Origin of the sequence: Streptomyces sp. NPDC047028 (genome assembly GCF_040644095.1) — a bacterium.
Taxonomy (GTDB): domain Bacteria; phylum Actinomycetota; class Actinomycetes; order Streptomycetales; family Streptomycetaceae; genus Streptomyces.
Genome location: NZ_JBEYVS010000007.1, coordinates 56,455 through 114,125, shown reverse-complemented (window position 1 = coordinate 114,125; position 57,671 = coordinate 56,455). Strand labels below are relative to the sequence as shown.

At 70.6% G+C, this 57,671-nt stretch carries 50 protein-coding genes, 1 tRNA gene and 2 pseudogenes (1 of these 53 running past the window's edge); 35 read left to right on the top strand and 18 right to left on the bottom strand.

Annotated features, from left to right (window positions below):
- Both ABZ854_RS09070 and ABZ854_RS09065 read left to right on the top strand, forming a co-directional pair.
- Window positions 1–561 carry the 3' end of a Ku protein gene (locus tag ABZ854_RS09070; protein ID WP_361206569.1) on the top strand. It extends 585 nt beyond the left edge of the window, so the window shows 561 of its 1,146 coding nt (coding positions 586–1,146); the start codon falls outside the window, past its left edge; the stop codon is at window positions 559–561.
- Between the two features lie 341 nt (window positions 562–902).
- Window positions 903–1,281 (top strand): annotated as a pseudogene (locus tag ABZ854_RS09065) (cobalamin B12-binding domain-containing protein); the annotation flags it as partial.
- A gap of 28 nt (window positions 1,282–1,309) precedes the next feature.
- On the opposite strand, the gene ABZ854_RS09060 reads toward ABZ854_RS09065, so the two are convergent.
- The 13 genes from ABZ854_RS09060 to ABZ854_RS09000 all read right to left on the bottom strand — a co-directional run bounded on the left by ABZ854_RS09060 (window position 1,310) and on the right by ABZ854_RS09000 (window position 16,154).
- On the bottom strand, window positions 1,310–2,785 hold the full coding sequence (locus ABZ854_RS09060) for a DUF6177 family protein (protein WP_361206566.1): 1,476 nt from the start codon (window positions 2,783–2,785) through the stop codon (window positions 1,310–1,312).
- Window positions 2,782–6,801 carry a type VII secretion protein EccCa gene (gene eccCa, locus ABZ854_RS09055; RefSeq protein ID WP_361206563.1) on the bottom strand — a complete coding sequence of 1,340 codons (4,020 nt, stop codon included), beginning with the start codon at window positions 6,799–6,801 and terminating at the stop codon, window positions 2,782–2,784. The genes ABZ854_RS09060 and eccCa overlap by 4 nt, the downstream gene beginning before the upstream one ends.
- A complete protein-coding gene (locus ABZ854_RS09050) occupies window positions 6,798–8,219 on the bottom strand; it encodes a type VII secretion protein (RefSeq protein WP_361206560.1) in 1,422 nt (473 codons plus the stop codon). Before ABZ854_RS09050 ends, eccCa begins: the two co-directional genes overlap by 4 nt.
- Window positions 8,220–8,229: 10 nt before the next feature.
- Window positions 8,230–9,579 carry a type VII secretion integral membrane protein EccD gene (gene eccD / locus ABZ854_RS09045; protein WP_361206823.1) on the bottom strand — a complete coding sequence of 450 codons (1,350 nt, stop codon included), beginning with the start codon at window positions 9,577–9,579 and terminating at the stop codon, window positions 8,230–8,232.
- Window positions 9,580–9,607: 28 nt separating this feature from the next.
- Window positions 9,608–9,964, bottom strand: a complete 357-nt coding sequence (locus tag ABZ854_RS09040) for a hypothetical protein (protein ID WP_361206557.1) — start codon at window positions 9,962–9,964, stop codon at window positions 9,608–9,610.
- A 190-nt stretch (window positions 9,965–10,154) separates the two neighbouring features.
- On the bottom strand, window positions 10,155–11,009 hold the full coding sequence (locus ABZ854_RS09035) for an immunity 49 family protein (RefSeq protein ID WP_361206820.1): 855 nt from the start codon (window positions 11,007–11,009) through the stop codon (window positions 10,155–10,157).
- Window positions 10,990–13,581 (bottom strand): hypothetical protein, encoded by a 2,592-nt coding sequence (locus ABZ854_RS09030; protein ID WP_361206554.1) that lies wholly within the window; start codon window positions 13,579–13,581, stop codon window positions 10,990–10,992. Before ABZ854_RS09030 ends, ABZ854_RS09035 begins: the two co-directional genes overlap by 20 nt.
- Complete coding sequence (locus ABZ854_RS09025; protein ID WP_361206551.1) at window positions 13,578–13,979, bottom strand: DUF6507 family protein; 402 nt, start codon at window positions 13,977–13,979, stop codon at window positions 13,578–13,580. The genes ABZ854_RS09030 and ABZ854_RS09025 overlap by 4 nt, the downstream gene beginning before the upstream one ends.
- Window positions 13,980–14,036: 57 nt before the next feature.
- A complete protein-coding gene (locus ABZ854_RS09020) occupies window positions 14,037–14,348 on the bottom strand; it encodes a pore-forming ESAT-6 family protein (RefSeq protein ID WP_361206548.1) in 312 nt (103 codons plus the stop codon).
- 55 nt (window positions 14,349–14,403) lie between these two features.
- The gene (locus ABZ854_RS09015; RefSeq protein WP_361206545.1) at window positions 14,404–14,736 is read right to left on the bottom strand and encodes a hypothetical protein; all 333 of its coding nucleotides are present in this window, start codon (window positions 14,734–14,736) and stop codon (window positions 14,404–14,406) included.
- A 559-nt stretch (window positions 14,737–15,295) separates the two neighbouring features.
- On the bottom strand, window positions 15,296–15,709 hold the full coding sequence (locus tag ABZ854_RS09010; RefSeq protein ID WP_361206542.1) for a PIN domain-containing protein: 414 nt from the start codon (window positions 15,707–15,709) through the stop codon (window positions 15,296–15,298).
- Complete coding sequence (locus tag ABZ854_RS09005; protein ID WP_361206539.1) at window positions 15,706–15,969, bottom strand: CopG family transcriptional regulator; 264 nt, start codon at window positions 15,967–15,969, stop codon at window positions 15,706–15,708. Before ABZ854_RS09005 ends, ABZ854_RS09010 begins: the two co-directional genes overlap by 4 nt.
- 113 nt (window positions 15,970–16,082) lie before the next feature.
- Window positions 16,083–16,154, bottom strand: a tRNA-Arg gene (locus tag ABZ854_RS09000).
- Between the two features lie 117 nt (window positions 16,155–16,271).
- Here ABZ854_RS09000 and ABZ854_RS08995 point away from each other — a divergent pair.
- The 25 genes from ABZ854_RS08995 to ABZ854_RS08875 all read left to right on the top strand — a co-directional run bounded on the left by ABZ854_RS08995 (window position 16,272) and on the right by ABZ854_RS08875 (window position 43,300).
- Window positions 16,272–16,868: a response regulator gene (locus ABZ854_RS08995; RefSeq protein ID WP_361206536.1), complete on the top strand. Its 597-nt coding sequence runs from the start codon at window positions 16,272–16,274 to the stop codon at window positions 16,866–16,868.
- Between the two features lie 125 nt (window positions 16,869–16,993).
- Window positions 16,994–17,977, top strand: a complete 984-nt coding sequence (nrtL, locus tag ABZ854_RS08990) for an ArgS-related anticodon-binding protein NrtL (protein WP_361206533.1) — start codon at window positions 16,994–16,996, stop codon at window positions 17,975–17,977.
- Window positions 17,978–18,027: 50 nt separating this feature from the next.
- Window positions 18,028–19,419 carry a diaminopimelate decarboxylase gene (gene lysA / locus ABZ854_RS08985; RefSeq protein WP_361206530.1) on the top strand — a complete coding sequence of 464 codons (1,392 nt, stop codon included), beginning with the start codon at window positions 18,028–18,030 and terminating at the stop codon, window positions 19,417–19,419.
- A gap of 187 nt (window positions 19,420–19,606) precedes the next feature.
- A complete protein-coding gene (locus ABZ854_RS08980; RefSeq protein ID WP_361206528.1) occupies window positions 19,607–20,899 on the top strand; it encodes a homoserine dehydrogenase in 1,293 nt (430 codons plus the stop codon).
- 6 nt (window positions 20,900–20,905) lie between these two features.
- Window positions 20,906–21,964 carry a threonine synthase gene (gene thrC / locus ABZ854_RS08975; protein ID WP_129306560.1) on the top strand — a complete coding sequence of 353 codons (1,059 nt, stop codon included), beginning with the start codon at window positions 20,906–20,908 and terminating at the stop codon, window positions 21,962–21,964.
- 295 nt (window positions 21,965–22,259) lie between these two features.
- Entirely contained in the window at window positions 22,260–23,177 is a 918-nt protein-coding gene (gene thrB / locus ABZ854_RS08970; RefSeq protein ID WP_361206524.1) for a homoserine kinase, read from the top strand.
- A gap of 400 nt (window positions 23,178–23,577) precedes the next feature.
- Window positions 23,578–25,617 (top strand): transcription termination factor Rho, encoded by a 2,040-nt coding sequence (gene rho, locus ABZ854_RS08965; protein ID WP_361206521.1) that lies wholly within the window; start codon window positions 23,578–23,580, stop codon window positions 25,615–25,617.
- Between the two features lie 412 nt (window positions 25,618–26,029).
- Window positions 26,030–27,166, top strand: a complete 1,137-nt coding sequence (locus ABZ854_RS08960) for an LCP family protein (RefSeq protein ID WP_361206519.1) — start codon at window positions 26,030–26,032, stop codon at window positions 27,164–27,166.
- 194 nt (window positions 27,167–27,360) lie between these two features.
- A complete protein-coding gene (gene rpmE / locus ABZ854_RS08955; protein WP_129306556.1) occupies window positions 27,361–27,585 on the top strand; it encodes a 50S ribosomal protein L31 in 225 nt (74 codons plus the stop codon).
- 109 nt (window positions 27,586–27,694) lie between these two features.
- On the top strand, window positions 27,695–28,771 hold the full coding sequence (gene prfA, locus ABZ854_RS08950; protein WP_361206515.1) for a peptide chain release factor 1: 1,077 nt from the start codon (window positions 27,695–27,697) through the stop codon (window positions 28,769–28,771).
- Window positions 28,772–28,843: 72 nt separating this feature from the next.
- Window positions 28,844–29,683 (top strand): peptide chain release factor N(5)-glutamine methyltransferase, encoded by an 840-nt coding sequence (gene prmC / locus ABZ854_RS08945; RefSeq protein ID WP_361206512.1) that lies wholly within the window; start codon window positions 28,844–28,846, stop codon window positions 29,681–29,683.
- Between the two features lie 96 nt (window positions 29,684–29,779).
- Window positions 29,780–30,427, top strand: coding sequence for an L-threonylcarbamoyladenylate synthase (locus ABZ854_RS08940; protein ID WP_361206510.1), 648 nt, complete (start codon window positions 29,780–29,782; stop codon window positions 30,425–30,427).
- Window positions 30,424–31,101, top strand: a complete 678-nt coding sequence (locus ABZ854_RS08935; RefSeq protein ID WP_361206507.1) for a protein-tyrosine-phosphatase — start codon at window positions 30,424–30,426, stop codon at window positions 31,099–31,101. The genes ABZ854_RS08940 and ABZ854_RS08935 overlap by 4 nt, the downstream gene beginning before the upstream one ends.
- A 591-nt stretch (window positions 31,102–31,692) precedes the next feature.
- Window positions 31,693–32,931, top strand: coding sequence for a serine hydroxymethyltransferase (gene glyA, locus ABZ854_RS08930; RefSeq protein WP_361206504.1), 1,239 nt, complete (start codon window positions 31,693–31,695; stop codon window positions 32,929–32,931).
- 203 nt (window positions 32,932–33,134) lie between these two features.
- Window positions 33,135–34,496: an MraY family glycosyltransferase gene (locus tag ABZ854_RS08925; protein ID WP_361206501.1), complete on the top strand. Its 1,362-nt coding sequence runs from the start codon at window positions 33,135–33,137 to the stop codon at window positions 34,494–34,496.
- A gap of 313 nt (window positions 34,497–34,809) precedes the next feature.
- Window positions 34,810–35,262 carry a hypothetical protein gene (locus ABZ854_RS08920; RefSeq protein ID WP_129306549.1) on the top strand — a complete coding sequence of 151 codons (453 nt, stop codon included), beginning with the start codon at window positions 34,810–34,812 and terminating at the stop codon, window positions 35,260–35,262.
- Window positions 35,263–35,556: 294 nt separating this feature from the next.
- Window positions 35,557–36,363, top strand: a complete 807-nt coding sequence (atpB, locus tag ABZ854_RS08915; RefSeq protein WP_361206498.1) for a F0F1 ATP synthase subunit A — start codon at window positions 35,557–35,559, stop codon at window positions 36,361–36,363.
- 71 nt (window positions 36,364–36,434) lie between these two features.
- Window positions 36,435–36,680 carry an ATP synthase F0 subunit C gene (gene atpE, locus ABZ854_RS08910; RefSeq protein ID WP_129306547.1) on the top strand — a complete coding sequence of 82 codons (246 nt, stop codon included), beginning with the start codon at window positions 36,435–36,437 and terminating at the stop codon, window positions 36,678–36,680.
- A gap of 39 nt (window positions 36,681–36,719) precedes the next feature.
- Complete coding sequence (locus tag ABZ854_RS08905) at window positions 36,720–37,268, top strand: F0F1 ATP synthase subunit B (RefSeq protein ID WP_129306546.1); 549 nt, start codon at window positions 36,720–36,722, stop codon at window positions 37,266–37,268.
- Window positions 37,265–38,080, top strand: a complete 816-nt coding sequence (locus ABZ854_RS08900) for a F0F1 ATP synthase subunit delta (RefSeq protein WP_361206493.1) — start codon at window positions 37,265–37,267, stop codon at window positions 38,078–38,080. The genes ABZ854_RS08905 and ABZ854_RS08900 overlap by 4 nt, the downstream gene beginning before the upstream one ends.
- A gap of 150 nt (window positions 38,081–38,230) precedes the next feature.
- Window positions 38,231–39,823, top strand: a complete 1,593-nt coding sequence (gene atpA / locus ABZ854_RS08895; protein WP_129306544.1) for a F0F1 ATP synthase subunit alpha — start codon at window positions 38,231–38,233, stop codon at window positions 39,821–39,823.
- 21 nt (window positions 39,824–39,844) lie between these two features.
- Window positions 39,845–40,774, top strand: coding sequence for a F0F1 ATP synthase subunit gamma (locus ABZ854_RS08890; RefSeq protein ID WP_361206490.1), 930 nt, complete (start codon window positions 39,845–39,847; stop codon window positions 40,772–40,774).
- Window positions 40,774–42,210, top strand: coding sequence for a F0F1 ATP synthase subunit beta (gene atpD / locus ABZ854_RS08885; protein WP_361206487.1), 1,437 nt, complete (start codon window positions 40,774–40,776; stop codon window positions 42,208–42,210). Before ABZ854_RS08890 ends, atpD begins: the two co-directional genes overlap by 1 nt.
- Before the next feature lie 112 nt (window positions 42,211–42,322).
- Window positions 42,323–42,697 carry a F0F1 ATP synthase subunit epsilon gene (locus ABZ854_RS08880; RefSeq protein WP_129306541.1) on the top strand — a complete coding sequence of 125 codons (375 nt, stop codon included), beginning with the start codon at window positions 42,323–42,325 and terminating at the stop codon, window positions 42,695–42,697.
- A 156-nt stretch (window positions 42,698–42,853) separates the two neighbouring features.
- On the top strand, window positions 42,854–43,300 hold the full coding sequence (locus ABZ854_RS08875) for a DUF2550 domain-containing protein (RefSeq protein ID WP_129306540.1): 447 nt from the start codon (window positions 42,854–42,856) through the stop codon (window positions 43,298–43,300).
- Between the two features lie 110 nt (window positions 43,301–43,410).
- On the opposite strand, the gene ABZ854_RS08870 is transcribed toward ABZ854_RS08875, so the two are convergent.
- Together ABZ854_RS08870 and ABZ854_RS08865 are read right to left on the bottom strand one after the other, a co-directional pair.
- Entirely contained in the window at window positions 43,411–45,237 is a 1,827-nt protein-coding gene (locus tag ABZ854_RS08870; RefSeq protein ID WP_361206482.1) for a glycoside hydrolase family 18 chitinase, read from the bottom strand.
- A gap of 170 nt (window positions 45,238–45,407) precedes the next feature.
- Window positions 45,408–46,616: a cytochrome P450 gene (locus tag ABZ854_RS08865; RefSeq protein ID WP_361206479.1), complete on the bottom strand. Its 1,209-nt coding sequence runs from the start codon at window positions 46,614–46,616 to the stop codon at window positions 45,408–45,410.
- Window positions 46,617–46,858: 242 nt separating this feature from the next.
- Here ABZ854_RS08865 and ABZ854_RS08860 point away from each other — a divergent pair, with 242 nt between their 5' ends.
- From ABZ854_RS08860 to ABZ854_RS08845, 4 genes are read left to right on the top strand one after another with little or no spacing between them, the layout of a single operon-like run.
- A complete protein-coding gene (locus tag ABZ854_RS08860; RefSeq protein WP_361206476.1) occupies window positions 46,859–47,575 on the top strand; it encodes a response regulator transcription factor in 717 nt (238 codons plus the stop codon).
- A complete protein-coding gene (locus tag ABZ854_RS08855) occupies window positions 47,572–49,050 on the top strand; it encodes a HAMP domain-containing sensor histidine kinase (protein ID WP_361206473.1) in 1,479 nt (492 codons plus the stop codon). Before ABZ854_RS08860 ends, ABZ854_RS08855 begins: the two co-directional genes overlap by 4 nt.
- Window positions 49,051–49,105: 55 nt before the next feature.
- On the top strand, window positions 49,106–49,546 hold the full coding sequence (locus ABZ854_RS08850) for a hypothetical protein (protein WP_361206470.1): 441 nt from the start codon (window positions 49,106–49,108) through the stop codon (window positions 49,544–49,546).
- Window positions 49,547–49,593: 47 nt separating this feature from the next.
- Window positions 49,594–49,809, top strand: coding sequence for a hypothetical protein (locus ABZ854_RS08845; protein ID WP_361206467.1), 216 nt, complete (start codon window positions 49,594–49,596; stop codon window positions 49,807–49,809).
- Window positions 49,810–49,828: 19 nt separating this feature from the next.
- On the opposite strand, the gene ABZ854_RS08840 is transcribed toward ABZ854_RS08845, so the two are convergent.
- On the bottom strand, window positions 49,829–50,401 hold the full coding sequence (locus ABZ854_RS08840; protein ID WP_361206464.1) for a cob(I)yrinic acid a,c-diamide adenosyltransferase: 573 nt from the start codon (window positions 50,399–50,401) through the stop codon (window positions 49,829–49,831).
- 98 nt (window positions 50,402–50,499) lie between these two features.
- Window positions 50,500–50,694 (bottom strand): Arc family DNA-binding protein, encoded by a 195-nt coding sequence (locus ABZ854_RS08835; protein WP_361206817.1) that lies wholly within the window; start codon window positions 50,692–50,694, stop codon window positions 50,500–50,502.
- 15 nt (window positions 50,695–50,709) lie between these two features.
- Here ABZ854_RS08835 and ABZ854_RS08830 point away from each other — a divergent pair.
- The 4 genes and pseudogenes from ABZ854_RS08830 to ABZ854_RS08815 all read left to right on the top strand — a co-directional run bounded on the left by ABZ854_RS08830 (window position 50,710) and on the right by ABZ854_RS08815 (window position 56,440).
- A pseudogene (locus tag ABZ854_RS08830) lies at window positions 50,710–51,935 on the top strand (transposase).
- Window positions 51,936–52,192: 257 nt separating this feature from the next.
- Complete coding sequence (locus ABZ854_RS08825) at window positions 52,193–53,041, top strand: 3-hydroxyacyl-CoA dehydrogenase family protein (protein ID WP_361206461.1); 849 nt, start codon at window positions 52,193–52,195, stop codon at window positions 53,039–53,041.
- 156 nt (window positions 53,042–53,197) lie between these two features.
- Entirely contained in the window at window positions 53,198–53,521 is a 324-nt protein-coding gene (locus ABZ854_RS08820; protein ID WP_129306529.1) for an STAS domain-containing protein, read from the top strand.
- 321 nt (window positions 53,522–53,842) lie between these two features.
- Window positions 53,843–56,440, top strand: a complete 2,598-nt coding sequence (locus ABZ854_RS08815; protein ID WP_361206457.1) for an ATP-binding protein — start codon at window positions 53,843–53,845, stop codon at window positions 56,438–56,440.
- A gap of 296 nt (window positions 56,441–56,736) precedes the next feature.
- Here ABZ854_RS08815 and nucS read toward each other — a convergent pair whose 3' ends face one another.
- Complete coding sequence (gene nucS / locus ABZ854_RS08810) at window positions 56,737–57,408, bottom strand: endonuclease NucS (RefSeq protein ID WP_361206454.1); 672 nt, start codon at window positions 57,406–57,408, stop codon at window positions 56,737–56,739.
- Window positions 57,409–57,671 lie beyond the last annotated feature (263 nt).

The window sequence follows — 57,671 nt, the reverse complement described above, 5'->3', positions numbered from 1 at the left end:
ATGGACACCCTCGGCGAGGTCGACCTGACCGAGCTGCACGACGAGTACCGCGAGGCGCTGGAGGAGGTCATCGCGGCGAAGGCGGCGGGCGAGGCCCCGCCGGAGAGCCCCGCGCCGGCGACCGGCGGCAAGGTGCTCGACCTGATGGCAGCGCTGGAGAACAGCGTGCGCGCGGCCCGCGAGTCGCGCGGCGGCGCGGAGCCGGAGCAGGAGCAGCGCGAGCCGGAGGAGGGGGCCGAGGTCAGACGCCTGCACGAAGGCCGGTCCGCCGCGAAGGAGACGGGGCGCAAGAAGGCGGCGCCCGCGGCTCGCGCCAGGAAGACGGCGGCCAAGCCGGACCGGGGCACGAAGAAGACGGCGGCGAGGTCTTCCTCGTCGAGGTCCACGGCCAAGTCCGCAGGCGGCTTCACCGCCAAGCCGGCCGCCAAGTCGACTGCCAAGTCCACCGCCAAGTCGGCCGCCAAGGCGACGCCGAGTGCCAAGACGGCGACGACCGCCAAGACGGCGGCGAAGAAGACGGCGGCTAAGAAGACGGCGTCGTCCCGCAAGCGCTCGGCCTGACGACGGCGGCCAAGAAGACGGCGTCGTCCCGCAAGCGCTCGGCCTGACCGGACGAGGCGCGGCGGGTATGACACACCGCCCTCTGCTCTTGTGACCCGAGGCCCGCACTCGTCCGGAAGCGCTGACCGGCGCCGGTGGCGAGGGCGGTGAGGATGACGGTGCCGGGACCGGCCCTCGGGTGCGGCGCCGAGCGCGTGTGAAGCAGGTGCACGCGGCCGTGCATCCCCGGTACGCCCGTACCCCCGGCACGTCCGGTGTACGGGCCCCCGGCGTCCCCGGCACTCCCCCCGCACCCCCCCCCGCACGTCCCCCGCACCCCTCCCTACGTCGCCGAGGTCACCATGCGCCTGCTGCTCGTCCACCCCAGTGCCCTGCTGTACTCGGAGATCTTCCTGCGTCTGGAGGGAGCCACTCGGCCTGGAGCGGGTGGCCGGTGCGGCGCGGGCGGAGGGGCACGGGGTCAGGATCGTGGACCTCCAGGTCACCGGCATCGACGAACTGGCCCGCGAGTTCGCCGCCTTCCGGCCGGACGCTCTCGGTATCTCCCTGGACTGACTCGCCAACATCCCCGAGGCCATCGACATCGCCCGCGCGGCCAAGCGCGACGCCCCGCACTGCTACCTCTTCTTCGGCGGGCACAGCGTGTCCTTCGTGGCGGAGGACGTGCTCGTACAGGCCGAGGGGAACGTGGACGCGGTCCTGCGCGGCGAGGGTGAGCCGGGCATGAACATCCGCGCGAGGGCGCCGGCTAGCGCTGCTGAGCCTCCCCGACCGGCCCTCCGACTTGCTCCGTCCTCGGGCTGCCCGCCCTGAGGTGCGTGGTGAGGCTCTGGAGCGCTGTCCAGGCGTCGGCGTCGGTTCCGTCACCTAGCCCGTAGTGCAGGGCCGGATCCGCGGCTGTGCCGAGCTGTACGGGCTTCGTCGTGACCGGCGGACGGCGGGCGTGGGTGAGTCCTATGGCCAGGGTGTCCCTCGGGCCGAGCGTGAACGACACCGGGACGGGTGGGGCGGTGAGGACAGGGGCGAGCGTCAGGTCCCTGCCGGCCGCGGTCAGCGTGATGAGCATGGTGGCCAGGCCGTGGGCGTCGACGAGTTCGGCCGCGAGGGGCTCGATGGCGTCCAGAGGGACCTGCTCGGCTGTCCCGTACCCGAGGGTGAGGGTGACGTCTTCGGCGACGCCGGCCGTGGTACGTGTGGTGCGGTGGGTCGCGATGGCCGGCCGGCCGGGGGCACCGATGACGACGGCGCTGGTGGGCCGGGGTGAGCGGTCCCGGGCCAACTCGGTCAGCCGGCGGGGCGACCAGGGGAGGGTGATCGGCTCGGCCGTGCCCCATCCGATGGGCGGGGCTCCGGTCAGGTGCCGCCAGGTGGTTTCCAGCGCTGTGCCCACTACGAGGTCGGGGTCGGGGGACCGCACGGTGCGCAGTGCCACCGTGAGCCGGCGTTCCTCGGCGAGCCGCGCGCCCCGCGTGAAGGCCGCCGCGACCTTCGCCGGCGCGGTCGTGGGCGCGAACGTGCCGTCCCGCCAGGCGAGTTCCGCGCCGGAGAGGCCGTCGTAGTAGCCGCCCGCCGGCTCCCTGACGACCCAGCGGTTCGGTGCGCCGACGAGAGCTGCGCGCAGCGGGACGGTGAGGCGGGCGTGGGACGTAGTGACGACGTGCAGGGCCCGGTCGGACGCTGCCGCCCAGCGCAGCACGTCGGTCAGCCAGGTGGTGAGAGGAAGGACGGAGCGGTCTGCGATGACCACCGCGGTGGAGTCGGTGAGTACGTCGACGGCGGGCGGGGTGCCGTCCGGGAGCGCAGTGGAGGCGACGTCAGCAGTGGTGACGTCATCGGTGTCCCGTGGCGTTCGCACGACCCCCGTATCGATCGCCCCGCGGGGCCAGACCGTTCCGCCGAGCAGCATGGCCAGCCGTCCGCAGACCGATCCGGCGAGTGGTTCGGCCTCCGGGACCGCGGTGGAGGCACGCGTCTCGGTCCACCAGTACGGCGGCGCCGGTGGGCTGACGTCGGGGCCGAGGAGACGCTCGGCCTCGCCCGGCACGTGGACCAGGAGCGGGGACTCGACGGAGACCAGGGGACGGCCGGCCGCGGTGCACAGCCGGATGACCGCGCCGTCATCGGTGGACGTCAGGTGCAGGTCGGGGCCGCCGGCGTACAGGGCGGCCAGCAGCGTTCTGGTGTCGGGCATCCTCCGCGTCAGGGCGACGACGTCCTTGGTCACCCCGTCACCTCCGTGGATTCGGCCTCAGGCGTGAGAGCAGTGTGGATCAGCTGGTGGCGGCGGCCTCGGCGGACGAGGGTGCCGCGGCCGGGTGGCTGCGTCGAGGCGTACAGGCCGGGGAAGAGCTGGCCTTCGGTGCGGTCGCCTGTCATCACCAGTGCCGTGGCCCCGGTCTCCCGCAGTGCCGTGAGGAACGGTTCGTACAGGGCGCGGGAGGCGCCGGCGACCCGGCGAGTGACGACGAAGTGCAGGCCGATGTCCCGGGCCGAGGAGATGTACGGCAGGAACGGGGTGAGCGGCTGCTGCCCGGCGGCGGTGAGGATGTCGTAGTCGTCGACGAGGATCACGATCCGTGGGCCGTCGAAGGACGGCTCGTCGGCCACGGCGTCGGGATCGGCGGTCTCCGGCAGGCGTTTGGCCAGTTCGCTCGCGATGCCCGTGGCGAGTGCCTGCGCGAGTGCGGTGTTGTGTGCGTAGCCGCCGCGGTACGGCTCCGGGACGACGCCCCGCAGTCCGCGCCGGGGGTCGAACACGCCGAAGACCAGTTCGTCGTCGCCGTGGCGGTCGACGAGGGAGCGCGCGACCAGTTTGAGCAGGTTGGTCTTGCCGCACTCGTTGTCGCCGAGAACCAGCAGGTGCTGGTCGCTGCCGAACAGGTCGAGGACGGTGGCGGAAAGCGTCTCCTGGCCGACGCCGATCGGGATCGCGCCCGGCCCTGTCACGGTGGACTGCAGCCGCCGGGCAGGGAGCACGGTGGGCAGCACCCGGACGGGCGCGGCGAGTTCGCCGTGCCAGGTGGCGCGCAGCGCGGCCGCCGCCTGCTCCAGGGCTCGGCCGAGGTCGTCCGAGGCGGCATGGCTGTCCATGCGGGGAAGGGCCGTCTGGGCGAACAGTCTGCCGTCGGTCAGGGCCCGGCCCGGGGTGTCCGCCGCCAGGGTCTCGGAGAGCTTGCGGTCGACGGAGGAGTCCGCCGGGTCGTTCAAGCGCAGTTCGATCCGGCTGCCGAACATGGACTGGGTGGCGATGCGTACGTCGTTCCAGCGGAGCATGCCCGCCACGACGTGAATGCCGTAGCCACTGCCGCGCTTGAGGAGGTCGGTCACCTCGTCGTCGAGGTGGGCGAACTCGTCGCGCAGGGCACCGAACCCGTCGATGAGCAGGACGACGTCGGTGGAGCCGAGGCCGGGCAGTTCACCGCCGGCACGCAGGGCCCGCAACTGGTCGACCGAGTCGATGCCGTGCTCCCGGAAGATCTCCTCCCGCTCGGCGAGCATGCCCCGCACCTCCGCGACGGTGCGGGCCGCACGCTCGTGGTCGGCACGGGTCGCGATGCCCCCCACGTGCGGCAGACCGGCCAGGGCGCCGAGCCCGCCACCGACGAGGTCCAGGCCGTAGACGGCGACATCGCGTGGTGTGTGGGTGAGAGCGAGGGAGAGCGTCAGGGTGCGCAGCAGCGTCGTCTTGCCGGAGGCCGGCCCACCGATGACCGCCGTGTGGCCGCCCGCCGTGTTCAGGTCGTGGACCCACGGCCCCTGCCACTGCCGGGCGGGATCGTCGAGGACGCCGAGCGGGACCCGCAGCCGACCGGGTGTCCGGGCCAGCCGCAGACCGTCGGCGGAGGCCTCCACGGGACCCGCGGCCGCGTCCAGGGACAGGGCCGCGGGCAGTGGCGGCAGCCAGATACGGCGCACGGGCTCGGCCGCGCCGGCGAGGCGTCCGACCACGGTGCTCAGGACCGTCGGACCCGACCGGCGCTCCCGCGACACAGGTGCCTCCGTGTCCCGTACGGTTCGCCGGCCGGCGGCGGGAGCGTTGTACGCGGGGTACGGCAGGACCAGCGGTTCGGCTTCGGCGGCCTTCTCCCGCAGCCCCGGTCCGCGGTATGCGCCGGAGACGAAGCCCGCCTTGAAGCGGGTGTACGTGGAGGTGTCCACCTTCAGATACCCGAAGCCGGGCAGCGGCGGCAACGCGAAGGCGTCCGTGGTGTCCAGCACCGTACGGGACTCGTCCGCCGAGAAGGTGCGCAGTCCGAGCCGGTAGGACAGATAGGTGTCCAGCCCCCTCAGCTTGCCGCCCTCGATGCGCTGGCTGGAGAGCAGCAGATGGATGCCGATGGAGCGGCCGATGCGGCCGATGGACAGGAACAGGTCGATGAAGTCCGGTTTGGCGGTCAGCAGTTCACCGAACTCGTCGATCACGACGAAGAGGTGCGGAAGGGGTTCGAGCTCCGGGCGGGCCGAGGCACGCAGCGCGCGGTAGTGCCCGATGTCGGCGATGTCACCGGCGTCCTTGAGCACCTGCTGCCGGCGCTTGACCTCACCGGCGAGGGAGGTGTGGACGCGCTCGACGAGCCCGGCCTGGTTCTCCAGGTTCGTGATGACGCCCGCCACGTGCGGCAGACCGGCGAACGGCGCGAACGTGGCGCCGCCCTTGTAGTCGACGAGGACCATCGCCAGATCCTCCGGCCCGTGCGTCGTGACCAGTGCGACCACGAGGGTGCGCAGCAGCTCGCTCTTGCCGGAACCGGTCGCGCCCACGCACAACCCATGCGGGCCCATGCCGAGTTCGGACGACTCCTTCAGATCGAGCAGCACCGGCGCGTGCCGGTCGTCCACGCCGATCGGTACGCGCAGGAAGTCCCGGTCTCCACGAGGAGCCCACTGCCGGGCCGGATCAAGGGCGGCCGTGTCGTCGATGCCCAGCAGCCGTGGAAAGTCGACGGGGCCGGAGACGGGCGCCCCCTCGGCGGCGGATTCGGCGGCCGACTCGGCGGACAGCCGCAGCGGCGCGAGGGACCGCGCGAGTGCATCGGCTTCCGCGAGGCCGACCCGATCGGGCACACCATGCGTCCGGACGACCTGCTCGCCGCGCAGGTCCTCCACGGTCACCAGGTCTCCGTCGACGGTGATGCGCACCGCCACCTGGTCGGGTTCCTGTACCTGCTCGGCCAGCAGGTGCAGCACCGTGACACCCATGTCGCCCAGGTCCACGGCCGAGTCCGGCCGCGGCAGGTCGACCGCGTTCTCACCGAATCCGTCGCTCAGCACGAGCAGCCGGTCGGTGAGATGGAGCGCCCGCCGATCGGAGAGGCCGCGCCGCACCTCGGCCGCGTACGAGGCGCGTCGCCCCAGATCCGCATCGATCACCCGGGCCAGCTGCACGAGGTCGGGAGCGATGCGGCGCGCGGCGGGGGCACCGCCGGCCGCATGCGGGTCGAGGACGTGCGGGAGCCACTTCGCCCACTCCCACTCCGCGACCCGGTCCGTGGGCACGGCGAGTGCGAGGGCCACGTCCTGAGGGGCGTGACTCACCGTGACCTGGGCCGTCAGGGCCCTCGCGACACGCAGCACGCCCGCACGGTCGCCGATGACACTGACGTTGCCCGCCCGGTCCAGCGGCACCGTCAGCGGATGCTCGGACACGGTGGCATAGCGGGCCTGCAGCGCGCGTGCCTCGTTCAGCATGAACGGGTCGGGCGGAGTGAGCACGCCCCCCGCCGCCTGCCGACCGACCTCCAACTCCTGTACCGGTACGGCACCCACACCGACGCGCACCTGGAGGAAGTCCGTATCCGCGCGGCGACGCTCCCACAACCGGGACGGGTCACGCAGGACGTCGTACAACGCGCTGGGCGCGGGATGCAGGAACCGGGCCGCGCCGCGCCGCTCACGCTCGGCCGCGCCCAACTCCGCACGCAATTCCTCCAGGTACTCCAGGTACCGCTCCCGCTGCACGCGCCGCTGCCGCTGGGCCTTGCCGCGCTGCGACAGGAACAGGGTGAGCGCGCCGAGCAGCGCCACCACCAGCACGACGGCGCCCAGGCCGGCGAACCGGCTGGAGCGGATCACCGTCATCATCACGACCGAACTCATGACGCCGGCCATCGGCAGCAGCGCGGTCACCGGACTGCCCGTGCGGCCCTCGGGCAGGTTCGGCGGTGGCTCGACGGTGCGGGCCGGTGGAGGGGCCAGGGGGTGCGTCGAGCGGGCCGGCCGATGGACCTGGTGCTGGGTCACCGGACGCGCACCGCACGCTGCAGCGCCTCGGCGGCGATCTCGGTGACGGCTCGGCGAGTGGCCTCGCCGAGCCGGTCCGTCCTGATCTGTCCGCCACCGGCCAGGTGCCGGTCATAGGGCAGATGCACGAGAGCGGCCCCCGTTTCCCGGAGATGGCCGGTGGCGGCCTTCAGATCGAGGTTGGTGTCGGGCGTGTTCGCGGTGAGGACCACGACGGTGGAGGCGAGCGCGGCGTGCGGCAGCCCGCCGAGCCAGTCCAGCACGAGCCGTGTGCCGCCCACTCCCTCCGCGGTGCGCGGTGCGACCACCACGCGCGCGTGTGCGGTGTCCATCGCCGTACGGGCCACCTCGCCCGGCAGGGTCTCGCAGTCCACGACCGTGACCGCGAAGTAGCGGCGCAGAGCGAGTGTGACGGTGCGGTAGGTCGCGACCTCCAAGGGGGCTCCGACCCGCCCCTGGCCGGCGGGCAGCAGCCAGCCACCGTCGGCGACCGGCACCAGGTACCCGGTGACGTCCGTGAGCCGCATCGACGGGGAGAGGAGCCGTGCGAGGTCGGGGCAGGACCAGCGTACGGACTGAGCACCCATGCGTACCGCCAGCGTCCCCAGGGCGGCATCCGCCTCCAGGGCGAGCACCGGATCGTGCCGGTAATGGCTGAACGCCCGCGCCAGAAGCGCGGCCGTGGTGGTCTTGCCGACACCGCCCCGGATCGACGTCACCGCGATCACCCGGCCCGTGGTCACCGGCTGTTGCAGCGACCCGCCCAGCCGGCTCTCCTCCGCGACCTCCCGCGTCGCCGACGAGGTCAGCTTCCGCAGCGACCGGCCCGAACGCCGGGCCAGCGAGTCGCCGTGCGGCGGCGAACCGAGCGCAATGGCGAGACGCGGATCGAGCGTGGGCACGGGCTCGGGCGCCGTGATCCGCAACTGGGGGTAGTGGGACGGCCGTACGGCAGCGGGATGCGGCGCAGTTGCGCGGTCGGGTGGGCTCGCCGGGGTGCCCGGACTCTGTGCCGTCGCCGTGTCGGCGGGCAGCCCCGGTACGGCCGCCGGGGGCGCGGGCGGCAGCGGGGCCGCGGGGCCGGCGATGGGGGTCGGCGGGGCCGCAGGGCCAGCGATCGGGGCGGGAGGGGCCACGGGGCCGGCGATCGGGGCGACCGGAGGATCCTGGTCCGGATGTATGGCCGCCGGTATGGCGCCGTCCAGCGACTCACCTGGCACCCCGCTGAGTTGGGGTTGTCCCGGGTGGGACTGGCAGGGCTGCCCCGGGTGCGGCCGTTCCTCGTCCGCGTGCCGCACCGGCAGCGCGGGCCGAGCGTCCACCGGCGAACCCTCTCCGCTCGCGCCCCCGGAAGCCACGGCGGACTCGGCGGTCAGCTCGCGCAGCACGTCGTCCTGCCACCGGCCGGAAGTCGTCATCACCCGCACCTCACGCGAAGGTGCCGAGCAGCCGCCCGTACACGCCGAACACGCCGAGCACCAGCGGGAAGAGGGCGATCACGCCGACCGACTCCAGTACGTCACCGGCCTTGCGCAGCCGCACGCGCACATGTTCGGCGGGCCGCACGGCGAGCACTCCCAGGGACAGCACCAGAAGTGCTCCCAGCAGGGCGACCGGCGCCGTGGCGCCAGAGCGGCCGAGCCACAGCCAGGCCAGCCGCAGCGTCACCACCACCGCCCCGGACAGCAGCGCGACGACCTCACCCACCAGCGGATAGGCCCGCGCACGCAACGCGAGGACACCGGCCACCGCGACCGCCACCAGCACGGTCCACACCGTCATGCTCCGCACCGCGAGCACACCGGCCACGGCCGCCGAGGCCGCGGCGACCGCCGTCGCCAGCACCAGTCCCCGATGTGTGGCGGCCAACGCGGCCGATACCTCGAACCGGCTGACCGATGACCCACCGGAGCGCCGGTCGTCCAACCCGGAGAGACCCGACGCCGTCAACGCGAGCCGGGGGAGCACACCCAGAGCCACGACCGACACGACCGCGAGCAGAGCCCCCGCGCGAGCCGAGCCCAGGGGACCGGTCCCACCCGACTGGAGGGCGAGGGCCACCTCCCAGCACACACCGGCCCCGCCAAGCACCCCGGCACCGACCAGAGCACCACGTCCGACGGCGGAGAACCACCCGAGCAGCGCCAGCGCCACCACGACGACAGCCAGTACGGCGCCCAACCGCGCACCGTCGGAAAACCCTTGCGCGAGGGCGAACGACCAAGCACCCTGCACACCGACCACAGCACTCACGACAACCAGCGCGGCGGAGAGCCCCTTACGCTCGGTCCGCCCCAGCAGCGCACCGGCAACTGCGGCCACGGCGGCACCCACGAGAAGTCCCGTACCGGCGGCCTGCGCCCCGAACCCCTGCCGAGCCATGACCCCGGCGGCAAGGGCCCACACCGCACCCGCACCGGCGGCCACGAACCGCCGCGTCGGCGCACCCCAGCGCCAGGCCCGCACATCCAGGTCGTCGGCCGCCTCGTCACTCACGTCATGGACAACCGGGGCTGCCGGTGCGTCCTCGAGGCGCACGAGCCGCAGTACGGCACCGTCGGGCACCCCTGCCGACTCCAGCGTGGAGTCCGGCTCCAGGACACTGCCGTCGGCCGTCACGAGATGCCTGGCTTGCGGACGCGCACTCACCCGATCGTCGAGAAGCCGCATCACCTCGGGCAACAGCAACCCGACCGGCTCCCGGGACGGCAGCACCAGATCAACCCGCCGACGCTCACCGACCAAGGTGATCCGACTCAACGCCGTACGGCTCACCATCCCCCCGGAAATCACGTGTTCGAACCTATCACCGGGTTCCGGAGCCCCGGCCGGAGGCGGCAGCGGGGGGCGTCGCGCGGGCGGGTGGCGTAGCCGAATCGGGGGACGCGGAATGAGCGGGACCCGTGCCGGGCGCGGAGGCCGTGGACGCGGGCACAGGAGTTCCGTACAGCCCCTTCCCGATGACCCGATGAGAGACGAACGACCACCCCACACACCCCGCGCACACCACGGCCGCGATCACCACACCCGCGAACGCCTTCCCGACCCGCTCATCCACGGTCCGGCGCTGCCGCTGCGCCCCGAACAGCACGGCATCCCGCAACCGCCGGCGCCGCACGGCCACCGACTCAAGGAGCTGACTGTCGTAATCCTGGGCTGACATGACTCGATTCCATGTGATTCCGCGTGGGCTCGGGGACGCGTGGCTGGGCCGTGCGGGTCCTGGGCACAGTTCACAGGCCAAGGCCCGTCTGCTCTTTTCGATTAGGCACTCGGCCCATGGGACATTTGGCTTCTAGCGACACGGACGGTGTCGCACAGTGTGTCAGGTGCTCGGCAAGGAGCGGCATATCTCAGGTCTCGAACTCTCCTACCCAGGAACGCTGCAGCAAGGCACGAGGAAGGTAGTCGGACTCGACTTCGACAGGGAACCCCGAGTCATAGGCAAGGCAGGCAATCGCCAACGGCCCGAGAGCCACGAACCCTTCGGGGCTGTCGGCACGCTGGACGTCGGCTGTCCAGTACCGCCGGTGGTGTTCGAGCGCCTCCACGAGGGCTTCGTTGAACCCGTCGTGGTCCTGGCGAAGGAAGCGATGGAAGAGATTGACCGGCTGGTAGAGGATTTTCTCCAGGAGTTCCCGGTCCGTGTTCCGTGCGACACCAGGGTAGGAAGAATCGATGGTCGCGATCAGCTTGTCGACGAGTCCCGGGGCCTCCTGCCAGTACGTTTGCAGGGAATCAACCCAGCGGTAGGCGTACTCGTCGTAATCGGCGCCAGCGGCTCGCAGGAGGCTGATGGGAACCCGGCTCAGTTGATCCATGCGGCTGGACTCACGGCAGACAGTGGCCAGCCAGAACGCGTTGATCCAGTTACCCGCGTCCGTGAAGTACTGCGGGCCCACAGCGGGGATCGTGCGCATCTTGTCGGCGATCCGGCATTCCACGGTTCCCTCACTGATGGCCGCGGCGCTGAAGAGTGCACTTCCGACCTGCATGGCGGATACGAAGGATTCCCAGGTTTGTAGCCGACTCGCTGTCGCGTCCGTGGCGCACAGGGATCGTGCGAACGTCAGAGCCGAGTTGAAGGTCCGGTTGAAGCCGTTCGGCGAATTTTCGAGCTTATTGATGGAACGAGTGACACTGTTCTTCAGGATTTCTAGCGCTTCCGGCGACGAGGCGGTGGGAATTTTATGGCGCGGCAGCTGCATCGGCACCAGTCGCCCCCTTCGGTAGGCTGATATCGAACTTCTTCATAATATAACCCGCATAAGTATGGCCGTCTGGCCTTCCCTTGACGAGTACGTATTCTACCTTCCCGTCGTCCAGGGCTTCGGAAAGGTCCGAATATGCACGCGCTTCCTCCGGGTTGCTGCGACCCCGCTCTTCCATTTTCTTGAGAATGTCTTCGAAATATCCTCTGGTCCCTTGGCTTACCTTCTTGCCGGTCTCGAGAGTGCGATGCCCGAGACTAGTGTTGACGTTGCTCTTGGCCTCGACTACTACGAGTCTTCCGTCATCGAGGCGCCATACCTGATCGAATCGATTGGCGTGGTTGGGCGTATCGGCGAGGTCCACCCAGTGGGCCCCATCGTAATTGTCCGGTATCGCCTGCAGTTCGGCGACTCGCTCACCGAAAGCTTCACTTTGCTTCCCCATATTTTCGTGAAGAGGCGCATGCTCCGTCATGATCTGGCGGAGGATCTCTTTGTTCTCAGGCGTTGGGTCCTGCGCGTAAGCCTTCTCGGCGGCCTCGACCTTGGGATGGAAGGCCTGATCGGTGTCGATTGCCGTGCGCCTGCTGTGGGCATGCTCATCGAGCGGCTCGAGATTCTCTGGAGTAGCGTCTGCCCGGCGTCTGTCGATGGTCTCGCCCAAATGGTACTTGGGGGGCTGAGCCTGCTTCTCTATCTTTGGGAGCCACTGCCCGGGGTGGTCCGGATCCGGCTTGAGTTTCGTGAGCCGATCACCGAATTCGTCGACACCATCTTCGCGGAGGCGCCGGCCATCGGATCCGTAATGCGCATTGAGCCACTTCTTGTCAGGCTGGTTCGCCTGCTCGACCTGGCGTTGGACGTGCTTGGGCCAGTCTGCATTTGTGCCTCGTGGGCCGGCTCCGTCATTGCCACTGGCTCCAGTGGCGCCGTGTTCACCGCCTCCTGAGGATCGTGAAGGGCCGCCCGGGGAGAGCGAGCCGCGATGGTCAGCTCCGTCAGCATGTCCTGAAGGCGGCCCATGGCCGGCTTGAGGCGCAGGACTCTTCCCGGGGTGAGAATCAGTATGGGACGCGTGAGCCGTAGAGTCGGCAGCGGCCGGTCGCTGTTCCGGGACTGCCCTGTGCTCCGGAGGGGCGGAACGTTCCTGCCCTGCCGCATCTGCGGTTGAGTTGTTAACCGGATGGGCGCCTGCCGGTTCGGGCTGAGGGCTCGAGTGTTCTGCGTCGGATGAGTCGAGCCGGGCGTGGTCGTCCGCGCTGGACTCGTGAAGGGCCTCGTCCGCATGCTGCCGCAGGCTGCCGTCCGAGTTGAGGATGTGCCCTTCGCCCGTAAGGTAGACGACCTTGCCTGACGCCTCGTCGACGTAGGGGATCGCGTTGGCCGGGATCTCGGGGGAGCGGAGGGACTCGGCTTCCTTCAGGAGGTCTGCTGTTGTGCCGGTGTGCAGGTTCTTGAGGGTGGAGAACGTGTCGCCGACCTTGACGAAGCTGAGCTTGCCGGCTTTGGCCATGTAGGTGACCGGGTCGATCGCGCGGCCGACCTTGCCCGCGGTGGACAGGGCCCGGGCTGCCGCTCCCGCCTTGCCGGCGCCGGAGGCGGCACTGCCCGCTCCGTCGGTGGCGAGGACGGTGAGGATGTTGAAGCCCGCGGTGCCGCCCGCGCGGGCCGGGTTGGTCTTCCACTCGTCCCAGGCGACGAAGCCCTTGACGTACTGCTTGTAGGCGGTGCGTGACTCGCGGAGCCACGAGGGGAGCTGGTCATCCGGGGTCAACCACCACGCACCGTAGGTGAGCTGGGTCACGGTGGCGGCGGTGGCTATCTTCGCAAGGTTCTTCCAGGATTCGCCGGCGGCGTCCCAGCCGTCGGCGCCGAACAGGGTGCCGACACCCTTGAAGGTGGCGACCACGCCGTCGGTCCAGACGCCGTCCCACACCTGCTTGCCCTGGTGGGCCAGCCAGCGCCAGCCCTCGTATTCACGCTCGGCCGGTGCGCCCCACGGGGTTTCCGGCGCGTGGTCGAGGTCGTCGGCGTTGTAGCCGTACATGTTCTTGCCGTGCGAGCCGTCGTCGGTGGTCAGCGGGGTGCCGCTGATCAGGGCCATAATCTTGTTGTAGGCAGTGCGCTCAGCGGCCTCGAAGGCGGCGACCGTGTGGTTCACGTCGTGCCACAGGTCGTTATTGTGGTCGACCTTGTCCTGGTCCTTGCGCCAGTCGTCGTCTCCGGAGACCGAGTTGACGAACGTGGTGGCGTCGGTTTTGAGTGCGTCCAGCTTCTGCACCAGCGGCTGGACCTCCGCGCTGTAGTCCGACAATGCGGAGGTGACCTTCTCCAGGTCGTCGGAGAACGCGTCCGACTTCTTCTGAACGGGCAGCGTTGTGGCGAACAGGTCCTCAGCCTCGGGCGCGCTGTAGAAGGCGGACAGTCCCTGGAACGTGGTGTGCACGTTGGAGCCCGAGGCACGGAACTGGCCGGCGTCGGCGGTCAGCAGCATCACATCGATGTCGAGAGTGGCCAGATCGCCGATGAAATGGGGAATGCCGGAGGGGTTGATCAGTTTGTCGGTCACGAGGCCGGGTCCTTCGGGTGGTGCCCGGTGCCGGTCTGGCCCGGCATGTCGAGCTTGCCGATGACCGCCTGGTGCTGCGCGTTGGCGGCCTGTTCCAGCGAACCCCGCATGTAGTCACGGGTGGCCTCGTCGGCACCGTGCAGCGACATCGAGGCGCGCTTGGCGACGGAGAGCAGCTGAGGGCTCCAGTGCTCCAGGAACTGCGCCAGCGCTGACCCGACCACGCCCGCCGTGCTGGTGTACGGACCGTACTGGTTGGTCAGGGTGCCCGCAGAGTCGGCGGCCTCCTTCAGGTTGTCCTGCATTGCGCTGTGCGCGTCCGACAGACCCTTCGCCGCGGTCGCCGTCCTGGACAGCACGCCGTACACCCCGGCAGGCTCGATGTCCCACCCCGTCACGACAGTCCCCCTCGTCCCCGTACCCCGTCCAGCGCGGACAGGTGAACCCCTCTTGCCTCAGCCGATGTTGTCGACTGCGGCCCTGGCCCTGGCCAGCGTGGACTGGGCCGTGGAGTCGTTCTGCTCCAGCGTGGAGCGCACCAGCTGGATGATGGCGCGCACCTCGTGCGCGGCCTTGTGCCAGCGGACCTCCTTGCCGTGGTACTCGTCCGAGACGCCGTCGGCCTGGAACTCGGCCATCGCGGCCTTGACCGCCCTGTCGCGATCCGTCAGCACCTGCTCCAGCTGACCGATCACGCTCGTCAGGCTGATCTGCACATCTGCCGACGCACCCGTGTCGTACGAACGACGGTCCTGGTTCTGACCCATGGTCAGGTCCCCCTCGTGAGCTGGAAGTCAGTCGTGATGGCCGTCGCGCGCGGGATCAGCGCGCGCCGAACCGGGCCGCGTCGAAGTTGGCGGCGCCCATGGTGTGGTGCGAGTTGTCCTGCATCTCCAGGTCACCCGAGCCGAATGCGGTGTCCATGCCGGACTGCCCGCCCAGGATCGCGCCGAGCGAGCTGTTCAGATCGCTGGTGATCCCGTCCGCATGTGCCTTGAACCGGTCGAACGCGGCCTTGCCGGCTCCGTTGAACTTGCCCTCCAGCGGCTCCGCCGCCTGGATCAGCCACTTGATCAGTGTGCCCAGGTCGTCGGTCGAACCGACGGTGCTCTTGCCGAGCTGCGACAGGGTCGTCGACCCCATGTCGAACTTCATCAACCCACCCCCGTGTGGTGTCGTGTTGCCGCTGCGCTCCGGTTGCCAGGGCTCCCGTGCAGCAGTCTCTCCCCACGCCGCCACCGGCTTCGAACATTCTCTCGTGTCACGAGTTGCGGCAGCAACGCGGGGGGTGTGCATGTGGCGCGATGTCGCTCCTGAAAGGTCTCGAACACGACGCCTTCCGTGAACCGGATACCATGCTCCCGCCCTGCGTCGCGGGCAAGCAGTGGGCCCTTGGTCGGCACCACTCAACCGGGAGCGAACAGAGGCCGTCCGCCCCGCCCGACCTCGCAGGGGGTGCCGGCCCGCGATCCACCGGGTCGGACCATGCGCGCAGGATGAGCTGAACGGTTCACGAGCGGCCGCACAGCTCATCCGCCCAGCGCCCGTAGGCCGCACCAATGGCCCGGTCTGCCAGAGTGATTTGCTGCTGCTGGATCCCGAGAACACCGTCTTCAGCCGTGGGGCTGGGCGAGTACTACGGCGGCCTCGTACGAGGGGTGGAGCATCGCCACCCCGCTTCTCACAGAGCACGAGGAGCAGGCCGGCCGTGACCTCACACCTTGATGGCGGTGATCCGTTCCCCGCCCAACGCGATGAGGTCCTCCTGGTCGGAAGTGAGGATCGTGACCGGGCCGGGGGCGGCCAGGGCGGTCGCAGCGAGCATGGCGTCGATCGCATACTTGTGACCGTGGAGCCCGGCGTCCGCGAGCAGCGCGGCCGCTTGTCGCGCGATCGCTTCGCTGACTGGTTCGACGATGATGCGGGAGAGCGTCCACTCCAGGGCCGGGCGGTTGATCCGTGGGTGGACGACCTCCACGAGAGTTGCCGCAGAAGTGATCACACGCAGGTCGTCGGCGCGTGCGAGGGCGAGCCAGCCAGTGACTGTGCGATCCCGTAGCACTGCCTTGGCCAGTCCTTCGCTGTCCAGGACGAGAGTGCCGCCCGGGGCGGCGGGGGAACGAGTCACGCGGCGTTGGCCCCGTCCTGTGTCTGCTCCCGTCGAGCCTGGTGAAGTTGATCGCGGAGAGCCTGGACCTCCTCGTCGGTCACGGGCCCGTGCTCGGCCTCGGCGACCTGGATGAGCTCATTCAGATTGTCGCGTTCGATCTGGCGGGCCACCGCGGCGGCCACATAGGCGGACAGCCCGGAGGGCCCGCTACGGGCCTTGGCGGCCTCGGCGACATCGCGGGGCATGGTGATCGAGTACTTGCCGGTAGGATCGCTCACGCTACTCATCCTACCTTCAATCCTCCCCGCTGCGGCCCGCACCCGTACAAGCACAAAGACCCCGCACTCAGCGTTTCCACTGGTGGCGGGGTCTTAGGCACACTTGTACAGTGTGCCCCCGGCAGGATTCGAACCTGCGCACACGGCTCCGGAGGCCGTTGCTCTATCCCCTGAGCTACGGGGGCGTGTCGGGCTTTGAGCTGGTGCTCGGTGGCGACGGGTAGAACCCTAGCAGGTCCCGCGGGGTGATCAGGAACGGGTTTCCACCGGCAGGTGGGGTGGGTCCCCCGGACGGGGTGGAAGTGGGGAAAACCCGGACGCGGTGGCCGGTCCGGACCTACTCTCGAGTTGTGCCAGGGGCGTCGGGCCGGGTGCTTGTTGTGGACGACAACAAGGTCATCCGGCAGCTGATCAGGGTCAATCTTGAGCTTGAGGGGCTTGAGGTCGTGACCGCGGCCGATGGTGCCGAGTGTTTGGATGTGGTGCACGAAGTGCGTCCCGACGTCGTCACGCTGGACGTCGTCATGCCGCGGCTGGACGGGCTGCGTACGGCCGAGCGGCTGCGGGAGGATCCCCGGACCCGCGATCTTCCCCTCGCCATCATCAGCGCCTGCACGCAGTACGAGGTCGAGGCCGGGATCGGCGTCGGTGTCGATGCCTTTCTGGCCAAGCCCTTCGAGCCGGCTGAGCTCGTCCGCCTCGTGAAGCAGCTTCTTGAGCGCGGCAGTGGGGGACGGGGAGGGGGAGGCGAAGGGGCCTGTGAGCGGCCTCGGCCTCGTGATGGCGGGCAGGGTGATGAGGGTGAGGGAGAGGACGGTGGTGAGGACGGGGAAGTGATCGGGGAGGTCTCCGAGGTCTCCGGGCCCATCTCTGGGCCTGTTTCCGGTCCTGTTGCCTAGCCCGTGTCCGCCGGTGCTGGTGCCTGGCTTGCTCCGGGCCCGTTGCCTAGCCCGCGTACCCGCCGTCGTCCCACCACCCGAAACCGGTTCGCATACCCACCCCCCTCCTCCCCTACGCTTGTCCCGTGACCCCCGTCGAGCTCTCCCGCACCGTGCTGCACGCGGTGCGTCGTGCTGTGGACGAGGGGGAGCTGGAGGTGACCGTGCCGGAGCGGGTCGTGGTGGGGGAGCCCGGGCCCGGTGGGTGCGGGGACTACGCCACCAACGTCGCGCTGCGGATGGCCGGTGCCGCCGGACGCAAGCCCCTCGAGGTCGCCGAGGTGCTGCGCTCCCGGCTCGTCGAGGTGGACGGGATCCGGGACGTCGTCATCACCGGACCCGGGTTCCTCAACATCAGCCTCACTCGAAGCGCCGACCCCGCGCCCGGGCTCGTCCGTGAGATTCGCGAGCTCGGCGCCGGCTACGGGTTCAGCGATGAGCTCGCCGGGCAGGTCGTGGTGCTGCGCGTGCCGTACGACGTCCGTGCCGAGGTCGTCGCCGACGCGGTGGCGCGGATCGTGGCCACCCAGGGCGGCCGCGCCGAGGTCGAGCACGGGGAGCCCGTCAATCTGCGGCCCGTTCCGGCGGCCGAGGACCCCGCTCCGCTCGGGGCCGACGCCGCGCAGTGGGCCCTTCTGTACCCGGCCGCGCACGACCGGCCCCGGATCACCGCTGACCACCTCGTGCAGCGCGAGAGCAATCCGCTGTTCCGGGTGCGCTACGCCCACGCCCGCGTCCGCTCCGTCAGCCGCAACGCCGCCCGCCTCGGGTTCACCGCCGAACCTGGGAGATACGGCGCCGACGACCTCGTACGCCCCCTGGTCACCGCCCTCGCCGCCCACCCCCGCATCCTCGCCGCGGCCGCCACCCATCGCGCCCCGGACCGGGTCGCCCGGCATCTCGTCACCGTCGCCGATGCCGTGCTGCCGTTCGTACCGACCGTCCTGCCGAGTGGCGAGGAGAAACCCTCGGCCGCCCACCGTGCCCGGCTCGCCCTCGCCGAAGCCGCCGGGACGGTGCTGGCCGGTGGCCTGTCCCTGCTCGGCATCGACGCACCCGAACACCTCTGAGGCAGTCCCCAGGCCGCCCGGAGAGAGACAGAGAGTCTGAGAGTCACGTCATGAGCCGTTCCGCCCACCCCGCCGGGCCCCGCCACGCCGATGTCCTGCCCGAGGGGCACTACTCCGCCCCGCCCGCCGACCTCAACATCCTCGACCACAAGGTGTGGGCGCAGACGGTGGGGCGGGACGAGAGTGGGGTGCTGACCGTGGGAGGCGTCAGCGCGACTCGGCTGGCCGAGGAGTTCGGTACGCCCGCCTACATCCTCGACGAGGCCGACTTCCGGGCCCGGGCGCGGGCCTGGCGTACCGCCTTCGGGGCCGACGCCGACGTGTTCTACGCCGGCAAGGCCTTCCTCTCTCGCGCCGTCGTGCGGTGGCTGGCGGAGGAGGGGCTGAATCTGGACGTGTGCTCGGGCGGCGAGCTGGCGACCGCGCTGTCGGCCGGGATGCCCGCCGAGCGCATCGCCTTCCACGGGAACAACAAGTCCGGTGAGGAGATCCGGCGGGCCGTCGAGGCCGGGGTCGGGCGGATCGTGCTCGACTCGTTCCAGGAGATCGTGCGGGTCGCGCACATCGCGCAGTCGCTGGGGAAGCGGCAGAAGGTCCAGATCCGGATCACGGTGGGCGTCGAGGCGCATACGCACGAGTTCATCGCCACCGCCCACGAGGATCAGAAGTTCGGGATTCCGCTCGCGGGCGGGCAGGCCGCCGAGGCCGTACGGCGGGCGCTGCAGCTCGACGGGCTGGAGCTCATCGGGATCCACAGCCACATCGGGTCGCAGATCTTCGACATGTCGGGGTTCGAGGTCGCCGCGCACCGGGTGGTGCGGCTGCTGAAGGACATCAGGGACGAGCACGGGGTCGAGCTGCCCGAGATCGACCTCGGGGGCGGCCTCGGAATCGCCTACACCAGTGCCGACGACCCCCGTGAGCCGCACGAGATCGCCAAGGCGCTGACCGAGATCGTCACCCGCGAGTGCGAGGGCGCCGGGCTGCGGACCCCGCGGATCTCCGTCGAGCCCGGCCGCGCCATCGTCGGGCCCACCGCCTTCACGCTGTACGAGGTCGGCACGGTCAAGCCGCTGGAGGGGCTGCGCACGTACGTCTCCGTCGACGGCGGCATGTCCGACAACATCCGGACCGCCCTGTACGACGCCGAGTACAGCGTCGCCCTCGTGTCCCGGACCTCCAGCGCCGAGCCGATGCTCACGCGGGTCGTCGGCAAGCACTGCGAGAGCGGGGACATCGTGGTCAAGGACGCGTTCCTGCCGGGGGACCTGGCGCCGGGCGACCTGATCGCCGTACCCGCCACCGGTGCCTACTGCCGGTCCATGGCCAGCAACTACAACCACGCTCTCCGGCCGCCCGTCGTCGCGGTGAAGGACGGCGAGGCGCGGGTCATCGTGCGGCGCGAGACGGAGGAGGACCTGCTGCGCCTCGACGTGGGGTGAGTTCCCAAAGTTCCGGAAGCCGGTCAGGGAAGCCGGTCAGGGAAGCCGGTCAGGGGCCCGGAAGATCTCCTGTCCGGCGGGTCCGTGGAAATGAAATAGATGTCTCACGATCCGGACGAAGGGTAGAAACTCCCGTCCGGTGAGTGAGACTGGTCCAACCGTAGACGGTATGAGGAAACGAGGTCGGATGATGCGTACGCGTCCGCTGAAGGTGGCGCTGCTGGGCTGTGGGGTTGTCGGCTCAGAGGTGGCGCGCATCATGACGACGCACGCCGACGACCTCACGGCCCGGATCGGGGCGCCGGTCGAGCTCGCGGGGGTCGCGGTACGGCGGACCGGGAAGGTCCGCGAGGGCATCGACCCGGCCCTCGTCACCACCGACGCCACCGCCCTCGTCAAACGCGGCGACATCGACGTCGTCGTCGAGGTGATCGGCGGCATCGAGCCGGCCCGGACCCTCATCACCACCGCGTTCGAGCACGGCGCCTCCGTCGTCTCCGCGAACAAGGCCCTGCTCGCCCAGGACGGGGCCGCCCTGCACGCCGCGGCGATCGAGAACAAGAAGGACCTCTACTACGAGGCCGCGGTCGCCGGTGCCATTCCGCTGATCCGGCCGCTGCGCGAGTCCCTCGCCGGCGACAAGGTCAACCGGGTGCTGGGCATCGTCAACGGCACGACCAACTTCATCCTCGACAAGATGGACTCCACGGGCGCCGGGTACCAGGAGGCGCTCGACGAGGCCACCGCCCTGGGATACGCGGAAGCCGATCCCACCGCCGACGTCGAGGGCTTCGACGCCGCCGCCAAGGCCGCCATCCTCGCCGGGATCGCCTTCCACACGCGCGTGCGCCTCGACGACGTCTACCGCGAGGGCATGGCCGAGGTCACCGCCGCCGACTTCCGCTCGGCGAAGGAGATGGGCTGCACCATCAAGCTGCTCGCCATCTGCGAGCGCGCGGCCGACGGCACGTCCGTCACCGCGCGCGTGCACCCCGCGATGATCCCGCTGACCCATCCGCTCGCCTCCGTGCGCGGCGCGTACAACGCCGTCTTCGTGGAGTCCGACGCGGCCGGGCAGCTCATGTTCTACGGCCCCGGCGCCGGCGGTTCGCCGACCGCCTCGGCCGTGCTCGGCGACCTCGTCGCCGTCTGCCGCAACCGGCTCAACGGCGCAACGGGGCCCGGAGAGTCGGCGTACGCCGCCCTGACCGTCTCGCCCATGGGCGAGGTCGTGACGCGCTACCACATCAGCCTCGACGTCGCCGACAAACCGGGTGTCCTCGCCCAGGTCGCGACCGTGTTCGCGGAGCACGGCGTGTCGATCGATACGGTGCGCCAGTCGGGCAAGGACGGCGAGGCATCCCTCGTCGTCGTCACCCATCGCGCGTCCGACGCCTCCCTCAGCGGGACCGTCGAGGCGCTGCGCAAGCTCGACACCGTGCGGGGTGTCGCCAGCATCATGCGGGTTGAAGGAGAGTAACCAGCAATGACCCACCAGTGGCGCGGAATCATCGAGGAGTACCGGGACAGGCTGCCGGTATCCGACACCACGCCGGTCGTGACGCTCCGCGAGGGCGGCACGCCCCTCGTGCCCGCGCAGGTGCTCTCCGAGCGCACGGGCTGTGAGGTCCACCTGAAGGTGGAGGGGGCCAACCCCACCGGTTCCTTCAAGGACCGCGGCATGACCATGGCGATCAGCAAGGCGAAGGAGGAGGGGGCCAAGGCGGTCATCTGCGCCTCCACCGGCAACACCTCTGCCTCCGCCGCCGCCTACGCCGTACGCGCGGGCATGGTCTCCGCCGTGCTGGTCCCGCAGGGGAAGATCGCGCTCGGCAAGATGGGCCAGGCCCTCGTGCACGGCGCGAAGATCCTCCAGGTCGACGGCAACTTCGACGACTGCCTCACCCTCGCCCGCTCGCTGAGCGAGAACTACCCGGTGGCGCTGGTCAATTCGGTCAACCCGGTGCGGATCGAGGGCCAGAAGACGGCCGCCTTCGAGATCGTGGACATGCTCGGCGACGCGCCCGACATCCACGTCCTCCCGGTCGGCAACGCGGGCAACATCACCGCCTACTGGAAGGGCTACCGGGAGTACGCCGCCGACGGCATCGCCACGCGGACCCCGCGCATGTGGGGGTTCCAGGCCTCCGGCAGCGCGCCGATCGTGCGCGGCGAGGTCGTCAAGGACCCCTCGACCATCGCGACCGCCATCCGCATCGGCAATCCGGCCTCCTGGCAGTTCGCCCTCGCCGCGCGTGACGAGTCCGGCGGCGCCATCGACGAGGTGACGGACCGTGAGATCCTGCGCGCCTACCGCCTGTTGGCCGCGCAGGAGGGCGTCTTCGTGGAGCCCGCGTCGGCCGCGTCCGTGGCCGGTCTGCTCAAGGCCGCCGAGCAGGGCAAGGTGGACCCGGGCCAGCGGATCGTCTGCACGGTCACCGGCAACGGCCTGAAGGACCCCGACTGGGCCGTCGCCGGCGCTCCGCAACCGGTCACCGTCCCGGTCGACGCGGCCACCGCGGCCGAGCGGCTGGGCTTGGCCTGAGGCGCGAGGAATTCCCGGGAATTCCCTGACCCGGAGAATCCCTGACAGGGGTGCACAGGGGGCTTATGACACGCATCGTGCGCCCCCGGTGCGCCCTGTGTCGCCACGGAACCTTCCTTCGATAGGCTGTGGTGAACCCGCCTACCGCATATGCCTCCGCGTGTGGCACGGCCGCGTCGTGTCCGCGGCCGGCCCGGGTTTCCCCATCCGTCGAATGTCCCCACCGAATGTCCGCCGAATGCCCTTCGCGTCATCCGGCAGCACGCAGTTCGAGTTCAAGGAGAGTCAACGAGCGATGGCCGGTCCAGCGTTCCGCGCCGCCGCCGTACGGGTGCGCGTTCCCGCCACCAGCGCCAACCTCGGCCCGGGCTTCGACGCCCTCGGCCTCGCGCTGGGGCTCTACGACGACGTCGTCGTCCGGGTGGCCGATTCCGGACTGGACGTCGACATCGCGGGCGAGGGCAGCGAGACCCTGCCGCGCGACGAGAGCCACCTCCTGGTCCGCTCCCTGCGCACCGCCTTCGACCTGCTGGGCGGACAGCCCCGCGGCCTGGAGATCGTTTGCGCCAACCGCATCCCGCACGGCCGCGGCCTGGGCTCCTCCTCCGCCGCCATCTGCGCCGGCATCGTCGCCGCGCGCGCGGTGACCATAGGCGGCGAGGCCCGGCTCGACGACGCCGCCCTGCTGGAGCTGGCCACCGAGATCGAGGGCCACCCGGACAACGTGGCGGCCTGCCTGCTCGGCGGTTTCACCCTGTCCTGGATGGAATCGGGGGCCGCCCGGGCGATCAGGATGGAGCCGCACCATTCCATCGTTCCGGTGGTTTTCGTACCCGGAAAGCCGGTACTGACCGAGACCGCCCGCGGTCTCCTCCCGCGCACCGTGCCGCACGTCGACGCCGCCGCCAACGCGGGCCGCGCCGCCCTGCTCGTCGAGGCCCTGGCCAGGCGCCCCGAGCTGCTGCTGCCCGCCACCGAGGACCGCCTGCACCAGGAGTACCGCGCCCCGGCGATGCCGGAGAGCACCGCCCTGGTGGAGCGACTGCGCGCCGAGGGCGTCCCGGCCGTCATCTCGGGCGCCGGGCCCACCGTCATGGCCCTGGCCGACGCCGGGACGGCCGACAAGGTCCAGGCTCTGGCGGGCGCCGAATGGGCCGCCAACCGGCTCGACCTCGACGTACAGGGAGCGAGCGTGCTGCCGCTCGCGACCTGAGACACGGTTGCCGGATTTGGAGAGGGGGAATGTTTGTTGGATCCGGTAGTGTTAACCTCAAGTCTGCACCCGACCTCACCATGGCGAGGTGCTTCGTGTCCCCGTCCGGGACAGACATTCTTCCGGGAGCCTCCCAAGCCACTCCGTGTTCCGTGCGCCGTACCTGGGCAGTACGTCGCATGCGGGCACTGAGCGAGCCGCCGGGCACGCTCCGGAATCGGTGCTACCACGCCACGTGACACTGGGTGCCACGCGGAAGCGCCATCACCAGCAAATCTCTTCCGCCGCTTTGGCGGACCACCGCCCCGGCTCGGACCACTCGAAGACAGGACCGAAGCCGGACAGCACAACCGGTCGCCGAGCCAGACAGGCCGACGTCCGCTCCAGGGAAGGACCCTTCGTGAGCGACACCACCGATCTGATGGGCGCACGTGTCGAGGAGACCGCTGCCGCGCCCGCCACGGACGCCTCCGCGCCTGCCACCGGTGCCGGCTCCCGGCGGCGCCGCGGTACCGGCCTCGAGGGCATGGTGCTGGCCGAGCTGCAGCAGGTCGCCTCGGGCCTCGGTATCAGGGGCACCGCGCGGATGCGCAAGAGCCAGCTGATCGAGGTCATCAAGGAGGCCCAGGCCGGGGGCGGCGCCCCCAAGGCCGAGGCCGCCACCGAGACCAAGCCCAAGCGCCGGGCCACCTCCAAGGCCCGCACGGGTGAGGACGCCGACGGCAAGAAGGCGGAGAAGGCCACCGCGGCCCCCGCCGAGAAGACCGCCGCGCAGCAGCAGATCGAGATCCCCGGCCAGGGCTCCCCGAAGGCCGCCGCCGCGCAGGAGCAGGCGGCCCCCGCCGCCGACGCGCCGGCCGAGCGCCGCCGTCGCCGTGCCACCGCCGAGGCCGGCAGCCCCGCCGGGAACGCCACCGAGACGGTCGTCGCCGAGGCGAAGGGCGAGTCCAGGAGCGAGGCCCGCGGCGAGCAGAAGAACGAGTCCCAGGGCCAGCAGCCGCAGGGCGAGGCCAAGGGCGACGCCGGCGACGGCGATGGCCGCAGCCGCCGCGACCGCCGTGAGCGTGGCCGTGACCGCGACCGCGACCGCGACCGCCGTGGCAAGGGCGACGACCAGCAGGGCGGCGGCGGTCAGCGCCAGCAGGGCCAGCAGGGCGGCCGCCAGGACCGCCAGGACCGGCAGGATCGTCAGGACGACGACGACTTCGACGGTGGCCGCCGGGGCCGTCGCGGCCGCTACCGCGACCGCCGTGGCCGCCGTGGCCGTGACGACATCGCCGAGCCGCAGGTCGCCGAGGACGACGTCCTGATCCCCGTCGCGGGCATCCTGGACATCCTCGACAACTACGCGTTCATCCGGACCTCCGGCTACCTCCCGGGTCCGAACGACGTGTACGTCTCCCTCGCCCAGGTCCGTAAGAACGGCCTGCGCAAGGGCGACCACGTCACCGGCGCGGTCCGTCAGCCCAAGGAAGGCGAGCGGCGCGAGAAGTTCAACGCGCTGGTCCGCCTCGACTCCGTCAACGGCATGGCGCCCGAACACGGCCGTGGCCGACCGGAGTTCAACAAGCTGACCCCGCTCTACCCGCAGGACCGGCTCCGTCTGGAGACCGACCCGGGCGTGCTCACCACCCGCATCATCGACCTCGTCTCGCCCATCGGTAAGGGCCAGCGCGGTCTGATCGTGGCCCCGCCGAAGACCGGCAAGACCATGATCATGCAGGCGATCGCCAACGCGATCACGCACAACAACCCCGAGTGCCACCTGATGGTCGTCCTCGTCGACGAGCGTCCGGAAGAGGTCACCGACATGCAGCGGTCGGTGAAGGGCGAGGTCATCTCCTCGACCTTCGACCGTCCGGCCGAGGACCACACCACGGTCGCCGAGCTCGCCATCGAGCGCGCCAAGCGGCTCGTCGAGCTGGGCCACGACGTGGTCGTGCTGCTCGACTCCATCACCCGTCTGGGCCGCGCCTACAACCTGGCGGCGCCGGCCTCCGGCCGCATCCTGTCCGGTGGTGTCGACTCGACGGCCCTGTACCCGCCGAAGCGGTTCTTCGGTGCGGCGCGGAACATCGAGGACGGCGGCTCGCTCACCATCCTGGCCACGGCTCTCGTGGACACCGGGTCCCGCATGGACGAGGTGATCTTCGAGGAGTTCAAGGGCACGGGCAACATGGAGCTCAAGCTCGACCGGAAGCTGGCCGACAAGCGGATCTTCCCGGCGGTGGACGTGGACGCGTCCGGTACCCGTAAGGAAGAGATCCTGCTGGGCAGCGAGGAGTTGGCGGTCGTCTGGAAGCTGCGGCGGGTGCTGCACGCGCTGGACCAGCAGCAGGCGATCGAGTTGCTGCTGGACAAGATGAAGCAGACGAAGTCGAATGGTGAGTTTCTGATGCAGATTCAGAAGACGACGCCTGCGCCGGGGAACGGGGACTAGTCAGCGGGGGTGCGGGTGCGTTGTCGGCCGCGGGTGTGTTGTGGTTGATCGCGTAGTTCGCCGCGCCCCTTAGGGGACGCTGGTCCTCAGGGTGTTTCACGAGCTCGCCTTCTGTCCTTCGGGGCAGGAGGCGAGCTTTTTGTCGTACGGAGAGACGTTTGCCACAAGGGGGCCGGCGGTGGTTGTGCGGGTTCGTCGGGGGAAAGTGCAGGTGAGTGCGGTTGGGCGGTAGCGGATGGTTACTCTTGGTGACTTTGGCCGTACCGCCGGGCACTTTGCGTTGTGCAACCCTTGCCCGAGTTTCTCCGTCTGACCTGACGGGGTCACGATGGTGGGGTACGGGTCGTTTCGCGGCCAATGCCTGTCCCTGAAAGCAGGGGGTAACCGACCGGATCACAACCCGAGGAGTCATGTGTCCGCCGAGAGCACGCCGGAACCCGGCATACCGGAGCCGGCCCCGACCGGCCCCCGCCGCCGGGGCAAGGGCCGCCGCCGCAAGGCGAGCAGTAAACGCCACAAGGCCCTGCTCGTCACGGCCTGGGCGGCCGCGGGCGTGGTCGTGCTGGGCGGCACCGGCGCCGGGTACCTGTACTTCAAGCTCAACGGCAACCTCAAGAGCGTCGACATCAACGGGGCGCTCGGCACGCACCGGCCCGCGAAGGTCGACAACGGCTCCGAGAACATCCTGGTCCTCGGCTCGGACACCCGTTCGGGTGCCAACAAGAAGCTCGGCGGGGGCGCCGACGACGGCAGCGCCCGCTCCGACACGGCGATGATCGTCCACGTCTACAAGGGCCACAAGAAGGCCGCCGTGGTCTCCGTGCCCCGGGACACCCTGATCGACCGCCCCGCCTGCACCGACACCAAGGGCACGACGTACCCGGCCGCGTCCGGGGTGATGTTCAACTCCGCGTACTCAACCGGCGGCGCGGCCTGCGCGGTGAAGACCGTCGAGTCCCTCACCGGCATCCGCATGGACCACTACCTGGAGGTCGACTTCGCCGGCTTCCAGAAGCTGATCGACGACCTCGGCGGGGTCCAGGTCACCACGACCAAGAACATCGACGACCCCCAGAGCCACCTGGACCTGAAGGCCGGCGCCCACACGCTGACCGGCAAGCAGGCCCTCGGTCTCGTCCGCACCCGGCACGGCGTCGGCGACGGCTCCGACCTGGGCCGCATCCAGCTCCAGCAGGCCTTCATCAAGGCCCTGATCAACCAGGTCAAGCACGTCGGCGTGTTCAGCAACCCCAAGAAGCTGTACGACCTCGCCGACACCGCCACCAAGGCCGTCACCACCGACTCCGACCTCGGCTCGGTGAACTCCCTCATGGACTTCGCGGGCGGCCTCAAGGGCATCGGCTCCTCCCACATGAAGATGATCACCATGCCGGTCCAGTACGACCCGGCCAACCCCAACCGCGTGATCATGGCCCCGGCCCAGGCCCGCCTGGTCTGGACGGCCCTCAAACACGACAAGCCCATCCCCAAGGCGGCCACGGCGGGTACGGCCACCGGTGAGGCCAAGGGCGTGGTGAGCGCGTCGTAAGGGGCCGAGCCCCGCACGGACGCCCGCGTCGTAAGGGGCTGAGCCCCGCACGGACGCCCGCCCGGAATAAAGAACACCGCCCCCCGGTTTTGGGGGATGGCACCAGTCCTGGCAGACTGGTACGTCGGCCCCGGTTCACGCTCCCGCAGCCCCGCGGCAGCGACCCGGCGCCCTCCCGAAACCTAGGAGACACCTTGAAGCGCGACATCCACCCCGAGTACGTCGAGACGCAGGTCAGCTGCACCTGTGGCGCGTCGTTCACCACCCGCAGCACCATCGGGTCCGGCACCATCCGGGCCGAGGTCTGCTCCGAGTGCCACCCGTTCTACACGGGCAAGCAGAAGATCCTCGACACCGGTGGCCGCGTGGCCCGCTTCGAGGCCCGCTTCGGCAAGGCTGCCGCCGGCTCCAAGAAGTAGCGAGCCCCTCTTCGCCGGTCCCCGGCCGCGCCCCTCGCCGGGTGCGTCCGGGACCGGCGTTTTTGGTCGCCCGCCCCTTCACCCCACCCGCAGTATCAGGAGCCGAAAGATGTTCGAGGCCGTCGAGGAACTCGTCGCCGAGCACGCCGACCTGGAGAAGCAGCTCGCCGACCCGTCGGTCCACGCCGACCAGGCCAACGCGCGCAAGCTGAACAAGCGCTACGCCGAGCTGACCCCGATCGTGGCCACGTACCGCTCCTGGAAGCAGACCGGCGACGACATCGAGACCGCGCGCGAGCTGGCCGCCGACGACCCCGACTTCGCCGCCGAGGTCAAGGAGCTGGAGAAGCAGCGCGAGGAGCTGACCGAGAAGCTGCGCCTGCTGCTCGTCCCGCGCGACCCCAGCGACGACAAGGACGTCATCCTGGAGATCAAGGCCGGCGCCGGCGGCGACGAGTCCGCGCTGTTCGCGGGCGACCTGCTGCGCATGTACCTGCGCTACGCCGAGCGCGTCGGCTGGAAGACCGAGATCATCGACGCCACCGAGTCCGAGCTGGGCGGCTACAAGGACGTCCAGGTCGCCGTGAAGACCAAGGGCGGCAACGGCGCGACCGAGCCCGGCCAGGGCGTCTGGGCCCGGCTGAAGTACGAGGGCGGCGTGCACCGCGTGCAGCGCGTCCCGGCCACCGAGTCCCAGGGCCGTATCCACACCTCCGCGGCGGGCGTCCTCGTGACCCCCGAGGCCGAGGAGGTCGACGTCGAGATCAACCCCAGCGACCTGCGCATCGACGTCTACCGGTCCTCCGGCCCCGGTGGCCAGTCCGTCAACACCACCGACTCCGCCGTGCGCATCACGCACCTCCCGACCGGGGTCGTCGCCTCCTGCCAGAACGAGAAGAGCCAGCTGCAGAACAAGGAGCAGGCGCTGCGTATCCTGCGCTCCAGGCTCCTCGCTGCCGCGCAGGAGGAGGCCGAGCGGGAGGCCGCCGACGCCCGCCGCAGCCAGGTCCGCACCGTCGACCGCTCCGAGAAGATCCGCACCTACAACTTCCCGGAGAACCGCATCTCCGACCACCGCGTCGGCTTCAAGGCGTACAACCTCGACCAGGTCCTCGACGGCGACCTCGCCGCCGTGATCCAGGCCTGCGTCGACGCGGACTCGGCGGCGAAGCTCGCGGCCGCGTAACGGACGTACGAGTACCAACGGAGGACCAGCGTGCAGCAACATTTTGGGGAGCGACCCCCAGGCCCCCGGAGCGTGCTGCTCGCGGAGGTGGCCCAGGCCACCCAGCGACTCGCCGACGCGGGCGTGCCCTCGCCGCGCACCGACGCGGAGGAGCTGGCCGCGTTCGTGCACGGCGTGAAGCGGGGCGCGCTGCACTCGGTCAAGGACGCCGACTTCGACGCCCGCTACTGGGAGGTCATCGCCCGCCGCGAGCAGCGCGAGCCGCTCCAGCACATCACCGGGCGGGCCTACTTCCGCTACCTGGAGCTCCAGGTCGGCCCCGGCGTCTTCGTGCCCCGGCCGGAGACCGAGTCCGTGGTCGGCTGGGCTATAGACGCCGTACGCGCCATGGACGTCGTCGAGCCCTGCATCGTCGACCTGTGCACCGGCTCGGGCGCCATCGCGCTCGCCCTCGCCCAGGAGGTGCCGCGCTCGCGCGTGCACGCCGTCGAGCTGTCCGAGCACGCCCTGGTGTGGACCCGCAAGAACGTCGCCGGGTCCAGGGTCGACCTGCGCCAGGGCGACGCGCTCACCGCCTTTCCCGACCTGGACGGCCAGGTCGACCTGGTCGTGTCCAACCCGCCGTACATCCCGCTCACCGAATGGGAGTACGTGGCCCCCGAGGCCCGCGACTACGACCCGGAGCTCGCGCTGTTCTCCGGTGAGGATGGCCTCGACCTGATCCGCGGCATCGAACGCACCGCGCACCGGCTGCTGCGCCCCGGCGGGGTCGTCGTCATCGAGCACGCCGACACCCAGGGCGGACAGGTGCCGTGGATCTTCACCGAGGAGCGCGGCTGGGCGGACGCGGCCGACCACCCCGACCTGAACAACCGGCCCCGCTTCGCGACGGCCCGCAAGGCGCTGCCGTGAGCACCGCCGTCGTGAGCACCGCCGTCGTGAAGACCGCCGTCGTGAAGACCGCCCAGACCGCTTTTCAGCTGTACGTGTACGAGGAGGCCCGCTGACATGGCACGGCGATACGACACCAACGACGCGACCGACCGCGTGACCGGTCTGCGCGAGGCCGCGTCCGCCGTCCGCCGGGGCGAGCTGGTGGTCCTCCCGACCGACACCGTGTACGGCATCGGCGCCGACGCCTTCTCCTCCGAGGGCGTGAGCGACCTGCTGGCCGCCAAGGGGCGGGGCCGCAACATGCCCACCCCTGTCCTCATCGGCTCCCCGAACACCCTCCACGGGCTCGTCACGGACTTCTCCGAGATGGCCTGGGAGCTCGTCGACGCGTTCTGGCCGGGCGCCCTCACGCTCGTCGCCCGGCACCAGCCGTCCCTGCAGTGGGACCTCGGGGACACCCGGGGCACGGTCGCCATCCGGATGCCGCTGCACCCGGTCGCCATCGAACTGCTCACCGAGTTCGGCCCGATGGCCGTCTCCTCCGCGAACCTCACCGGGCACCCGGCGCCGGAGAACTGCGACGCCGCGCAGGACATGCTCGGCGACTCGGTCTCCGTCTACCTCGACGGCGGCCCGACCCCCGGCAACGTGCCGTCGTCCATCGTCGACGTCACCGGCGAGGTGCCGGTGCTGCTGCGCGAGGGCGCGCTGTCGCCGGACGAGCTGCGCAAGGTCGTACCCGACCTCGAGGTGGCGAATTGACGGCCCCTGACGCGGGGCGTGGCATAGGCGACGGGGAACGCGCGGCCGAACAGACGACCACGTTCGGGTTTCCGCGCGACAGCTTCCGCATCCTCCATGTCAGCACCGGCAATGTGTGCCGCTCGCCGATCACCGAGCGGCTGACCCGGCATTTCGTCGCCCAGCGCCTCGGGGTGCTGGGCGGTGGGCTGGTCGTGGAGAGCGCGGGCACCTGGGGGCACGAGGGCGCGCCGATGGAGTCCCACGCGGAGACGGTGCTGACGGAATTCGGCGCGGATGCCTCCGGGTTCACGGGGCGCGAGCTGCTGGACGAGCACGTCATCATGGCGGACCTGGTGCTGACGGCGACGCGTGACCATCGGGCGCAGGTCATCTCCATGGGGCACTCGGCCGGGCTGCGCACCTTCACGCTGAAGGAGTTCACCCGGCTGGTGCGGGCCATCGACCCCGCGACGCTGCCGCCCCTGGACGAGGGGGTGGTGATGCGTGCCCGCGCCCTGGTCCGTGCGGCGGCCGCTCTACGCGGGTGGCTGCTGGCGCCGACGGCCGAGGCGGACGAGGTCTACGACCCCTACGGCGCGCCCCTGCCCTTCTTCCGCTCCATAGGCGAGGAAATACACCAGTCCCTGGACCCAGTGGTAACAGCCCTGACCGGCGTCTCGACGAGGGCCTAGCGGCGCTTTGGGCGACCGCCCGGCTCCCCTTGCCCGGCGCCGGTTCGTGTGCCAAGCAGCTCCCCTTGCCCGGCGCTGACCCGGCACCCGGCGCCGCAGGCCCTGCCCACCCGTTCCGCCCTGCGGGCCCCTGACGGGGTGCCTGTTCGTGTGCCAAGCAGCACTCTTGCCCGGCGCTGACCTGGCACCCGGCGCCGCAGGCCGTGCCCACCCGCTCCGCCCTGCGGAACGCCTGCGGGCCCCTGACGGGGTGCCTGTTCGTGTGCCAAGCAGCACTCTTGCCCGGCGCTGACCCGGCACCCGGCGCCGCAGGCCGTGCCCACCCGTTCCGCCCTGCGGAACGCCTCCCCACGGCGGGGGGCGGCGGGGGCGCGGGGCCGCCCCGCGCGGGCAGGGGTGCGGGCGCAGCCCCGGCGGCCAGGCACAGTGTGCCCCGTAAGGGGCGCGGGGAACTGCGCGAGCGGCCACGGCGGTCCGCAGTCGCCGGCAAACCGGCACCCCACCCGGACGGGCGGCGGTACGGCGCAGGCAGTCCGCCAGGACCCGGCATACATTGGACGTACCTCATCCTCCGAGTGTCCGGAGTGCGTCATGTCGGTCAGCGTTGCCCAGGAGGCCGATGTCCTGCGCCGGCGGGACCCGGAGCTGGCCGAGATCCTGCTCGGCGAGCGTGACCGGCAGGCGACGACGCTCCAGCTCATCGCCGCCGAGAACTTCACCTCACCTGCGGTGCTCGCGGCCCTCGGCTCACCCCTCGCCAACAAGTACGCCGAGGGTTACCCCGGCGCCCGCCACCACGGCGGCTGCGAGATCGTGGACGTGGCCGAGCGCCTGGCGGTGGAACGCGCGAAGGCGCTGTTCGGCGCCGAGCACGCCAACGTGCAGCCGCACTCGGGGTCGTCGGCGGTCCTTGCCGCGTACGCCGCGCTCCTCCGCCCCGGCGACACCGTCCTTGCCCTCGGCCTGCCGCACGGCGGCCACCTCACGCACGGCTCCCCGGCGAACTTCTCCGGCCGCTGGTTCGACTTCGTCGGATACGGCGTCGACGCCGAGAGCGGCCTCATCGACCACGAACAGGTCCGCACCCTGGCCCGCGCCCACCGCCCCAAGGCCATCGTGTGCGGGTCGATCGCCTATCCCCGCCACATCGACCACGCCTTCTTCCGCGCGGTCGCCGACGAGGTGGGCGCCGGCCTGATCGCCGACGCGGCGCACCCCATCGGCCTGGTCGCCGGGGGAGCGGCGCCGAACCCGGTGCCGTACGCCGACATCGTGTGCGCCACCACGCACAAGGTGCTGCGCGGCCCGCGCGGCGGGATGATCCTGTGCGGCGCGGAACTGGCCGAGCGCGTCGACCGGGCCGTGTTCCCCTTCACCCAGGGCGGCGCGCAGATGCACACCATCGCGGCGAAGGCGGTCGCGTTCGGCGAGGCGGCAACCCCGGCGTTCTCGGTGTACGCCCATCAGGTGGTCGCGAACGCACGCGTCCTCGCCGGCCACCTGGCCGCCGAGGGCCTCGCCGTGACCACCGGCGGCACGGACACCCATCTGATCATCGCGGACCCCGCCCCCCTCGGCCTCGACGGGCGCGCGGCGCGCGGCCGGCTCGCCGCCGCCGGCATCGTCCTGGACTGCTGTGTGCTGCCGCACGGCCACGGACGCGGCCTGCGCCTGGGCACGGCAGCGGTGACCACCCAGGGCATGGGGGAGACGGAGATGGTGCGGATCGCCGCGCTGCTGGCCGGGGTCCTGCGGGAGGAGACGGACGCCACCACGGCCCGCGCCGAGGTCCGCGGCCTGACCGCCGCCTTCCCGCCCTACCCCGACTGACCGGCACCCGCACCGGCGCTTTCCGGCCGCGCGCAGGCGTCGTAATCCGGCCGCTCGGGGGTAGGCGCATCCGGGTGCACCCCGCCGGGACGTCGTGCACAGCCACACATGCAACCATCATCGCTACCCGGAAGTCCTCATCCATATGCGTCCGTCGCTAGGGTGTGGGGCTGAGATGGCCAGCGAGACCTGTGGGGAAGCCCGTGCGTGAATACCTGCTGACGCTCTGCATCACGGCCGCGGTGACGTATCTGCTGACAGGGCCGGTGCGGAAGTTCGCGATCGTGGCCGGAGCGATGCCGGAGATCCGGGCGCGTGACGTGCACCGTGAGCCCACTCCGCGCCTCGGCGGTATCGCCATGTTCTTCGGCCTGTGCGCGGGTCTGCTGGTCGCGGACCACCTGACCAACCTGCACCAGGTCTTCGAGAAGTCCAACGAGCCGCGCGCCCTGCTCTCCGGGGCCGCGCTGATCTGGCTGATCGGTGTCCTCGACGACAAGTTCGAGATCGACGCGCTGATCAAGCTGGGCGGCCAGATGATCGCGGCCGGCGTGATGGTCATGCAGGGTCTGACCATCCTGTGGCTGCCCATCCCGGGCGTCGGCAACGTGGCGCTCACCCAGTGGCAGGGCACCCTGCTCACCGTGGCGCTGGTCGTCATCACCATCAACGCGGTGAACTTCGTGGACGGCCTCGACGGACTCGCGGCCGGCATGGTGTGCATCGCCGCCGCCGCGTTCTTCCTCTACGCCTACCGGATCTGGTACTCGTACGGCATCGAGGCCGCCGCCCCCGCCACGCTGTTCGCGGTGATCCTGATGGGCATGTGCCTGGGCTTCCTGCCGCACAACATGCACCCGGCCCGGATCTTCATGGGCGACTCCGGCTCCATGCTGATCGGCCTGGTGCTGGCGGCCGGCGCGATCTCCATCACCGGTCAGCTCGACCCGGACGCCCTGGCCCTGTTCACGGGGTCGGAGAAGGCGGCGGTGCACCAGACGGTCCCCGTCTACATCCCGCTGCTGCTGCCCCTGACGATCATCGCCGTGCCCGCCGCCGACCTGGTCCTGGCGATCGTCCGCCGCACCTGGCGCGGCCAGTCCCCGTTCGCCGCCGACCGGGGCCACCTGCACCACCGCCTGCTGGAGATCGGCCACTCGCACAGCCGGGCCGTGCTGATCATGTACTTCTGGTCGGCGCTGATCGGCTTCGGCGCGCTGGCCTACTCGGTGAACTCCGCGTCGATGTGGATCGTGCTCGGCGTGGTCTTCCTCAGCGCCATCGGTCTCGTCCTGCTGCTGCTCCCGCGCTTCAAGCCCCGTACGCCGGGCTGGGCGGAGGGCTTCGTGCCGCCGCGCTACCGCCGGCGCCGCCGGAACGCCGAGGCGGACGCGGTCCAGGCACCCGCGCGGGAGGGTGCCGGCGAGGCCGCCGGCGAGTCCGGGAGCGAGTCGGGCGAGACCGTGGAACGGCCTGCTGTGGCGGCCGGGACGGCAGGCGTCAACGGGGCGACAGCGATCGGCCCCCGTTCGCGCACGGCCAAGGGTCGCAAGGTAAGAATCTGACTAGAGCATTGCCAACTCGTGGTGGAATAAAGTTCCCTAATACCAGGCAAACCACCCCAGTTTCTGCACAGACGCGCACGGTCACTCTCATGTGTGACAGCCAGCACACCAACTGGGTAAAGACCTCATCAAATAGTTTGTGATAGCGTTCACTACCAGATGGGTGATGCACTGAAAGGCCCCGACGGAACGGTCCTCCAGGCCGGGAAGCGCCCCCATCTCCCCGCGTTAACCTCTGCACCACACCGGAGCACCGGTCGGTGACACCGGGTCACCGCGCCAGCCACGCCCCCACTTCGTTGGAGCCGTCCGCATGCAGTCGAACGACGTCCGGATCCTGAAAGGCGCAGCGCTCATCGCTGCCCCCGTGGGTCTCGTCAGCGCCGTTGTCAGCGCGCTCGTCGCCGGTGAGAAGGGTCTGATCGGCGCGCTGGTGGCCATCGCCGTGGTCGGTTGTTTCTTCGGCCTCGGCTCCGCCGCACTGATGCGTATCACGCAGGACAAGCCGCAGGTCGCCATGATGGCCGGCCTGCTCGTCTACACGGTGCAGATGCTGCTCATCGGCGTCTTCATCGTCGCCTTCAGTGACACCACGCTCTTCAACGGCCGTGCCTTCGCCCTGAGTCTGCTGGCCACCGCGCTGGCCTGGGTCGGCGGCCAGGTGAAGCACAGCCTCACCAGCCGGATGCTCTACGTGAATCCCGAGCCGTCCGTACCTGCCAAGGAGGCGGACCCGGTCAAGGCGGAGTCCCGCGATGCGGCGTAGGGGGCGCGTAAAGGCGATACATCCCGATCTGCTATCGTCCGGGAGCGTTTCCGGTGGAGGATCCCGCCGCTTCTCGGGCGGGGGAGAGTATCGCCTCCACGGTCTACGGCGGACTCGGACCGGCGCGTGTGGCCACCACACGGAGTCCGAGCGGCCGGGCCCGCGGCGGATGCGCCCCACGGACTGCGGTGACACCGTCACACCACCATGTCCCCAGTGCCGATCAGCGGCCTCACCAGCCGCACTGAGACACAAGGTTGCCGTAACTGATGCGTCACGACGAAGGAGTCACGGGTGAGTGCCCACATGCTGCTCGCTGAAAGCGGCTGCCACATCAATGCTGACTGTGCCTTCCCCGCGCCGGGCCTCCACTCGTTCGACTTCAAGCCGATCTTCAGCATCGGCAGCTTCGACTTCACCAAGCCGATGCTCCTCACGATCATCTGCATGGTGATCGTGATCGGCTTCTTCTTCGCGGCGTTCCGCAAGCCGAAGCTGGTCCCCGGGAAGCTCCAGCTCGTCGGCGAGATCGGCTACAACTTCGTCGCGCGCAGCATCGCCCTCGAAGTGATCGGCAAGAAGGGCAGCAAGTACGTCCCCTTCCTCACGTCGATCTTCTTCTTCGTGTGGATCATGAACATCATGTCCATCATCCCGCTGGCGCAGTTCCCGTCGACGGCACGCTTCGCGTACCCGGCCGTGCTCGCCGCGCTGGTGTGGATCACGTACATGTTCCTCACGTTCAAGACGCACGGGCTGAAGGGCGGCGTCAAGAACCTCGTCTGGATGGACGGTCTGCCGAAGCCGCTGGTTCCGCTGATCGTCGTCCTGGAGTTCTTCTCGAACGTGATCCTGCGTCCGTTCACCCTCGCGGTGCGGCTGTGGGCCAACATGTTCGCCGGCCACATGCTGATCGTGATGTTCAGCGTGGCGAGCTGGTACCTGCTGACCCCGTCGATCATGACGGCCGTCGCCGGCGGGTCGTTCGCCCTGGCACTCGCCATGACCACCCTGGAAGTCCTGATCCAGTTCCTCCAGGCGTACATCTTCACGCTCCTCGCCTCGATCTACATCCAGGGAGCGCTGCAAGAGGGTCACTGACCCTGCCCAGCCCACCGCACTTCCGACTGGGAATCCCCCCAGCGGACCGCTTCACATAGGAAGACAGGAAAATGTCTGCCGACCTCGTCAACCTCGCCGCCTCCACCGTCCCCGGCCGCATGGGTGCCATCGCCTATGGTCTCGCCGCGATCGGCCCCGGCATCGGTATCGGTGTCGTCTTCGGCCACTCCATCGAGGCCATGGCCCGCCAGCCCGAGGCCATGCCGATCATCCGCACCAACATGTTCCTGGGCTTCGCGCTCTGTGAGGTGCTGGCGCTCCTCGGTCTGGTCGTCCCCTTCATCTTCAGCAAGTGAGCTGACGACCAGTAGCCACACTCGACGAAAGGTTCAGACATGATGACCTTCCTGGCGGAGGCGGGATCGGAGAATCCGCTCGTCCCCGACACCGCGGAACTGATCATCGGCCTGATCTGCTTCTTCATCGTCTTCGGCTTCCTCGGCAAGAAGCTCCTGCCCAACATCCAGAAGACTCTGGAAGAGCGGCACGACGCCATCGAGGGCGGTCTGGAGCGCGCGGCCACGGCACAGGCCGAAGCACAGCAGATTCTTGAGCAGTACAAGGCCCAGCTCGCTGAGGCCAGGCACGAGGCCGCCCGCCTGCGCCAGGAGGCGACCGAGCAGGGGGCCACGATCATCCAGGAGATGAGGGCGGAAGGTCAGCGGCAGCGCGAGGAGATCGTCGCCGCCGGTCACGCCCAGATCGAGGCCGACCGCAAGGCTGTCGTCACCGCGCTGCGGCAGGACGTGGGCACCCTTGCCACCGACCTCGCCGGCAAGCTCGTCGGTGAGTCCCTGGAGGACCACGCCCGGCAGAGCCGGATCATCGACCGCTTCCTCGACGGACTCGAGGAGAACGCTGTGAAGGCCGAGGCCACGCCATGAACGGAGCGAGCCGCGAGGCGCTGGCAGCAGCCCGGACGCGTTGTGAGGCACTGACCGACTCCACGTCGGTCGACGCCGCACAGCTCGCCGAGCAGCTGGCCGCCATCACCGCGCTCCTCGACCGCGAGGTGGGCCTGCGCCGGGTCCTGACCGACCCGGTACAGCCCGCCGAGGCCCGCGCCGCCCTGGCGGAGCGCCTGCTGGGCGGACAGGTGGACGGCCCGGCCGTCGACCTGCTGGCCGGCATGGTCCGCTCCCGCTGGTCGCGTTCGCGTGACCTGGTCGACGCGGTGGAGGAGCTTGCCGCCACCGCCGACCTGACGGCGGCCCAGCGGGCCGGCACGCTCGACGACGTCGAGGACGAGCTGTTCCGGTTCGGCCGGATCGTGTCGTCCAGCGCCGGACTGCGTGCCGCGCTCACCGACCGCGAGGCCACGGCCGCGGCCAAGACCGAGCTGCTGCACAGCCTGCTCGGCGGCCGTGCCAACCCGGTCACGGAGCGCCTGGTCGCACGCCTGGCCACCCGGCCGCGGGGACGTAGCCTGGAGGCAGGCCTGGAGGCCATGTCCCGGCTCGCCGCGGCCCGCCGCGACAGGGCGGTCGCCGTCGTCACCTCGGCGGTGCCCCTCACGGACGGACAGAAGCAGCGCCTCGGCGCCGCGCTGGCGAAGCTGTACGGACGCCAGATGCATCTGAACCTGGACGTGGACCCCTCGGTCCTCGGCGGGATCTCCGTACGCGTCGGTGAAGAGGTCATCGACGGCACGATCGCGGAGCGCCTCGAAGAGGCGTCGCGGCGGTTGGCCGGCTGACGGCCGACCGGCCACCAAGAACAACAGCGGCCCGGTTGGGCCGTGCAGAAATTGCAGAAGATTGCTGGGGGCCCGCGGCGACAGCCGCTCAAGGGAACAGCCCCAGACCCCCAAAGACTTCGGGCCCAACAAGGAGAGCAGGGAACCCAGATGGCGGAGCTCACGATCCGGCCGGAGGAGATCCGGGACGCACTGGAGACTTTCGTCCAGTCGTACAAGCCGGACGCGGCCTCGCGCGAGGAGGTCGGTACGGTCACCCTTGCCGGCGACGGCATCGCGAAGGTCGAGGGCCTGCCCTCGGCCATGGCCAACGAACTGCTGAAGTTCGAGGACGGCACCCTCGGTCTCGCACTGAACCTGGAAGAGCGCGAGATCGGTGCGGTCGTCCTCGGCGAGTTCAGCGGCATCGAGGAGGGCCAGCCGGTGCAGCGCACCGGTGAGGTGCTCTCCGTCGCCGTGGGCGAGGGCTACCTCGGCCGCGTCGTCGACCCGCTCGGCAACCCGATCGACGGCCTCGGCGAGATCGAGACCAGCGGCCGCCGCGCCCTTGAGCTGCAGGCCCCCACGGTCATGCAGCGCAAGTCGGTGCACGAGCCGATGGAGACCGGCTACAAGGCCGTCGACGCGATGACCCCCATCGGCCGCGGTCAGCGTCAGCTGATCATCGGTGACCGTCAGACCGGCAAGACCGCCCTGGCCGTCGACACGATCATCAACCAGCGCGACAACTGGCGCACCGGCGACCCGTCGAAGCAGGTCCGCTGCATCTACGTCGCCATCGGTCAGAAGGGTTCCACCATCGCCTCGGTGCGTGGCTCCCTCGAAGAGGCCGGCGCCCTGGAGTACACGACCATCGTCGCCGCCCCGGCGTCCGACCCGGCCGGCTTCAAGTACCTCGCGCCGTACACCGGTTCGGCCATCGGCCAGCAGTGGATGTACGAGGGCAAGCACGTCCTCATCATCTTCGACGACCTCTCGAAGCAGGCCGACGCCTACCGCGCCGTGTCCCTGCTGCTGCGCCGCCCGCCGGGCCGCGAGGCCTACCCCGGTGACGTCTTCTACCTGCACTCCCGCCTGCTGGAGCGCTGCGCGAAGCTCTCCGACGCCGAGGGCGCCGGCTCGATGACCGGTCTGCCGATCGTCGAGACCAAGGCGAACGACGTGTCGGCGTTCATCCCGACCAACGTCATCTCCATCACCGACGGCCAGTGCTTCCTGGAGTCCGACCTGTTCAACGCCGGCCAGCGCCCGGCCCTGAACGTCGGTATCTCGGTCTCCCGAGTCGGTGGTTCCGCCCAGCACAAGGCGATCCGCCAGGTCTCCGGCCGTCTTCGCGTCGACCTCGCCCAGTTCCGCGAGCTGGAGGCGTTCGCCGCCTTCGGTTCCGACCTGGACGCCGCCTCGAAGTCCCAGCTGGAGCGCGGCCAGCGCATGGTCGAGCTGCTCAAGCAGCCCCAGTACCAGCCGATGGCCACCGAGGACCAGGTCATCTCCATCTGGGCCGGCACCACCGGCAAGATGGACGACGTGCCGGTCGCCGACATCCGCCGCTTCGAGAAGGAGCTGCTGGAGTACCTGCACCGCAAGGAGCAGGGCCTCATGACCTCCATCAAGGAGGGCGGCAAGATGTCGGACGACACCCTGCAGGCCATGGCCGACGCTGTCGCGGAGTTCAAGAAGCAGTTCGAGACGGGCGACGGCAAGCTGCTCGGCGAGGACGCTCCGGCCGCTGCCGCCAAGTGACGTAAGGAAGGGACCTGACTCATGGGAGCCCAGCTCCGGGTCTACAAGCGTCGCATCCGATCCGTCACCGCGACCAAGAAGATCACCAAGGCGATGGAGATGATCGCCGCCTCGCGCGTCGTCAAGGCGCAGCGCAAGGTGGCGGCCTCCACCCCTTACGCGACCGAGCTGACCCGCGCGGTCACGGCCGTCGGGACCGGTTCGAACACCAAGCACCCGCTGACCACCGAGGTGGCGTCGGCGACCCGTGCCGCGGTGCTGCTCATCACGAGCGACCGCGGCCTGGCCGGCGCCTTCAACTCCAACGCCATCAAGGCGGCGGAGCGCCTCACCGCGCGTCTGGAGGGCGAGGGCAAGCAGGTCGAGACGTATGTCGTCGGCCGGCGTGGCATCGCCCACTACAACTTCCGTGAGCGCGCCCTCGCGCACTCGTGGACCGGCTTCACGGACGAGCCCACGTACGGCGACGCCAAGCAGGTCGCGGGCCCGCTCATCGAGGCCGTCGAGAAGGACACGGCGGACGGCGGCGTGGACGAACTCCACATCGTCTACACCGAGTTCGTCTCGATGATGACGCAGACGGCCGTCGACAGCCGGCTGCTGCCGCTGCGCCTCGAGGACGTGGCGACCGAGTCGTCCGACGAGGCGTCGCCCAAGGGCGGAGCCCGTCCGCTCTACGAGTTCGAGCCGTCGGCGGAGGACGTCCTCGACGCCCTGCTGCCGCGCTACGTCGAGAGCCGTATCTACAACGCGCTGCTCCAGTCGGCTGCCTCCAAGCACGCCGCCACGCGCCGCGCGATGAAGTCGGCGACCGACAACGCGGGTGAGCTGATCAACACGCTCTCCCGTCTTGCCAACGCGGCCCGCCAGGCCGAAATCACCCAGGAGATCAGCGAGATCGTCGGTGGCGCCAGCGCCCTGGCCGACGCTACCGCGGGGAGTGACAAGTAATGACGACCACTGTTGAGACGGCCGTTGCCACGGGCCGCGTCGCCCGGGTCATCGGCCCGGTCGTCGACGTGGAGTTCCCCGTCGACGCGATGCCGGAGATCTACAACGCCCTGCACGTCGAGGTCGCCGACCCGGCGAACGCGGGCGAGAAGAAGACGCTGACCCTGGAGGTCGCCCAGCACCTGGGTGACGGCCTGGTCCGCACCATCTCGATGCAGCCCACCGACGGTCTGGTCCGCCAGGCCACGGTGACCGACACCGGCTCGGGCATCAGCGTCCCGGTCGGCGACTTCACCAAGGGCAAGGTGTTCAACACCCTCGGCGAGGTGCTGAACGTCGACGAGACCTACGAGGGCGAGCGCTGGTCCATCCACCGCAAGGCCCCCGCGTTCGACCAGCTCGAGTCGAAGACCGAGATGTTCGAGACGGGCCTGAAGGTCGTCGACCTCCTCACCCCGTACGTCAAGGGCGGCAAGATCGGTCTGTTCGGTGGTGCCGGTGTCGGCAAGACCGTGCTGATCCAGGAAATGATCATGCGTGTCGCCAACCTCCACGAGGGCGTCTCCGTCTTCGCGGGCGTCGGTGAGCGCACCCGTGAGGGCAACGACCTCATCGCGGAGATGGAAGAGTCCGGCGTTCTGGACAAGACCGCGCTGGTCTTCGGCCAGATGGACGAGCCCCCGGGCACCCGTCTGCGCGTGGCGCTGGCCGGCCTGACCATGGCCGAGTACTTCCGTGACGTCCAGAAGCAGGACGTGCTGTTCTTCATCGACAACATCTTCCGCTTCACGCAGGCCGGTTCCGAGGTCTCCACGCTGCTCGGCCGTATGCCGTCCGCGGTGGGTTACCAGCCGAACCTGGCCGACGAGATGGGTCAGCTCCAGGAGCGCATCACCTCGACGCGTGGTCACTCGATCACCTCGATGCAGGCGATCTACGTCCCCGCGGACGACCTGACCGACCCGGCCCCGGCCACCACCTTCGCCCACCTCGACGCGACGACGGTTCTGTCCCGTCCGATCTCCGAGAAGGGCATCTACCCGGCCGTGGACCCGCTGGACTCCACGTCCCGCATCCTGGACCCGCGGTACATCGCGCAGGACCACTACGACGCCGCCATGCGCGTCAAGACGATCCTGCAGAAGTACAAGGACCTCCAGGACATCATCGCGATCCTCGGTATCGACGAGCTCGGCGAGGAGGACAAGCTCGTCGTCCACCGTGCCCGTCGCGTGGAGCGCTTCCTGTCCCAGAACACCCACGCCGCCAAGCAGTTCACCGGCGTGGACGGTTCGGACGTGCCGCTGGAGGAGTCGATCGCCGCGTTCAACGCGATCTGCGACGGCGACTTCGACCACTTCCCGGAGCAGGCGTTCTTCATGTGCGGTGGCCTGGAGGACCTCAAGGCCAACGCCAAGGAGCTGGGCGTCTCCTGACCCCCGGTGACCGTGGTGTGAGGGGGCGGGCGTCCCGCCCCCTCTGCCACGCCCATTAGACTTGTAACCAACACCCGGCGACACCGCCGGGTGGTGACCCGAGGAGCCACCCTTGGCTGCTGAGCTGCACGTCGAGCTGGTCGCTGCCGACCGCCAGGTCTGGTCCGGTGAGGCCCGTCTGGTCGTCGCTCGCACCGCGTCCGGCGACATCGGCGTCATGCCCGGCCACCAGCCGCTGCTCAGCGTGCTGGAGTCGGGCCCGGTGACCATTCGTACGAGCGATGGTGGAACGGTCGTCGCCGCGGTGCACGGCGGTTTCATCTCGTTCGCGGACAACAAGCTGTCGCTGCTGGCGGAGATCGCCGAACTCGCGGACGAGATCGACGTCCAGCGGACCGAGCGTGAGCTGGAGCGCGCGAAGGCGGAGGGCGACGCGATCGCCGAGCGCCGGGCGGACGTCCGGCTGCGGGCGGCGGCGGTGCACTGACCCGAGCTGCGCGTCGTGTGATGACGTACTCAGCCGCGGCCGGCCCGGAGCAATCCGGTGCCGGTCGCGGCTGAGGCAGATGTGGGTGTTTTTTCCGTTTCATTACCTAGTGCTGAACGTAGTTCCACTACCTGGGAGACGAGGAGGTCGGTGCCGATGGTCCTCGCTCTGACTGTGTGCGGGATCGTGGTCGCGCTCGTGGTGGTGGGACTGTTCCTGTTCGGCCTGCGCCGCAGGCTCATCCAGCGTTCGGGCGGCACCTTCGACTGCTCGCTGCGCTGGGAGGTGCCGGAGAAACCCGACGAGGGCGGCAAGGGCTGGAGCTACGGCGTCGCCCGCTACAACGGCGACCGCATCGAGTGGTACCGCGTCTTCTCCTACGGCTTCCGCCCCCGCCGCACCCTGGAGCGGGACCGCATCGAGGTGGCCGGCCGCAGGCTGCCCGAGGGCGAGGAGGAGCTGGCGCTGCTCTCCGACGCGGTCGTCCTCGCCTGCGTCCACCGGGGCACGCGTCTCGAACTCGCCATGAGCGAAGACGCGCTGACCGGTTTTCTCGCGTGGCTTGAGGCAGCCCCGCCCGGTCAGCGGGTGAACGTGGCGTAGCCTCGTTCACCCGCTGGGTGGGGGTCCCCCCCCGGACGGAGTCTGGGGGAGCGTCAACGTCGCCTAGGTACTTATCCAGTTATTTCTTCTGGTTACTTCTCCGAACTGCCTTACGACAGCCCGCTGCTGAGCGCGCTCACCAGCTCACCGTCGCTGGTGTCGCCGCTGAACTCCCAGAAGAAGGCGCCGCCGAGGCCCTGGTTCTTGGCCCAGGCCATCTTCGACTTGATGGTCGACGGGGTGTCGTACGACCACCAGTTGCTGCCGCAGTGCGCATAGGCCGTGCCGGCGATGGTGCCGGTGACCGGGCAGCTGTTCTTCAGGACGTGGTAGTCCTCGATGCCGGCCTCGTAGGTGCCGGTGGCCGCGCCGGTCGCCGTGCCGCCCGGGGCGTCCTGGGTGACGCCGGTCCAGCCGCGGCCGTAGAAGCCGATACCGATGAGCAGCTTGTCCGCGGGCACGCCCTGCGCCTTGAACTTGGCCATGGCGTCGGCGGTGTCGAAGCCCTGGATCGGCATGCCGGAGTACGAGGTGAGCGGGGAGTGCGGGGCGGTCGGGCCCTTGGCGTCCCACGCGCCGAAGAAGTCGTACGTCATCACGTTGAACCAGTCGGCGTACTTCGAGGCGCCGGCGTAGTCGGAGGCGTCGATCTTGCCGCCGGCGGAGCCGTCCGCGGTGACGGCGGCGGTGACCAGCTCGCTGCCGAACTTGGCGCGCAGCGCGGACATCACGTTCTTGAAGGCGTCCGGGCCGCTGGTGTCACAGCTGAGACCGCAGGCGTTGGGGTACTCCCAGTCGATGTCGATGCCGTCGAAGACGTCGGACCAGCGCGGGTCGTGCACCAGGTCGTAGCAGGACTGGGCGAACGCGGCCGGGTTCTTGGCCGCCTCGCCGAAGCCGCCGGACCAGGTCCAGCCGCCGAAGGACCAGATCACCTTGAGGTTGGGGTACTTGGCCTTCAGCTCGCGCAGCTGGTTGAAGTTGCCGCGCAGCGGCTGGTCCCAGGTGTCGGCGACGCCGCTGACGGACTGGTCGGCGGTGAACGCCTTGTCGTAGTCGGCGTAGGAGTCGCCGATCGCGCACTTGCCGCCGGTCACGTTGCCGAAGGCGTAGTTGATGTGCGTGATCTTGGCGGCCGAGCCGGACGTCACCAGGTTCTTGACGTTGTAGTTGCGGGCGTAGATGCCCCAGTCGGTGAAGTAGCCGAGCTTGACCTTGTCACCGCCGCCGGTGGGCGGGGGAGTGGTGCCGCCGCCGGTGGTGTGCACGGCGACCGAGCCGCTGGCCGGGCCGGTCTGGTCGGCGGTGTCGCGGGCCTGCACGCTGTAGGAGTAGTCGGTGCCGGCGGTCAGCCCGCTGTCGGTGTACGAGGTCGTCGCCGTGGTGGCGATCTTCTTGCCGTCGCGCAGGACGTCGTAGTTCTTGACGCCCTTGTCGTCGGTGGCGGCGCCCCAGCTCAGCTTCACCGAGGTGTCGGTGATGTTCGAGGCGGTCGGAGTGCCCGGCGCGGAGGGGGCGTTGTCGCCGGGGACGGTCGTGCCGTCGCAGCTGTCGCCGTTGAGTTTGCAGCCCGACGGGTTGCCGGGGCCGCTGCCGTTGAAGCCGAAGGACACCGAGGCGCCGGGGGCGATGGTGCCGTTCCAGCCGACGTTCTTGGCGGTCCAGTGGTCACCGGAGTTGGTGACGGTGGCGTCCCAGGCCGAGGTGACCTTGGTGCCGGAGGGGAAGTCCCACTCCACGGTCCATGAACTGATGCTGGCCGAACCGGTGTTCTTGATGGTCCACTGGCCGCCGAAACCGGTCCCCCAGTCACTGGTCTTGGTGAAGGTGGCGGTGGCGTTGCTCGCGGCCTGGGCGGGGCTCGCGAGTCCGACCAGGCCGGCCACGGGGAGCAACAGGGACGCCAACCCTGCCGCGGCCTTGTGTCTGAAGCGCATGCTGCGCCTCCCTCGATAGTGGGGATGTCAGGGGCATGACTGAGCCTTCACGCCCACGGTGCCGCGAGAATAGAAAGGTCTGGACCACAGGTCAATAGGTCTGGACCACTCTGTCGCGGTGGGCCGTCCGTTTTCGGCTGGTCCCCAACTCCCGGGCTGCGAAGGGCCAGTTACCAGGTGACGGGCAGTTCCGCCAGGCTGAGGAAGACCGGATGCTCGCGAAACCGCAGCCCGGAGGATGCGCAGGCCAGCCGCAGGCCCGGCAGCCGGGCGAAGAGCGAGCCGAGGGCGAGCCTGACCTCCAGCCGGCCCAGCGGAGCACCCAGACAGAAGTGCGGTCCGTGGCCCCACAGCACATGGCCGGTGGCATCACGACGGAGGTCCAGCCGCTCGGGGTCGGGGAAGACGGCAGGATCGTGGTTGGCGGCGAGCAGGCTGATCATCACCGACTCGCCCTCCCGCACCAGGGTTTCACCGATCCGGACATCCTCGGTGGCCTGCCGTACGACGCCGTCCTGGACGATCGACCAGAACCGCATCGACTCCTCCGTGAACTCCGGCAGGAGCGCCCCGCCGTCGGCGAGGACCCGCGCACGCAGCCCGTCGTCGGTCAGCAGACTCAACGCGCTGAACGCGATCTGCGTGGCCGTCGACTCGTGCCCCGCGACCAGCAGCAGCTTGAGGATGCCCAGCAGTTCGGAGCGGTCGATTCCGCCGGTGCGCACATGGTTGACGACGAGCCGGCTGACCAGGTCGTCCCCCGGCGCCCGCTCCTTGGCGCGCGCGGTCTCGTCGAGGAAGGCCAGGATCCGGTGGTGGGCGGCCAGGGAGAGCGCCGGGTCGCCGTCCGCGAGCATGATCCGGGTCTGCTCCAGGAAGAACGCGGTGTCGTCGTCCGGGATCCCCAGCAGCCGGGCGATGACCAGCGCCGACACCGTGGCCGCGAAGTCCCCCACCAGATCGGCCGGTCGCGGACCGGACGCCAGCGCGTCGGCCACCTGGTCGGTCACCTCCTGGACCCGGGGCGCGAGCGCGCGCACCCGGCGCCCGGTGAACTCCGGTGCGACCGTCCTGCGCAGCCGGCCGTGTTCCGGATCGTCCATGCGCATGAAGCCGCTCGGCCGGTCGTCGACGGGCACCGGGAAGCGCACCGGAAAACCGGGCCGCGTCTCGTCGGCACTCAGCCGGGGGTCCTTGAGCGCGGCCTTCACCTCGTCGTAGCGGGTGATCAGCCAGACCAGCTGCGCCTCACCGGCGCCGGCCGGTAACCGCACCCGCGTGGGCGGGCCGTCACGCACCACCCCGAGGGCCGGCGGAGCCGACATCGGACATTTACGGGCCAGCGGCCAGTCGAGCAGGCTGGAGTGTCCACCGGGCATGATCCCTTCCCTTCCCGCACGTCAATTCCCGCGCCACCCGGCAGCCCCGGGCGGCGGGTGCCCCGACCGGACCACACAAGCAGCCGCCACTGACGCCCCGGTGACCGGCCACTGACCTGCGCCGCGTGCGGCGGCGACCCGGTTCCGGGCGAGGTCGACCCACCCTGCCGGCCCGGCCGCGCCCACCCTGCCGCCCCCACAGCGCGGGGCCGTACCCTGACCCGCGACGAGGAGGGCGGCCCATGACGGACACGGCCGAAACCGGTGCGGTGCTGGTCGTCGACGACGACGCGGCGATACGGCGCTCACTGGAACGCGGACTCAGACTGAGCGGCTTCGCCGTGCGCACCGCCGCCGACGGCCCCGCCGCGCTCACGGCGATCGAGGACGCACCGCCCGACGTCCTCGTCCTCGACGTGTCGATGCCCGGCATGAGCGGCATCGACGTCTGCACCTGGCTCCGCGCCCAGGGCCGGGACCTGCCCGTCCTCATGCTCTCCGCGCTGGACGAGACCGCCGACCGCATCGCCGGCCTCCAGGCGGGCGGCGACGACTACCTCGTCAAACCCTTCGCCCTCCAGGAACTGGTGCTGCGGCTGCACGCCCTGCTCCGCCGCCGGCCGCCGACGGGCGGCCGCGCGCTGCTGCGGGTCGCCGACCTCGTCATCGACCCGGCCGCCCGCACCGCCGAACGGGCCGGCACTCCGCTGGAGCTGACCCGCCGAGAGTTCGAACTGCTCCAGGTGCTCGCCCGCAACGCCGGACTCGTCCTCACCCGCGACCAGCTCCTGGAACGCGTCTGGGGCTACGACTTCGACGTCCGCACCGACGCCGTCGACACCTTCGTCAGCTATCTGCGCCGCAAACTGGAGGCCGACGGGCAGGCGCGGCTGATCCACACCGTGCGCGGCGTCGGCTTCGTCCTCCGCGCACCGCGCGACACCCGGGACCCGCGATGAGACTCTCCACCCGCATCGGCCTCGCCGTCGGCTGCACCGTGCCCCTGCTGGTCCTGGCCTCCGGCTGGCTGCTGCTGCACCTGGTCGCCCGGGACCTCCGCCAGACCGAGGACCAGCACCTGCGCCAGCGCGCGCTGGCCGTCGCCCCGGACGCCCGGGCGCTGCTGCGCGCCTCGGCGGGCGACCGGCCCAAGGCCGCCGACACCCGGCAGCGCCGGCTGTTCAGCGCCGCCCTCGACGTCGGCGTACGCGTCGTCGGACCGGACGGGGTGTTCAGCGGCGGTCCCCAGCCCGGCGTCTCGGTGCGCCTGCCCGTCGGGACCACCGGCCCGGTCACGCTCCGCGACGGCGCCCGCGGCTGGCGCGCCCTGGCCCGGCCGCTGCGGGGCGCGGGCGTCACCGGCACGCTGTGGGTCTTCTCGCCCGACACCGCCGACCGCACCCAGGTCCGGCTGGTCCGGCGGCGGGTGTTCCTCACCGCGCTCCTGGCCGCACCCCTGTCCGGCCTGCTCGCCTGGGGCGTCGCCACCGGCGCCGGTGCGCCCCTGCGCCGCCTCACCCGCCGCACCGCCGGTCTCGACCCGCGCACCAGCACGGCCCGGCTCCCCGAGGAGCGCACCGGCGTCCAGGAGGTCGACGAGCTGGCCGCCACCGTGCGCACCGCCCTCGCCCGCTACGACGAGCAGGCCGCCCGCACCGCCGAGGCACTCGACACCGCCCGGTCCTTCTCCTCCGCCGCCGCCCACGAACTGCGCACCCCGCTGATGAGCATGGGCACCAACCTCGACATCCTCACCGACCACCCCGGCCTGCCCGCCCCCGACCGCACCGAGGTCCTCGCCGACCTCAGGCGCGAGCACGCCCGGCTGCTCGGCCTGCTGGTCATGCTGCGCGAGCTGGGGCGGGGCGACCTCGTGGAGGCGGAGGCGTTCCGGGCCGTCGACCTCTCCGACGTGGCCGACGCGGCCGTCGCCGAGGCCCGCCGCCGCGCCCCGGACGCCGTACTCACCCTGGACGCGGCGCCCGGACTCACCGTGCACGGCTGGGAACCGGGCCTCAGGCTGCTGCTCGACAACCTGCTCGGCAACGCCCTCGCCCACGGCCGGGACTCCCGGGGCGCGGCCCGGATACGGGTGACCGTGCGATCCGGCGGTACCGGCCAGGTCGTGGCCACGGTGGACGACGCCGGTCCCGGCATACCGCCCGAGGCCCGCGCCCGGGTCTTCGAGCGGTTCCAGCGGGGCCCGGCGAGCGCCGGATCGGGCCTAGGACTCACCCTCGTCGCGCAGCAGGCGGCACTGCACCGGGGGAGCGTCACCGTGACGGACAACCCCGGCGGCACCGGGGCCCGCTTCGAGGTCCGGCTGCCGTCGGGCGGCGACGGGCCGCCCGGCCGTCCTCCCGGCCGACGGGACTGGCTGATCGGGACAGTCAGGGCGAACCGGTCACAGAGTTTCCCCAAAGACCGTCCGTAGCCTCCGTCGTGACGGACGGAGGAAACGGCCGTCCGCGTAACGAACGGAGACGCAGATGTACGGACGACGGGGAACCCGCACCCTGCTCGCGGGACTCGCCGTGACAGCCGTCCTGGCGGGTACGGCGGGTACGGCGGCCGCCGACGACGGCACACCCGCGGCCGCCCCGGCCGGGACCGGCGCCAAGGCGGGCGGCGCGAAGGGGAGCGGCGACGGGGCCCGGGCGCTGTGCAAGCGGGTGCCGAAGATCGACAAGCGGATCACCCGGGCCCTGAAGCGGCTCGACGCCGGTGCGGACCAGCGCGGTTCCGTGGCGCGGCTGCAGAAGCGCGTCGACAACGCCAAGAAGGCCGGCCACACGGAGATCGCGACCTACCTCCAGAACCGGCTGGACTTCCGCACCTCCCTGCGCACGACCCTCCAGCAGCGCCAGAAGGACCTGGCCTCCGTGCGGACCTGGTGCCAGGACAACAACGACGGCAAGGCGGCGGGCTGATGCCGGCAGGGTGGCGGACGGCCCGCGGGACGAGGGGCCGGACCGGGGTGTGCACGGCCGTCGGGGCCGCCGTACTCGTGGCGCTCGCCACGGGCTGCTCCCACCACGACGGCGCAGCCACCGGCACCGGCCCCGCCGCCACGGCGACCTCGCCCGCCCCCGCCGGCACACCGTCGGGCTACGCCGAGATGGAGAAGAAGGTGAACGCGGCCGAGTCCGCGGCGAACGCCGCCGACCGGGACGCGGCGAGCGACGGGAAGTGACGGCCGGTGCCGGGCGGGGTCAGCGTTCGCCGCCGGGCACCCACAGCACGTCCCCGACCTCGATGTTCGCCACCCGGGCCAGGATGAACAGCAGGTCCGAGAGGCGGTTGAGGTAGGTGGCCGTCAGGGGGTTCATGGTGTCGCCGTGGACCTCCAGGGCGGCCCAGGTGGAGCGCTCGGCGCGGCGTACGACCGTGCAGGCCTGGTGCAGCAGGGCCGCGCCGGGGGTGCCGCCGGGCAGGATGAAGGAGCGCAGCTTCTCCAGCCGCTCGTTGAAGCGGTCGCAGTCCGCCTCCAGCTTGTCGATGTAGAACTGCTCGACCCTCAGCGGCGGGTACTCAGGGTTCTCCACGACCGGCGTCGACAGGTCCGCGCCCACGTCGAACAGGTCGTTCTGCACGCGGGTGAGGACCGTGACGACGTCCGCCTCCAGGGCGCCCAGCGCGATGGCGGTGCCGAGGACCGCGTTCGCCTCGTTGGCGTCCGCGTAGGCGGAGATCCGGAGGTCGGTCTTGCCGACCCGGCTCATGTCACCGAGGTTGGTGGTGCCCTTGTCGCCGGTGCGGGTGTAGATACGCGTCAGATTGACCATGCGACCAGCGTAGTTACGCACCGGCCGTCCGGAAGACACGTGTGCCCACTGTCACGGACAGCGCGGCAAACGGAAGGCTGAGTCGCCATCACGGTGTCTTAGCGTCCGTCGACCGCAGCGACGTCACGCTCGACCTCCAACCGGTAGACGATCTCGGAGTTGAGAGACCTGCGGGAGGACCTGGCCTGAGCGACCAGCCACTCGTGCAGATCGGCGGGCAGACGGAGCGTGATGCGCTTCTCTTCATTCATGACCCGAGAATAATGTCTGGTGTCTGTTCGGGGGCCTTCCAGTAGTAGACTGACACCATGACGACACTGCGGAAGAGATCGGGGGATACTGGGCATGCCCGATATACCTACCGGCTTCGCGTGTCGTCGACCGTCAGGGCGGCCCTGCTTGCCGAGTGGGACCGCTGCCGCTGGATCTGGAACGAGGCCGTGGCCAAGTCGCGCCAGGTGCACGCTCACAACCGGGTCAACCCCGGCGACAAGCTGACGTGCGGCCCGGCACAACTCGACAAGATGCTCACCGAAGCCCGTGCCTTCACGCCCTGGCTCCGCGCTGGCGCGTCGGTGCCGCAGCAGCAGACCATCCGGGACTTCGCCACGTCTCGCTCCAGGGCACTGAAGGACATCGAGAAACGGCTTCCGCTGCGGCAGCGCGCGGGCATGCCCCAACACAAGAAGAAGCGCGAGGCGCTGCCCACGCTGAACTACACGCAGCGCGGGTTCCGGCTCAAGGACGGCCGCCTCCACCTCGCCGGCGGCATCAGCTTGACGGTGGTGTGGTCGCGTGACCTTCCCGCCAAGCCCTCCAGTGTGCGCGTGTACCAGGACGCGCTAGGGCACTGGTACGCCTCGTTCGTCGTCGCCACCGGGACCCAGCCGCTCCCCAAATCGGGCGCCGTGCTCGGCGTTGACTGGGGCGTGAAAGAGACCGCCACCACCACGTCCGATGCCCACGACCTTCCCCACCCACAGCACGGACGCAAAGCGCAGGCCAAGCTGACCCGGTACGACCGGATGATGGCCCGCCGCAAGCCGAAGAAGGGACAGGCCGCCTCGAAGGGCTATCGCGAGGCGAAGAAGTGGCGTGCCAAGGTGTACGCGAAGATCGCCAGGCAGCGGCAGGACGCCGCCCGCAAGTGGCCAAGCACGTGGTTCGCGACCACGACGCGATCGCCGTCGAGGACTTCCGGCCGAAGTTCCTCGCCAAGACCACCATGGCCCGCAAAGCCGCCGACGCGGCGATCGGCGCCACCAAGCAGGCCTTGATCGATATGGGCCGCAAGCATGGGCGGGACATCCGCCTGGTACATCCCGCGCACACCACCATGGACTGTGCGTCGTGCGGAGCGAGAACCAAGCACGCACTACCTCTCTCAGAACGTACCTACACCTGCACTACCTGCGGAGCCGTGTCCCCCAGAGACAAGAACTCCGCCCACGTGATGCTCGTCCGGGCTGGTCTCAACCCGGCCGGTGTCGAGGGCGTAAGCCCCCCGGGAGCGCTGCTCCCAGAGGCAGCCTGAGCCGGGAATCCCTTCCTCCAGGAGGGGAGGATGTCAAGAGAGGTGCTTCTCCTCGGCGCGGCGGTCGGTGCTCAACTACGCCGTGCGCGGCGCGTCCTGAGCCCGCGGCAGCCGGGTGCGGGTCACGGCGCACAGGACGTGACGGGTGTCTCACCCCCTGAGACCGTGACACGCGTTACTAACCGCTCACACAGTGGCGCCGGAGCGCTAGGGTCCGCCCGAGAAGCAGACTTGGAGCGCGTTCGAGGGAGTCGTCAGTGGCACGGAAGCTTGCCGTCATCGGGGCAGGGCTCATGGGTTCCGGCATCGCCCAGGTGTCCGCACAGGCGGGTTGGGACGTCGTCCTGCGGGACGTCACCGACGAGGCGCTGAAGCGTGGCACCGACGGCATCAAGGCCTCGTACGACAAGTTCGTCGGCAAGGGCAAGCTGGCGGCGGACGACGCCGAGGCCGCCCTCGGCCGCATCACCGCCACCACAGACCTGGACGCCGCCGCCGACGCGGACGTCGTCGTCGAGGCCGTCTTCGAGAAGCTGGAGGTCAAGCACGAGATCTTCCGCGCGCTCGACAAGATCGTGCGCCCGGACACCGTGCTCGCCTCCAACACCTCCGCCATCCCGATCACCAAGATCGCGGCGGCCACCGAGCGGCCCGAGCGGGTCGTCGGCGTCCACTTCTTCTCGCCGGTGCCGATGATGCAGCTCGTCGAGCTCGTCCGCGGCTACAAGACCACCGACGAAACCCTGGCCACCGCGCGGGAGTTCGCCGAGTCGGTCGGCAAGACCTGCATCGTCGTCAACCGCGACGTCGCCGGCTTCGTCACCACGCGCCTCATCTCCGCGCTGGTCGTCGAGGCCACCAAGCTCTACGAGTCCGGTGTCGCCACCGCCGAGGACATCGACCTCGCCTGCAAGCTGGGCTTCGGGCACGCCATGGGCCCGCTCGCCACGGCCGACCTGACCGGCGTGGACATCCTGCTGCACGCCACCGGCAACATCTACACGGAGTGCCAGGACGAGAAGTTCGCTCCGCCGGAGCTGATGCGCCGGATGGTTGACGCCGGTGACATCGGCCGCAAGAGCGGGCAGGGCTTCTACACGTACTGAACCGACGCCGTACTGCCGCACGCCCTGAGGTTGTCACTCCTGAGGGTGAATTCGGTATCGGTTCGCTTACAACCAGCAACGCTCCTGCCGTTCAGGCAGTCAGACGTTGCACAGCACCGTCACGGAGCACGCCACCGCACTCAACGGGGAGCGCTTATGTACATCAGGGGCGACCACGCCGAGCTGGTCGTCGGGGGCCGCCTCGACGTCCGCAGCGCGGCGGACGCCCGTACGGCCCTGCACACGGCCGTCGACCACGGGGCCGGCGACCTGGTGCTCGACCTGTCCGGACTGGACTCGTGGGACGCCACCGGCCTCGGGGTGATCATGGGTGCGCACCGGCGGGCCGGCCGCTGCGGACGCCGCCTGGTGCTGCGCGGCGTCCCGGCCCAGATGCAGCGCCTCCTGGTGGCGACCCGGCTGCACCGGATCCTCGCCATCGAGGGCGGCATCGGCGTGGAGTCACTGCCCCGGGTGTGACGGTCGGGGGCCTTCGGGGCTTCCCGGATGCGATGTCCCGGCCGTGACGGTGCGGTTCGCGCGGGGCCGGGGCGACGGGACGGAACCGGGCGCGGAGCGCCCAACCGCACGTCGGGGGCAATCCTCACCGGACCGTGACGTCCCGGACCGCGCGGCACCCCGCCCTGTCGGAGATACTGTGCGAAGGTTTAGGGTTCGGTCGCCCGCAGCCTCGTCACACCCTCACGCGGGCCCGGACCAGAAGCGACAGCGCGCGGTGTGCGAACAGGCCGGGAGGGGCCGCAACGGCAGGGCACACGACGCTTTTGGGGGCACGAACCCATGGACCCGATCAACCCGGGACCCGAGGACCACGGCCTGGCACCGAGCCGCCGTCCGCCCCGGGAGTCCCTCACCGCCGACTTCGGCCCGGGCGCACCCGCGCTCGCCCGTACCGTGCGACTCGTCTCCGGCGACTTCCTGCTGACCGTCAACCCCGTGGACGGCAGCGAGATAGAACCCTGCCCGCCGGGTGAACAGCCCGGCCGGCCCCGCAAGCTGACCGCGGCCGAGCGCGCCGAGCGCGAGCGCGCCGCCCGGCCCCCCGTACCGCCCGGCCCGGCCCAGCCCGCGCTGTCCCTCCTGGAACGCCAGGACGAACGCGAACGCCTGGTCCGCCTCCTCGCCCGCGGCCGCTCCGTCCGCCTCACCGGCCCCGCCGGCTCCGGCCGCACCGCCCTGCTCGACCTGGTCGCCGAGGACTGCCTCGACCTCGCCCCCGACGGCGTGGTCCGGCTCACCGGATTCCGCCGCACTACCGCCGAGCTGCTGCACGACCTCTGCCACGCCGTCCACGACGCCCCTCTGCACCGCCCCGGCCGGGACGAACTGCTCGGACTGGTCCGCGAGATCGGCGCGGTCGTCGTCGTGGACGACACCGAGATCGGCGGTGCCGCCCTCGACGAACTCCTCGACGCCACCCCCGAGTGCGCGTTTCTCTTCGGCGCCACCCCCGACGTGCCCGCGCCGTCCGCCGACGCCGAGGTCGAGGAGGTCTTCCTCACCGGTCTCGACCGGGCCGGCGGCGTGGAGATCCTGGAGCGGGCCGTCGGCCGCGTCCTCACCGAGGAGGAGGCCAACTGGGCCGGCGACCTGTGGTTCGAGTCCGAGGGCCTGCCCCTGCGCTTCGTCCAGGCCGGCGCGCTGCTCCGGCAGCGTGACCAGCTGCGCGCGAGCACCGGCGCGGTCGACGAGTACGGCGTCTTCGAGGACGTACGGCACCCGGACGGCTCCCACGCCGACGACGAGCCCCTGGAGCCGGCCGCGGACCAGGAGGTCCCGCTGCCCTCCCTCGGCGAGGCGGCGGCCCCCGCCCCGCTGCTGGCCTCCCGGCTCAGCGCCTCCGCGCGCGCCACCCTGCGGTTCGCCGTCGCCCTCGGCGGCGAGGTGCCGCACCAGGCGCACCTGCCCGCACTGGTCGGCGACACCCACGCGGACGCCGCGCTCGGCGAACTCGCGGGCTGCGGGCTGGTCTCCCCGGTGGGACCCCGCTACCGCCTCGCGGCGGGCGTGCAGACCCAGCTGGAGGCCGCGGGCTACGGCGACGACGCCCCCGCCCAGGCCCTCGCCGCCGCCCAGCACTACGCCTGGTGGACCGGCCACCCCTCGGTCACCCCCGAGCGGGTGTGCGCCGAGGCCGACGCGGTCCTCGCCGCGCTCGCGGTCGTCGTGCCCGACACCGCCCCGCCCGCCGAGGACGAGGAGAGCACGGCCGTACGACTGGCCCGCACGGCCGCCCCCGCGTTCGCCTCCGGACTCCACTGGGGTGCCTGGGAACGGGCGCTGCGATCCGGTACGGAGGCGTCCCGGCTGGCCGGGGAGGTACCGGAACAGGCCTACTTCCACCACGAGTTGGGTGTCCTCGCACTGTGCGGCGGCCAACTCGACCGGGCCCGCGCGGAACTGGAGTCCTCCATCGGGCTGCGCGGCGCCCTCTCCGACAAGCGGGGCACCGTCGCCGGCCGCCGTGCCCTCGCCCTGGTCGCCGACCGGGCGGGCGACACGCCGGGCCCCCTGGCGTTCCCGACCGCCGAGGAAGCCCCGGAAACGTCCCACGAGGATTCGCCCCTCCCGTCCCGGACCATCCCCGCGATCTACAACTCCGGCACCACCACCACCGCCGTCCGGCCCGGCGTCCCGTCCAGTTACGGCCCCCTGTACGCCGACCCGCTGATCGCCACGCAGCAGCTCCCCGCCCCGCAGAGCGGCGGCACCCTGCGCCGACTGGCCCGCCGCAACCTGGTCGCGGCCGGCTCCGGCGCCCTCCTCGCCGTGGTCCTCGGCACCGTCGTCACCCTGGGCATGACCTCCCACGACACGGACAACAACCCGGCCGACAAGGTCAACACCAACCCCACAGCAGCGGAGAACCCTCCCACGGGCGACCTGGACGCGGACCCGGGGGTGACGGCGGGCCCGCCCAAGGCGTCAGCCACTCCCACGAGTCCCGTCGGCGCGGCTTCGGCGTCGGACTCGGCCCGGCCGCCGGGCGACGACACACCGCCGGCCGCCCCCGGCACCCCGGGCTCGGGATCCAAGTCCCCCAAGCCCCGCACGTCCGGCACCACGCAGGGCGGCACAAGCGGGGGCACGACGAGCGGTGGCACCGACGGCGGCACCACGGGCGGTTCCAGCGGCACCGGCGGCGGCACCGGCACCTCCGGCGGCAGCAGCGACGGCGGCACGGGGAGCTCGGGCGGCGACGGGGGCGGTCCCGGTGGTGACTCCGGCACTCCGAGCGGAACACCGAGCGGTACTCCGAGCGACTCGGCGTCGCCCAGCGCGAGCGCGAGCACCACGGCCAGCCGATCAGCCTCCAGCGCCCCGGCGGCCGCCAGCAGCTCCGCAGTCGCCCCGACCGACTCCGACCCGGTGTTGTAGCGACACGCGACCGATCTCGCCCCGCCCCCCGTCTCCGCCGCGACGGCGATCGACCACAACGGCGGAATCCGGCGGTGCCGGACGGCCAGGGGGCGGGTTCGGCGCCGCCGGTCGCCGCCGTACGGGCTGAGCGCCGTCGCGGCGGAGAGGGGTGGGCCGGGCGGGAGAGTGGCCGGAATTGGGGTGGGGAGGGGTGTTCGGCGTGGCCGGGGTCGGGCGCAGGGGCCGTTCATCGGTCGATGCCGTGTCCGGCGCTGCGGCCACCCCGGTGCTGCGGCCGCCCCGGCGTAGCAGGGTCAGAACAGGCGGAGTTTGTCGTCTTCGATGCCTCGGAGGGCGTCGTAGTCGAGGATCGCGCAGTTGATGCCGCGGTCGGTGGCGAGGACGCGGGCCTGGGGCTTGATCTCCTGGGCTGCGAAGACGCCGCGGACCGGCGCGAGGTGGGGGTCGCGGTTCAGCAGGTCCAGGTAGCGGGTGAGTTGCTCGACGCCGTCGATCTCGCCGCGCCGCTTGATCTCGACCGCGACCGTCCCGCCGTCGGCGTCCCGGCACAGGATGTCCACCGGCCCGATCGCGGTCATGTACTCCCGGCGGATCAGCGTGTACCCGTCGCCCAGCGTCTCGATGCGGTCGGCGAGCAGTTCCTGGAGGTGCGCCTCCACGCCGTCCTTGATCAGCCCCGGATCCACGCCGAGTTCGTGCGAGGAGTCGTGCAGGATCTCCTCCATCGTGATGATCAGTTTCTCGCCCGCCTTGTTGACGACCGTCCACACCCCCTGCTCCGCGCCGTCCCCCTCCTTCAGCGTGCAGGGCGGCGACATCCAGTTGAGGGGCTTGTAGGCCCGGTCGTCGGCGTGGATGGAGACGCTGCCGTCCGCCTTGACCAGGATCAGGCGGGGAGCCGAGGGCAGGTGGGCGGTGAGCCGGCCGGCGTAGTCCACCGAGCACCGGGCGATGACGAGACGCATGGTCGGCAACGCTACTCGAACCACGGGAGTGCTCGCGATTCGCCCTCCGGCCACCCGCCCCGTACCGCACCGCGGTTCCCGAACGTCATCCCTTTTATCCCTGGAAACTCTTGTTCATCCTTGGCCGATTGTGGGTGCAACCCGACCATTCCATATACGCATTCTGCTGGTGTGGTCACCTACGGTTGCCTACCGTAGGAACGGGAGGTCGCGGTGCGTGTACTGAGCGTGTTCGGCATACCGAACTCCCCTTATCTGTCCGG

Coding starts and splice junctions, on each gene's coding strand:
- ABZ854_RS09050 (WP_361206560.1), bottom strand. CDS start 8,219: ATGACGACTTCCGGCCGGTGGCAGGACGACGTGCTGCGCGAGCTGACC.
- eccD (WP_361206823.1), bottom strand. CDS start 9,579: ATGGTGAGCCGTACGGCGTTGAGTCGGATCACCTTGGTCGGTGAGCGT.
- ABZ854_RS09040 (WP_361206557.1), bottom strand. CDS start 9,964: ATGTCAGCCCAGGATTACGACAGTCAGCTCCTTGAGTCGGTGGCCGTG.
- ABZ854_RS09035 (WP_361206820.1), bottom strand. CDS start 11,009: ATGCAGCTGCCGCGCCATAAAATTCCCACCGCCTCGTCGCCGGAAGCG.
- ABZ854_RS09020 (WP_361206548.1), bottom strand. CDS start 14,348: ATGGGTCAGAACCAGGACCGTCGTTCGTACGACACGGGTGCGTCGGCA.
- ABZ854_RS09015 (WP_361206545.1), bottom strand. CDS start 14,736: ATGAAGTTCGACATGGGGTCGACGACCCTGTCGCAGCTCGGCAAGAGC.
- lysA (WP_361206530.1), top strand. CDS start 18,028: ATGAGCCGTTCCGCCCACCCCGCCGGGCCCCGCCACGCCGATGTCCTG.
- ABZ854_RS08980 (WP_361206528.1), top strand. CDS start 19,607: ATGATGCGTACGCGTCCGCTGAAGGTGGCGCTGCTGGGCTGTGGGGTT.
- thrC (WP_129306560.1), top strand. CDS start 20,906: ATGACCCACCAGTGGCGCGGAATCATCGAGGAGTACCGGGACAGGCTG.
- thrB (WP_361206524.1), top strand. CDS start 22,260: ATGGCCGGTCCAGCGTTCCGCGCCGCCGCCGTACGGGTGCGCGTTCCC.
- prfA (WP_361206515.1), top strand. CDS start 27,695: ATGTTCGAGGCCGTCGAGGAACTCGTCGCCGAGCACGCCGACCTGGAG.
- ABZ854_RS08940 (WP_361206510.1), top strand. CDS start 29,780: ATGGCACGGCGATACGACACCAACGACGCGACCGACCGCGTGACCGGT.
- glyA (WP_361206504.1), top strand. CDS start 31,693: ATGTCGGTCAGCGTTGCCCAGGAGGCCGATGTCCTGCGCCGGCGGGAC.
- ABZ854_RS08920 (WP_129306549.1), top strand. CDS start 34,810: ATGCAGTCGAACGACGTCCGGATCCTGAAAGGCGCAGCGCTCATCGCT.
- atpE (WP_129306547.1), top strand. CDS start 36,435: ATGTCTGCCGACCTCGTCAACCTCGCCGCCTCCACCGTCCCCGGCCGC.
- ABZ854_RS08905 (WP_129306546.1), top strand. CDS start 36,720: ATGATGACCTTCCTGGCGGAGGCGGGATCGGAGAATCCGCTCGTCCCC.
- ABZ854_RS08900 (WP_361206493.1), top strand. CDS start 37,265: ATGAACGGAGCGAGCCGCGAGGCGCTGGCAGCAGCCCGGACGCGTTGT.
- atpA (WP_129306544.1), top strand. CDS start 38,231: ATGGCGGAGCTCACGATCCGGCCGGAGGAGATCCGGGACGCACTGGAG.
- ABZ854_RS08890 (WP_361206490.1), top strand. CDS start 39,845: ATGGGAGCCCAGCTCCGGGTCTACAAGCGTCGCATCCGATCCGTCACC.
- atpD (WP_361206487.1), top strand. CDS start 40,774: ATGACGACCACTGTTGAGACGGCCGTTGCCACGGGCCGCGTCGCCCGG.
- ABZ854_RS08875 (WP_129306540.1), top strand. CDS start 42,854: ATGGTCCTCGCTCTGACTGTGTGCGGGATCGTGGTCGCGCTCGTGGTG.
- ABZ854_RS08870 (WP_361206482.1), bottom strand. CDS start 45,237: ATGCGCTTCAGACACAAGGCCGCGGCAGGGTTGGCGTCCCTGTTGCTC.
- ABZ854_RS08865 (WP_361206479.1), bottom strand. CDS start 46,616: ATGCCCGGTGGACACTCCAGCCTGCTCGACTGGCCGCTGGCCCGTAAA.
- ABZ854_RS08860 (WP_361206476.1), top strand. CDS start 46,859: ATGACGGACACGGCCGAAACCGGTGCGGTGCTGGTCGTCGACGACGAC.
- ABZ854_RS08855 (WP_361206473.1), top strand. CDS start 47,572: ATGAGACTCTCCACCCGCATCGGCCTCGCCGTCGGCTGCACCGTGCCC.
- ABZ854_RS08850 (WP_361206470.1), top strand. CDS start 49,106: ATGTACGGACGACGGGGAACCCGCACCCTGCTCGCGGGACTCGCCGTG.
- ABZ854_RS08840 (WP_361206464.1), bottom strand. CDS start 50,401: ATGGTCAATCTGACGCGTATCTACACCCGCACCGGCGACAAGGGCACC.
- ABZ854_RS08820 (WP_129306529.1), top strand. CDS start 53,198: ATGTACATCAGGGGCGACCACGCCGAGCTGGTCGTCGGGGGCCGCCTC.
- ABZ854_RS08815 (WP_361206457.1), top strand. CDS start 53,843: ATGGACCCGATCAACCCGGGACCCGAGGACCACGGCCTGGCACCGAGC.
- nucS (WP_361206454.1), bottom strand. CDS start 57,408: ATGCGTCTCGTCATCGCCCGGTGCTCGGTGGACTACGCCGGCCGGCTC.